Source organism: Tepidanaerobacter sp. GT38 (assembly GCF_021991635.1).
Lineage (GTDB): Bacteria > Bacillota > Thermosediminibacteria > Thermosediminibacterales > Tepidanaerobacteraceae > DTU063.
This window is the reverse complement of sequence record NZ_JAFFJA010000023.1, coordinates 1-49,153: the sequence shown is the minus strand read 5'-3', so window position 1 is coordinate 49,153 and position 49,153 is coordinate 1. Positions and strand designations below refer to the sequence as shown.

48 protein-coding genes and 2 pseudogenes are annotated in these 49,153 nt (G+C 39.0%); 7 read left to right on the top strand and 43 right to left on the bottom strand.

Features of this window, described 5'->3' with window-relative positions:
• Nucleotides 1–28 precede the first annotated feature (28 nt).
• Nucleotides 29–955: a cysteine synthase A gene (gene cysK, locus JT739_RS04715; protein ID WP_237659949.1), complete on the top strand. Its 927-nt coding sequence runs from the start codon at nucleotides 29–31 to the stop codon at nucleotides 953–955.
• A gap of 89 nt (nucleotides 956–1,044) precedes the next feature.
• Here the strand turns inward: cysK and JT739_RS04710 are convergent, their stop codons facing one another.
• From JT739_RS04710 to JT739_RS04695, 4 genes are all read right to left on the bottom strand, one after another.
• Nucleotides 1,045–2,430: a sodium:solute symporter family protein gene (locus tag JT739_RS04710; RefSeq protein WP_237659948.1), complete on the bottom strand. Its 1,386-nt coding sequence runs from the start codon at nucleotides 2,428–2,430 to the stop codon at nucleotides 1,045–1,047.
• A gap of 236 nt (nucleotides 2,431–2,666) precedes the next feature.
• Complete coding sequence (locus tag JT739_RS04705) at nucleotides 2,667–3,461, bottom strand: hypothetical protein (RefSeq protein ID WP_237659947.1); 795 nt, start codon at nucleotides 3,459–3,461, stop codon at nucleotides 2,667–2,669.
• 21 nt (nucleotides 3,462–3,482) lie between these two features.
• Nucleotides 3,483–4,739, bottom strand: a complete 1,257-nt coding sequence (gene hisD, locus JT739_RS04700; protein WP_237659946.1) for a histidinol dehydrogenase — start codon at nucleotides 4,737–4,739, stop codon at nucleotides 3,483–3,485.
• A gap of 94 nt (nucleotides 4,740–4,833) precedes the next feature.
• Complete coding sequence (locus tag JT739_RS04695) at nucleotides 4,834–6,333, bottom strand: amino acid permease (protein ID WP_237659945.1); 1,500 nt, start codon at nucleotides 6,331–6,333, stop codon at nucleotides 4,834–4,836.
• 235 nt (nucleotides 6,334–6,568) lie between these two features.
• On the opposite strand from JT739_RS04695, the gene JT739_RS04690 reads away from it, so the two are divergent.
• From JT739_RS04690 to JT739_RS04680, 3 genes are read left to right on the top strand one after another with little or no spacing between them, the layout of a single operon-like run.
• On the top strand, nucleotides 6,569–6,745 hold the full coding sequence (locus tag JT739_RS04690) for a spore coat associated protein CotJA (RefSeq protein WP_237659944.1): 177 nt from the start codon (nucleotides 6,569–6,571) through the stop codon (nucleotides 6,743–6,745).
• A gap of 19 nt (nucleotides 6,746–6,764) precedes the next feature.
• The gene (locus JT739_RS04685) at nucleotides 6,765–7,019 is read left to right on the top strand and encodes a spore coat protein CotJB (RefSeq protein WP_237659943.1); all 255 of its coding nucleotides are present in this window, start codon (nucleotides 6,765–6,767) and stop codon (nucleotides 7,017–7,019) included.
• Nucleotides 7,020–7,031: 12 nt separating this feature from the next.
• The gene (locus JT739_RS04680; RefSeq protein WP_237659942.1) at nucleotides 7,032–7,607 is read left to right on the top strand and encodes a manganese catalase family protein; all 576 of its coding nucleotides are present in this window, start codon (nucleotides 7,032–7,034) and stop codon (nucleotides 7,605–7,607) included.
• Nucleotides 7,608–7,662: 55 nt separating this feature from the next.
• Here the strand turns inward: JT739_RS04680 and rnfB are convergent, their stop codons facing one another.
• From rnfB to JT739_RS04580, 19 genes and pseudogenes are all read right to left on the bottom strand, one after another.
• Entirely contained in the window at nucleotides 7,663–8,700 is a 1,038-nt protein-coding gene (rnfB, locus tag JT739_RS04675; protein WP_237659941.1) for an RnfABCDGE type electron transport complex subunit B, read from the bottom strand.
• Nucleotides 8,701–8,718: 18 nt separating this feature from the next.
• Nucleotides 8,719–9,309, bottom strand: coding sequence for an electron transport complex protein RnfA (locus JT739_RS04670; RefSeq protein ID WP_237659940.1), 591 nt, complete (start codon nucleotides 9,307–9,309; stop codon nucleotides 8,719–8,721).
• Nucleotides 9,310–9,325: 16 nt separating this feature from the next.
• Nucleotides 9,326–9,937: an electron transport complex subunit RsxE gene (gene rsxE / locus JT739_RS04665; protein WP_237659939.1), complete on the bottom strand. Its 612-nt coding sequence runs from the start codon at nucleotides 9,935–9,937 to the stop codon at nucleotides 9,326–9,328.
• 2 nt (nucleotides 9,938–9,939) lie between these two features.
• Nucleotides 9,940–10,482 (bottom strand): RnfABCDGE type electron transport complex subunit G, encoded by a 543-nt coding sequence (locus JT739_RS04660; RefSeq protein ID WP_237659938.1) that lies wholly within the window; start codon nucleotides 10,480–10,482, stop codon nucleotides 9,940–9,942.
• Complete coding sequence (locus JT739_RS04655; protein WP_237659937.1) at nucleotides 10,479–11,402, bottom strand: RnfABCDGE type electron transport complex subunit D; 924 nt, start codon at nucleotides 11,400–11,402, stop codon at nucleotides 10,479–10,481. Before JT739_RS04655 ends, JT739_RS04660 begins: the two co-directional genes overlap by 4 nt.
• A gap of 49 nt (nucleotides 11,403–11,451) precedes the next feature.
• Entirely contained in the window at nucleotides 11,452–12,771 is a 1,320-nt protein-coding gene (gene rsxC / locus JT739_RS04650) for an electron transport complex subunit RsxC (protein ID WP_237659936.1), read from the bottom strand.
• Between the two features lie 456 nt (nucleotides 12,772–13,227).
• A complete protein-coding gene (locus tag JT739_RS04645; protein WP_237659935.1) occupies nucleotides 13,228–13,980 on the bottom strand; it encodes a fumarylacetoacetate hydrolase family protein in 753 nt (250 codons plus the stop codon).
• A 182-nt stretch (nucleotides 13,981–14,162) separates the two neighbouring features.
• On the bottom strand, nucleotides 14,163–15,008 hold the full coding sequence (locus JT739_RS04640) for a formate/nitrite transporter family protein (RefSeq protein WP_237659934.1): 846 nt from the start codon (nucleotides 15,006–15,008) through the stop codon (nucleotides 14,163–14,165).
• 183 nt (nucleotides 15,009–15,191) lie between these two features.
• Nucleotides 15,192–16,931, bottom strand: a complete 1,740-nt coding sequence (locus JT739_RS04635; protein WP_237659933.1) for an NADH-dependent [FeFe] hydrogenase, group A6 — start codon at nucleotides 16,929–16,931, stop codon at nucleotides 15,192–15,194.
• 23 nt (nucleotides 16,932–16,954) lie between these two features.
• Nucleotides 16,955–18,748: an NADH-quinone oxidoreductase subunit NuoF gene (gene nuoF / locus JT739_RS04630; RefSeq protein ID WP_237659932.1), complete on the bottom strand. Its 1,794-nt coding sequence runs from the start codon at nucleotides 18,746–18,748 to the stop codon at nucleotides 16,955–16,957.
• Nucleotides 18,749–18,782: 34 nt separating this feature from the next.
• On the bottom strand, nucleotides 18,783–19,157 hold the full coding sequence (locus JT739_RS04625) for a ferredoxin (RefSeq protein WP_237659931.1): 375 nt from the start codon (nucleotides 19,155–19,157) through the stop codon (nucleotides 18,783–18,785).
• Between the two features lies 1 nt (nucleotide 19,158).
• Nucleotides 19,159–19,706: pseudogene (locus JT739_RS12885) on the bottom strand (ATP-binding protein).
• Nucleotides 19,707–19,708: 2 nt separating this feature from the next.
• Nucleotides 19,709–20,197 (bottom strand): NAD(P)H-dependent oxidoreductase subunit E, encoded by a 489-nt coding sequence (locus tag JT739_RS04610; RefSeq protein ID WP_237659928.1) that lies wholly within the window; start codon nucleotides 20,195–20,197, stop codon nucleotides 19,709–19,711.
• 62 nt (nucleotides 20,198–20,259) lie between these two features.
• A complete protein-coding gene (locus tag JT739_RS04605; protein WP_237659927.1) occupies nucleotides 20,260–21,006 on the bottom strand; it encodes a PHP domain-containing protein in 747 nt (248 codons plus the stop codon).
• Complete coding sequence (locus JT739_RS04600) at nucleotides 21,006–21,350, bottom strand: AraC family transcriptional regulator (protein WP_237659926.1); 345 nt, start codon at nucleotides 21,348–21,350, stop codon at nucleotides 21,006–21,008. The genes JT739_RS04605 and JT739_RS04600 overlap by 1 nt, the downstream gene beginning before the upstream one ends.
• Before the next feature lie 11 nt (nucleotides 21,351–21,361).
• A complete protein-coding gene (locus tag JT739_RS04595; RefSeq protein ID WP_237659925.1) occupies nucleotides 21,362–22,681 on the bottom strand; it encodes a [Fe-Fe] hydrogenase large subunit C-terminal domain-containing protein in 1,320 nt (439 codons plus the stop codon).
• Between the two features lie 25 nt (nucleotides 22,682–22,706).
• Nucleotides 22,707–23,516: an ATP-binding protein gene (locus tag JT739_RS04590; protein WP_237659924.1), complete on the bottom strand. Its 810-nt coding sequence runs from the start codon at nucleotides 23,514–23,516 to the stop codon at nucleotides 22,707–22,709.
• Nucleotides 23,513–24,145, bottom strand: coding sequence for a redox-sensing transcriptional repressor Rex (locus JT739_RS04585; protein WP_237659923.1), 633 nt, complete (start codon nucleotides 24,143–24,145; stop codon nucleotides 23,513–23,515). Before JT739_RS04585 ends, JT739_RS04590 begins: the two co-directional genes overlap by 4 nt.
• A gap of 153 nt (nucleotides 24,146–24,298) precedes the next feature.
• Entirely contained in the window at nucleotides 24,299–25,279 is a 981-nt protein-coding gene (locus tag JT739_RS04580) for an FAD:protein FMN transferase (protein ID WP_370642578.1), read from the bottom strand.
• A 428-nt stretch (nucleotides 25,280–25,707) separates the two neighbouring features.
• On the opposite strand from JT739_RS04580, the gene JT739_RS04575 reads away from it, so the two are divergent.
• Complete coding sequence (locus tag JT739_RS04575) at nucleotides 25,708–27,432, top strand: FAD-dependent oxidoreductase (protein ID WP_237659921.1); 1,725 nt, start codon at nucleotides 25,708–25,710, stop codon at nucleotides 27,430–27,432.
• 100 nt (nucleotides 27,433–27,532) lie between these two features.
• On the opposite strand, the gene JT739_RS04570 is transcribed toward JT739_RS04575, so the two are convergent.
• The 8 genes and pseudogenes from JT739_RS04570 to JT739_RS04535 all read right to left on the bottom strand — a co-directional run bounded on the left by JT739_RS04570 (nucleotide 27,533) and on the right by JT739_RS04535 (nucleotide 34,804).
• Complete coding sequence (locus JT739_RS04570; RefSeq protein WP_237659920.1) at nucleotides 27,533–28,597, bottom strand: alanine/ornithine racemase family PLP-dependent enzyme; 1,065 nt, start codon at nucleotides 28,595–28,597, stop codon at nucleotides 27,533–27,535.
• A 26-nt stretch (nucleotides 28,598–28,623) separates the two neighbouring features.
• A complete protein-coding gene (locus tag JT739_RS04565) occupies nucleotides 28,624–29,877 on the bottom strand; it encodes a DUF1015 domain-containing protein (protein WP_237659919.1) in 1,254 nt (417 codons plus the stop codon).
• A gap of 138 nt (nucleotides 29,878–30,015) precedes the next feature.
• Entirely contained in the window at nucleotides 30,016–31,437 is a 1,422-nt protein-coding gene (gatB, locus tag JT739_RS04560; protein ID WP_237659918.1) for an Asp-tRNA(Asn)/Glu-tRNA(Gln) amidotransferase subunit GatB, read from the bottom strand.
• Between the two features lie 3 nt (nucleotides 31,438–31,440).
• Nucleotides 31,441–32,886 carry an Asp-tRNA(Asn)/Glu-tRNA(Gln) amidotransferase subunit GatA gene (gene gatA, locus JT739_RS04555; protein ID WP_237659917.1) on the bottom strand — a complete coding sequence of 482 codons (1,446 nt, stop codon included), beginning with the start codon at nucleotides 32,884–32,886 and terminating at the stop codon, nucleotides 31,441–31,443.
• A 20-nt stretch (nucleotides 32,887–32,906) separates the two neighbouring features.
• Nucleotides 32,907–33,191, bottom strand: a complete 285-nt coding sequence (gatC, locus tag JT739_RS04550; RefSeq protein ID WP_237659916.1) for an Asp-tRNA(Asn)/Glu-tRNA(Gln) amidotransferase subunit GatC — start codon at nucleotides 33,189–33,191, stop codon at nucleotides 32,907–32,909.
• Between the two features lie 98 nt (nucleotides 33,192–33,289).
• The gene (locus JT739_RS04545) at nucleotides 33,290–33,970 is read right to left on the bottom strand and encodes a DUF6391 domain-containing protein (protein WP_237659915.1); all 681 of its coding nucleotides are present in this window, start codon (nucleotides 33,968–33,970) and stop codon (nucleotides 33,290–33,292) included.
• Between the two features lie 247 nt (nucleotides 33,971–34,217).
• A pseudogene (locus JT739_RS04540) lies at nucleotides 34,218–34,427 on the bottom strand (ATP-binding cassette domain-containing protein); the annotation flags it as partial.
• On the bottom strand, nucleotides 34,427–34,804 hold the full coding sequence (locus tag JT739_RS04535) for a GntR family transcriptional regulator (protein WP_237659913.1): 378 nt from the start codon (nucleotides 34,802–34,804) through the stop codon (nucleotides 34,427–34,429). The pseudogene JT739_RS04540 and the gene JT739_RS04535, both read right to left, overlap by 1 nt.
• Before the next feature lie 153 nt (nucleotides 34,805–34,957).
• On the opposite strand from JT739_RS04535, the gene JT739_RS04530 reads away from it, so the two are divergent.
• Complete coding sequence (locus JT739_RS04530; RefSeq protein WP_237659912.1) at nucleotides 34,958–36,268, top strand: CCA tRNA nucleotidyltransferase; 1,311 nt, start codon at nucleotides 34,958–34,960, stop codon at nucleotides 36,266–36,268.
• Nucleotides 36,269–36,295: 27 nt separating this feature from the next.
• On the opposite strand, the gene JT739_RS04525 is transcribed toward JT739_RS04530, so the two are convergent.
• Together JT739_RS04525 and JT739_RS04520 are read right to left on the bottom strand one after the other, a co-directional pair.
• Entirely contained in the window at nucleotides 36,296–36,499 is a 204-nt protein-coding gene (locus JT739_RS04525) for a hypothetical protein (RefSeq protein WP_237659911.1), read from the bottom strand.
• A gap of 105 nt (nucleotides 36,500–36,604) precedes the next feature.
• Nucleotides 36,605–37,600 carry a biotin--[acetyl-CoA-carboxylase] ligase gene (locus tag JT739_RS04520; RefSeq protein WP_237659910.1) on the bottom strand — a complete coding sequence of 332 codons (996 nt, stop codon included), beginning with the start codon at nucleotides 37,598–37,600 and terminating at the stop codon, nucleotides 36,605–36,607.
• Nucleotides 37,601–37,797: 197 nt separating this feature from the next.
• Between JT739_RS04520 and JT739_RS04515 the strand changes: the two genes are divergently transcribed.
• The gene (locus JT739_RS04515; RefSeq protein ID WP_237659909.1) at nucleotides 37,798–38,604 is read left to right on the top strand and encodes a hypothetical protein; all 807 of its coding nucleotides are present in this window, start codon (nucleotides 37,798–37,800) and stop codon (nucleotides 38,602–38,604) included.
• Between the two features lie 96 nt (nucleotides 38,605–38,700).
• On the opposite strand, the gene JT739_RS04510 is transcribed toward JT739_RS04515, so the two are convergent.
• The 10 genes from JT739_RS04510 to JT739_RS04465 form a co-directional block, all read right to left on the bottom strand.
• Nucleotides 38,701–39,141: an OsmC family protein gene (locus JT739_RS04510; RefSeq protein ID WP_237659908.1), complete on the bottom strand. Its 441-nt coding sequence runs from the start codon at nucleotides 39,139–39,141 to the stop codon at nucleotides 38,701–38,703.
• A 75-nt stretch (nucleotides 39,142–39,216) separates the two neighbouring features.
• Nucleotides 39,217–39,498, bottom strand: a complete 282-nt coding sequence (locus JT739_RS04505) for a hypothetical protein (RefSeq protein ID WP_237659907.1) — start codon at nucleotides 39,496–39,498, stop codon at nucleotides 39,217–39,219.
• A gap of 20 nt (nucleotides 39,499–39,518) precedes the next feature.
• A complete protein-coding gene (locus tag JT739_RS04500) occupies nucleotides 39,519–39,698 on the bottom strand; it encodes a hypothetical protein (protein ID WP_237659906.1) in 180 nt (59 codons plus the stop codon).
• Between the two features lie 100 nt (nucleotides 39,699–39,798).
• Nucleotides 39,799–41,622, bottom strand: a complete 1,824-nt coding sequence (typA, locus tag JT739_RS04495; protein WP_237659905.1) for a translational GTPase TypA — start codon at nucleotides 41,620–41,622, stop codon at nucleotides 39,799–39,801.
• Between the two features lie 19 nt (nucleotides 41,623–41,641).
• Nucleotides 41,642–42,532, bottom strand: coding sequence for an MBL fold metallo-hydrolase (locus JT739_RS04490; RefSeq protein WP_237659904.1), 891 nt, complete (start codon nucleotides 42,530–42,532; stop codon nucleotides 41,642–41,644).
• A 113-nt stretch (nucleotides 42,533–42,645) separates the two neighbouring features.
• Entirely contained in the window at nucleotides 42,646–45,285 is a 2,640-nt protein-coding gene (locus JT739_RS04485; protein ID WP_237659903.1) for a cation-translocating P-type ATPase, read from the bottom strand.
• A 92-nt stretch (nucleotides 45,286–45,377) separates the two neighbouring features.
• Nucleotides 45,378–46,580: an ABC transporter permease gene (locus JT739_RS04480; protein ID WP_237659902.1), complete on the bottom strand. Its 1,203-nt coding sequence runs from the start codon at nucleotides 46,578–46,580 to the stop codon at nucleotides 45,378–45,380.
• Entirely contained in the window at nucleotides 46,555–47,238 is a 684-nt protein-coding gene (locus JT739_RS04475; RefSeq protein ID WP_237659901.1) for an ABC transporter ATP-binding protein, read from the bottom strand. The genes JT739_RS04480 and JT739_RS04475 overlap by 26 nt, the downstream gene beginning before the upstream one ends.
• Nucleotides 47,238–48,464, bottom strand: a complete 1,227-nt coding sequence (locus JT739_RS04470; protein ID WP_237659900.1) for an efflux RND transporter periplasmic adaptor subunit — start codon at nucleotides 48,462–48,464, stop codon at nucleotides 47,238–47,240. The genes JT739_RS04475 and JT739_RS04470 overlap by 1 nt, the downstream gene beginning before the upstream one ends.
• Nucleotides 48,465–48,659: 195 nt before the next feature.
• Complete coding sequence (locus JT739_RS04465) at nucleotides 48,660–48,983, bottom strand: hypothetical protein (RefSeq protein WP_237659899.1); 324 nt, start codon at nucleotides 48,981–48,983, stop codon at nucleotides 48,660–48,662.
• Nucleotides 48,984–49,153 lie beyond the last annotated feature (170 nt).

Below are 49,153 nucleotides of genomic sequence, written 5' to 3'. Positions count from 1 at the left end.
ATTTTATATTATACGAGGAGGTTTTACAATGAGCAACTCAACACAAATTGCAAATTCAGTTTTGGACTTGATCGGGATGACGCCAATGGTTAAACTCAATCGGCTCTCACCCGAAGGCGGAGCAACAATCGCAGCAAAGCTAGAATCCTTTAACCCGGGCGGCAGCGTAAAGGACCGCATCGCCTTCAGCATGATTCAGGATGCTGAAGAAAGGGGAATCCTAAAACCAGGTTCAACCGTCGTGGAGCCCACCAGCGGCAACACGGGAATCGGTCTTGCCATGGTGTGCGCTGTGAAAGGATACCGTTTGCTTTTAGTTATGCCTGAATCCATGAGCGTAGAGCGCAGAAGGCTCCTAAAAGCTTACGGCGCAGAATTTGTGCTGACTCCTGCTGAAAAAGGCATGAGAGGTGCCGTGGAAAAAGCAGAAGAACTTGTTAAGACTCACGGATACTTTATGCCCATGCAGTTTGACAATCCAGCCAATCCTGCTATACACGAAAAGACTACTGCACAGGAAATATTACAGCAAACTGATGGCAAACTTGACGCATTTGTTGGAGGTATAGGCACAGGAGGTACATTTACGGGAGTTGCAAGAGTTATAAAAGCAAAAATGCCCCACGTAAAATTCATCGCAGTAGAACCGTCAGCTTCACCGGTCCTGTCAGGTGGAACACCAGGTCCCCACAAAATCCAAGGAATCGGTGCCGGCTTTGTTCCTAAGGTTCTGGATACTAGTTTAATCGATCAAATAATTACTGTTCCCAACGAAGAAGCTTTTAATTTTGCAAGACAGCTTGCAATAAAAGAAGGGATTTTGGCTGGCATTTCTTCAGGTGCTGCAATTTATGCTGCCCAACAAGTGGCAAAGGATTTGGGGCCGGGAAAGTTAGTAGTAACTGTACTTCCAGATACCGGAGAGAGGTATTTAAGTGTCGATGGACTGTTCTAACTGTTCTAAAGTGAATGATGACTGTACATAAGCTGCCCTTTTGCAAACGGATTTGCAAAAGGGCAGCTTTATTTTCTATGTAGATTTTGTTATCGTTTTTTTTGTGTTACAAGTGATACCACTACAAATATTGCCAAAGAAATCAAAGCCGCGTAAATTTCCGCCGGGGCACCAAAAATATTAGCTTTAGTCAGTATTCCCCACAGTGCTACAATAGAACCGACGATTATGGATGCAAGTGCCCCCTCTCTGGTTGCGGATTTCCATAAAACGCCACCCATTACCGGTATGAAAACACCTGCGCTGTACATTGTGTAGGAATAGATAAGAGCATCAATTATTCCGGGCATTATCAATGCTATTAAAAGGCTGAGTATGCCGATTATAAAAGTAAAGTTTCTGGATATATTAAGCAGTTTCTTTTCATCTTTTATTTGGTCCATCTTAAATGTCTCTATCCAGAAGTCCTTTACTATATGCGATGTGGCAGCCGTCAAAAGCGAATCCGCTGTTGACATGATAGCTGACAGTATTGCAGCTAAAATAATTCCTCCTATTACCGGATTCATAAGGTTTTGAACCACCCATGGGAAGGAATTGGCTCCGCTATCTAAGTCTGACAATGCCCTTGCCCCCATGCCGATAATAGTTGGGAAGAAGCTGACTATTACCAGAATGATACCACCGATAATTGATGCAGTTTTAGCTACATTCCCATCTTTCGCTGCAAACAACCTCTGGTAAAAGTCCTGACCGATGAGGGTGTACATTATCGTGGGCAATAACAGCCACATGATACTTGATGTTCCGAGGCCCCAAAAGCTAAAGTAATTGGATTCCACTCCTTTTGCGATTAACATAGCAGATAGATTTGATATACCGCCAGTTTTAGCCAGCACTAGAAATGCTCCTAATGCCACACCAAATGCTGCTATCATTAATTGAACAGCATCGGTGATTGTTGCCGCCCAAAGGCCACCGAAGGTGGTATAAACGATAAATACTAATGTAGCAAGAATTGCTCCGGTGTTACCGGTGATTCCCAATATTCCCAAGGCATTCCGTGCCGAAAGTACCATAGCAGCTAAGATTCCAATCAGCGCAACGAGAGAAAGTAATGAACCCAATATTCTGATAGTCTTTCCACCATATCTTAGTTCAAGATAGTCCGGGACGGTATATAGCGATAGCTCTCTAAATTTACCTGCAGTGGTAAAAGCTAATAATAGGATTCCTATACCGCAGGATACACCATACCATGCTCCTGACCAACCGTAGTTAAAACCGTATTCACTCCCTCCCATGACCATTCCACCGCCAAAATGGGTGGCAGCTAGGGTTGCGGCACACATCCATACTCCAAGTCTTCTACCGGCCAATAAAAAATCTGTCATTCCTTTGATATATTTTCTCCCAGACCACCAACCGACCCCTAACACAAATAACATGTAAATAATCACTATGAACAGAATCATGCCAACACCTCGTTTTGATAACATTTAATAAGTTTGTTTCTCTTCTGAATAAATTATAAAACAAACTTTATTCCTTTTATACCTTTAATAATTTAATAAATTAAACTACTTAATTATTTTTCTGCTTTCTCCATCAAATTTTCTCCTGAATCCTTACATTTACACCATTTCTAATTCGCGGCGTCATGTATCGGGGGGCATATTTCGGTAAAAAAAGCGTGCTTTTTACAAACACGCTAAATCAATATTTTGCCTTCACATGTAATAATCACATCTGTTGAAATATATGATTCATCTCCCATTCCCACTTTAATTACTCCACCGGGCTGTATTACATCAATATCCTTTGAAATACCGTAAACTTTTTTTAAACAAGCGCCCAGGGCCAAACTTCCCGAACCGCATCCCCGTTCAAAAACATTGCTATTTATGGCTCTTACGTGGACGAAGGGTTTTATTTTGTATCTGCCATCTTGTACCTTCTTATATGGAATTATACCAATTGCGCCCGCGTCAACAATTTCCTTTAAAGCTCGCGCAAGCTCTAGGTATTCTTCAATATCATCCTCCGCTTCTAAAACAAAGTGGCTTATTCCATCAAATTCTACTATGTAGCCTTCTACAGTCTTTTTTAGAAGTTTGATTTTCGCCTCGTCAATTCCTTTTGTAGATGGCATGGTGCAGCTTGTGCTGTAGCAAAAATCACTGACCTTTGCCACTCTGCATCTTATAGATTCATCTGTTCCGGAAGTATCAATATTAAATATTTCTTTATTCGTCAGTCCCTTATATACAGCGTAAGCCGCTGCAGCTAATGTGGCATTCCCGCAAAACTCACCACCTGCCATTTCCAAACCTATGACCGAACCTTTTTTTGATGGAGGCACTATAAATCCTACCTGCTCAGAATGTAAGTAATCGTAACTCATAGCCTTTTTCGCTAGGACAGGATAATAACTTTTTGGGCATTCACTTGTTATGATAACTGTAGTATTCTTAGCTGGGCTTGCTTTGATAAACTCAAAAATCACTCCTGTCAACCTCCAAAGCTATTAATCCTCAAGCCTTATATCAGCTGCCAGCTCGTGGGCGTAAAGGCCTTCTGTTTCGGCCAAATTGCTTGCTGCTGGTATCAATTCCCTTGCTCCTTCTTTTGTTATCTTTTGGAAACTGACAACTTTCAAGAATGTCCCTACCCATACACCACCGGTGTACCTAGCAGCTTTCATGGTAGGCAATATGTGGTTTGTACCCGAAACATAATCACCAAAGACCTCCGCAGCGTAGTTGCCGATAAAAAGTGAACCGTAGTTGTGCAACGAATTTATAACTTCTTCAGGATTTTTTATACAAATCTCCAAATGTTCTGGAGCAATCTCATTGGCAAGTTCTAAAGCTTCTTCCATTGTGTCTGCAACAAAAACCTGACCATTGTCTTCCCAGGATTTTTTCGCTATATCTGCAGTTCCCAAATCTGATAACAGTTTTTCAAGACTTACGAGAACCTTTGATGCCAGATCTTCAGATAAGCTTATTAGTATCCCGCGGGCATTGGGATCATGTTCCGACTGGGCTAGCAGGTCCGCTGCTACGAAATCGGGATCTGCCGTATCATCTGCTATAATTAGCACTTCGCTGGGGCCTGCCAGAAAATCTATCCCAACCGTTCCAAAGACCTGACGCTTCGCCTCGGTAACCCATACATTCCCCGGCCCCACAATCATGTCAACAGGCCTTATGGTCTCAGTGCCAAAGGCCAGGGCTCCGATGGCGTGAGCACCGCCCATGCAGTAGATCTCATCGGCGCCAGCTATGTCCATGGCAACCAAAGTAGCCGCGTTAATGCTGCCGGTTTCCTTATCAGGTGGAGAACAGGCAACTATTCTGGACACATTTGCCACTTTTGCGGGAATTATAGACATTAGTGCAGAAGAAGGCAGCGGGTATCGCCCTCCGGGGATATAGGCACCACAGGAATGAACCGGAATTATTCGATGACCTAAAGTCACACCTGGCGAAACTTCTTCCTTAACTTCTACAATAGATTTTTTCTGTATCTCTGCAAATTTCTTTATTCGATCTGCGGCAAATTTAATATCTTTTACAACTTGTTCGTCTAAACTATCATAAGCTTTTTTTATGTCATTAGCGGTAATTCTAATATTGCCCGTAAAACCATCTAGGTTTTTACAGTATTTTACTAAAGCCTCATCTCCTTTTTTTCGAATATCTTCTAATATACTAAAAACCCTTTGCCTTATATCCATTTCCTCTATATAGCTTTTACTCGCATTCTTGATAATTTTCATAAATATGCTCCTCCAATAAGTATTTAAATTTCATTTGCTCTCAATACTGCTTTCACGTTTTTATTAAAAAAATTTGCACATCAGATTATTAAATTTAATAAAAGTAAGGAATAATATACAGCATAATTGCTAATGCAAAGGCTATGCCAACTATTTTTTGCCATAAAGCGTATTCTTTATTTAGCTTTACTAATTCCTCCCCTGACGGGAGTTCTGGCAGTTCCTGTTCTAGTACTGAACTTGCAAAACCTAGGGGGATATCTTTGTCAACATTAGCCCTGCTCCAAAAATAGTACAAAATCAGTCCCACAACCGACCATAAGACACCGGTTATCACTGCATCTCCGGGCAACTGAGTAGTCATTATTATGTAAGCTACAATGCTAATCGTTGCCCCCACTTTTATCATCGGAGCTTTGTATGGTCTTTGTAATTGAGGCTGTTTAATCCTCAGGCCAATTGCTCCCATAAAGCCAATAATATAATAAAACAAATCGGCAAACAGACTCAAAGAGGCAATGTAAATAAGTGAGCCGGTTGAGACAAACAGCAGAGTAATAACACCTAAAAATATCACTGCAACATAAGGAGTTTTATATTTCGGGTGTAGCTTGGAAAACACTGGTGGTAAACTTCCGTCTCGCGACATGCTAAATAAATATCGAGCGGGAGCTGCAACTCCTGCATTTAATGTTGAAAAATCACCACCGAAAGCTATGCCTGCACATAAAATTACTAGAGGGATCCCTAGAATCCCGGCTGCTTTCATTGCTTCAGCATAAGGAGCCGCAGATTCTTGAATCATCGTTAACTCAGATGTAGGTACAATACCCAGTAAAAACCATTGAAAAACTGCATTGACAACAAAAATGATAAATGGCGATAAGAACATTGCTCTAGGTATATTTATTTGAGGGTACTGTATTTCTTCACCCATTGCACAGGCTGTTTCGAAACCGGCAAAGCACCACCATACCAGAGATGTTACAAATATAAATTCTCTCCAACTGGTACTTGCTGAGCCGACAAAGGGTGCATAATTATGTATGTTTATATGAGCGAGCATAATAAAAAACCATATTAACGATACTCCCCAAAAGAAAAACATGAAGGCATTTTGCCATTTACCGGCAATTTCTACTCCTCTATAATTAATAATAATAAACAGTACAATTATTAAACTGGCGATAATTCTTTCATCAACAGGAATCGTTATTCCTAGACCTTCAAACATCCATTTTAAATAATTGCTAAAAGCTAAAGCTTCGCCACTTACTACTGATATAAGCGAAATAACAAAGTTCCACCCAGCTAAAAAACCCCAAGCCTTTCCAACACCAAACTTCGCATAATTATAAGTCCCTCCAGCATAGGGAAGCATTGCTCCCATTTCCGCATACAGAAGGGCTGGATAAATGCTAAAGAGAAAAGCTGCAAATGTCGCCCAAATAATTGATGGGCCTAAATATCCTACTCCATTAGCTCCAACAGTAAACAACCCCACTCCCACAACAGTACCAACAGTTATGGTTATGGCCTCTTTTAATCCTAACCCCCTAATCATCTTAGTGCTAACAATCTCACTTTTTTCCACAATATAACCTCCTCATTTTAATTAACAATATGATTGAAATTGGTGAACGCTCTAAGGCTTTTATATTTTTGTATATTAACGTATTAACTTTTTAACTTAATAGATTAATAAAGTATTTACTTATCATTTTATCACATTTTCCTAAATTTAGCACCGAAAACATGATGCTTACATAATATACTAGTAAAAACCTAATGTTTATCTTGCTTTATGTATTTATCGAGGAGGGGTTGTAATGTCAAATTCAGAAAATGAAGTCAAAATGCAAAACTTATCTGTTGAATATAGACTGGGAGAAGCATATATTCCGTTCCAAAGCTACGGCAAAATTTTTGACCCAAGAACAGCATTGATGAACGGAACGTTGTTTCCTGAACTTTATAGACCATACAGAGTAAGAGCTGAATTATAAGTTGAGAGAGGTGATTTTAATGTATTCAAAGGACATGGTGGACCTATTAAAAGAAATCATGGCTGTGGACTTTGTTGTATATGAACTTGCACTGTTCTTGGATACTCATCCAAACGACCGAAGGGCATTGGAAGATCACAATAACTTTGCAATGAAGTCTCGTCAGCTTAGAGAGATGTTTGAACGAAAATATGGGCCTCTAATTCTCGATTCTGTATCGGAATTTCCGTATCAATATATAAACAATCCATGGCCATGGGAAATAAGATATTGAGGAGGGATTTATATGTGGTACTATGTGAAAAAGTTGCAATATCCAGCCAACGTGGCACGGACAGACTTGGGCATGGCCAAATTTCTTTTCGCACAGTATGGAGGCCCTGATAGCGAGCTATCAGCTTCTATAAGGTATCTGACCCAGCGCTATACAATGCCCATACCGCAAGCAAAAGCCTTACTTACAGATATTGGAACTGAAGAATTAGCCCATTGGGAAATTATTGGAACATTGATATATAAGCTGACTGATGGTGCAACACCTGAACAGATGAGGAGAGCCGGCTTAGGTGATCATTTTGCACAGCACGACAATGCCCTTTATCCCCATGATGCCGCAGGAGTGCCATGGACAGCAGCATATATACAAGCAACGGGAGACCCCATAGCTGATTTACATGAAAACTTGGCTGCCGAACAAAAGGCGAGAGCAACCTATGAACACCTAATTAGCCTGACAGACGACCCGGGAGTAATCGCCACTTTGGCCTTTTTAAGGGAAAGGGAAATCGTTCATTTTCAGCGCTTTGGGGAAGCTTTAATGCTTGTAAAAGAATATATGGATAAACCAAAACATGTTTTTTAAAATTAAAGCTTCTATATAAATTAAGAAAGCCTTCGGCAAAGCCGAAGGCTTTCTATTATTTAGATGCTGCACAAGCTTCACATGAATCGCATTTTCCTTGAGTCTCTCGCACCATTTTTATTGCATCTTTGCGGCATTTTTCAATGCAGATGCCGCAACCGATACATAATTCCTGATTGACCACATGGACCTTCTTTACTTCACCGGTGATAGCATTTACCGGACAGCTTTTTGCACAAAGCGTACAGCCGATACATTTTTCTTCTATAATAACTGCTTTTTTACGGGTAGGAAATGCTGCCGTTATTGATTTAGTTGGGCATTTTTCCACACAGAGCATGCAGTTGCGGCATTTGTCATAGTCTATTACTGCCACATTATCCTTAACATGTATAGCATCAAACGGGCATACTTTTTCACACTGCTTGCAGGCTATGCATCCGATGCTGCACACGGCTCTAGTGTCTTTTCCCTTCATGGTTGCTCTGCAGCGCACGTGAACTTCATTTTTGCCAGGTGTCAACGCTATGACCATTTTGGGACATGTCTTGACACAGAGATTGCAACCGGTGCATTTTTCTTCATCTATAATTGGCAGCCCATTTTCCCCCATAGTAATAGCATTTACGGGACAAACTTTCACACAGTCACCAAAACCTATACAAGCAAAAGCGCAGCCTTTAGGCCCACCGTTTACCATAGATGCGGCTTTACATGTCATTACGCCATGATACTCAGATTTATTCTTAGCTTTGGATTTATCACCTTGGCACAAAACTCGCGCTATTTTTTTGTCATCGGCACTGCCTGTATCAGAAACTCCCATGATTTCGGCAATTTTGGCCGCAACTTTTGCACCTCCAACCGGGCACGCATTGATTGGGGCTTTACCTTCTACAATTGCTTTAGACAATCCCGAACACCCTGGATACCCGCATGCACCACAGTTGGCTCCAGGTAAAGCTTCAACTATCGCATCTGCCCTAGGGTCTGTTTCAACAGCTAGCTTTTTAGATGCAATGGCAAGGCCTCCGCCTAAAACCAGACCTAAGCCACCCATACTTAGCAGGGAAGTTAGTATAATATTTGCCATCTCATTCACCTCCTGTAATTACCCTAAAGGAACGAGCCCTGTAAATCCTAAAAATATCATAGAAAGCAGCCCTGCCGTAATAAAAACTATTGCCGGCCCTTTTAAAGCCTCAGGCACATCATGAAACTCCATTTCTTCGCGGATACCAGACATCAGCACTAAAGCCAATGTAAATCCCAAACCTGCCCCCAAGCCTAGAGCTATGCTTTTTATGAGATTATATTTATACATTGGAATCAAAAGAGCTGCACCCATTACTATACAGTTAGTAGTAATTAAAGGTAGAAAAATTCCAAAGGCATTATATAAAGCCGGGCTAATTTTTAAAACTACCATTTCAACCAATTGCACTAGTGAAGCAATAACCAAGATAAATGATACTATCTGTAAAAAGGGTTCTAGGCCATAAGGCGCAAGTACATAATTTTGCAAGAAATAAGCGGCTACTGCTGTCATTGTTAAAACAAAAGTTGTAGCCATACCCATACCTACAGCAGTTTCGGTTTTGCTGGAAACACCCAAGAAAGGACATTGACCTAAGAATCTTGACAAAACAAAGTTATTTACAAACACCGCTCCAATTATTATAAAAAACAATTCCTTCGCCAATTGTTCTCACACCCTTTCAATGGCATTGAGTACGTTTTGCTGTTTTTCTGTTTATTACATTTATTAATCCTACGAGAATTCCCATCACAATAAAAGCACCGGGAGGCAAAATGGCACTAACCCATGGAGTAAAGCCTTCTCCCATTACTCTGTACCCAAATAAAGTGCCTGCTCCCATCAGTTCGCGTATCATACTTATTAAGGTAATAGCCCATGTATACCCTAAGCCCATACCTAAAGCATCTGCTATAGCTCTTGCCAAACCAACTTTTGAGGCAAAGGCTTCAGCTCGAGCAAGTACAATACAATTAACTACGATTAGCGGAATAAATATCCCCAAAACTTCATACAGTGCAGGAAAATATGCCTTCATGAAAAGGTCAACAACTGTAGTAAATGTCGCAACTACGATGATATAACATGGTATTCTTACCTTCGCAGGAATTACGCTCCTAAGAAGTGAAACCAATATACTGGAACATGTCAAAACAAAAGTCAGCGCCAAGCCCATTGCTATGCCATTGCTGGCAGCAGTAGTTACGGCAAGTGCCGAACAAATACCAATAACCATCCTAAAAATTGGGTTTTCATTCCAAAGGCCGTTTATAAAATCTTTAAATAACTGCATGATTAATAATCGCCTCCCACGGGAAATATTTCAACTACCTTCTCCAGTGAAGTCTTAATTGCACTTGCCACAGCCGTGGAAGAAATAGTTGCACCTGAAATAGCCTCTACATCTTGTTTTGCCACAAATTCATCTTCAACGGATTTTCCTTTAAATTGGTCTTTGAAAGCCTCCTCCTGTATTCTCGCTCCAAGACCAGGGGTTTCACTCATTGACAGGATTTCTATTCCTAACAATTTACCTTCTTTAGGATCGTAACCTACCATTATTTCAATCGGTCCGTTAAATCCCGAACCTGCCGTCTTAAATGCAATTCCCTTTTTGTTTCCCTCATCATCCAATCCTATATATATGGTAATATCGTCTTTTTGAATTTCTTCCATCTGGGTTGCCCCTGGTATTACAATAAGCACAGATTGTTCCAACTTTTGCCTTGCCTGCTCTTGAATTGTAGGATTTGTAACTTCATAAGATAGGGCAAGCACCGCTCCAGATGCCATAGAAATAATCATCAGCACTATAATCATTCTGGCATACTGGTTCATCTGGATTTCACCTCCCCATAGATCTTGGGCACTGTAAATCTGTTTATCAATGGGGTAAAGGCATTCATCAGAAGTATTGAAAATGACACACCTTCAGGATAACCCCCATATAATCTAATCAAAACCGTAAAAAAACCTGCACCTATGCCAAAAATCATTTTGCCAAGCCTGCTAAGGGGTGTTGTTACCATATCTGTTGCCATAAAAAACGCCCCGAGCATTAATCCTCCGGATAATAGATGAAAAACAGGGTCTTGACCTAAAATCGCTGATAAGATTGCAACACTGCCAAGATAGCTTGCCGGTATGCACCAATCCACATATCCTTTATAGATGAGATACAAGCCTCCTATAATAATAAGAAAAGCAGAAGTTTCTCCTAGAGAACCACCTACATTCCCGAAGAAAAGCTTCACATAATCTGTTGATATGCCTTCCATTTTCATTAGTGCAAGTGGAGTTGCCCTGGTAGTGCCGTCAACTGGGTTTATCCAGGTTGTCATGGGAGTTGTAAATGTTATCATCAGGAATACTCTTCCTATGAGAGCCGGATTAAAGGGATTTGCTCCTAGTCCGCCATAAATCTGTTTACCTAGAGATATTGCCACCACCGCTCCTACTACTGCCATCCAATAGGGCAATCCCGGCGGCAGATTTAATGCAAGCAGCATCCCCGTAACCAACGCACTGCCATCTGATATTGTTATAGGCTTATTTCTAAGTCTTTGAAATATAGCCTCTGTTAAAATAGCCGCAATACTTGTTACTATAACAAGGCCTAAGGCTCTAAAACCAAAAAAATATATGCCTGCAAAAGTCGGCAGTAGTAACGCTATAGCTACGCTGAACATAATTCTCGAAATGCTTTCTCCTGAATGTATATGAGGAGATGATGTAGTTATCAAAATGTAATCATCCATCCATGAGTACCTCCAATCTACATAGTAGCTTTCTGCTAAAAGTTGCCGATTATTTTTGTCTTCTCAAAGCTATAATATGACTTTTGGCAATCCTAATATGCTGAGTAAGCGGTATATGTGCAGGGCAAACGTAAGAGCAGCAGCCGCATTCTACACAATCCATTGCGTGATAAAGTTCTGCTTCATTCCACATATTTTTTTGGGCAAATTTAGCAATGGTAGTTGGCAAAAGATTTATGGGACAGGCGTCGACACACCTGGCACATTTAATACAGGGCGATGGTTCAAATAAATGCAAATCGTGCTTCTCCAAAACTAAAAGCCCTGAAGTCCCTTTAATAGCTGGCACATCTAGTGTTGATTGTGCAAGCCCCATCATGGGGCCACCCATCAAAACTTTGCCAGGTGTGCCTTTAAAACCTCCACACTGCTCGATTATATCTATTAAAGGAGTGCCAATCCTTATTAAAAGATTTTTAGGTTCCTTTATTCCCGAACCGGTTACTGTAGTTATCCTTTCAATAAGGGGTAATCCGGTTTTTAATGTATTGGCAATCGCTGCACATGTTCCGGCATTGTTTACGATAACTCCTGCATCCATTGGCAGTCCCCCCGAGGGAACTTCTCGGCCGGTAACAGCCTTAATAAGCTGCTTTTCACCACCTTGTGGATATTTGGTGGCAAGAACAACAACTTCGATTCCTTCTTTGTCTTTAATGGTTTTTTTAATTGATTCTACAGCATCAAGCTTATTGTCTTCTATTCCAATAAAGGCCCGTTTAATACCGGTTGCCTTCATAATTGCCTCAATTCCTAGAACTACATCATCTGGTCGCTCCAGTAAAAGCCTGTGATCTGCTGTAATATAAGGTTCACATTCCGCAGCATTAATAATAATTGTATCAACGTTCTTCTCCGGCGGGAAAGACAGTTTGACTTGTGTCGGAAAACCTGCTCCACCAAGTCCCGTAATTCCAGCTTCACGAATAAGATTCTTTATCTCATCCGGAGAAAGCTGACTAAGAGGCTTCGGCGGTGTTATCGAATAATCCAGCTCATCCTTTCCATCGGATTCGATAACTACAGACATCATTAAACCTCCACCAGGCCAAGGTCTTGGTTCGACAGCAGTTACTTTCCCCGAAATACTCGCATGAACTGGCACTGATACGAAACTCTTTGCTTCACCTATCTTTTGGCCCTTTTTTACCATATCCCCTACTTTGACTATAGGTTCGCTGGGAGCACCTATATGCATCCCCATCGGGATTATTACCTTCTTTGGCAGGGTAGCTTTTTCAATGGGTTTGGAGTTAGTAAGATCCTTGTTATATGGAGGATGTATGCCTCCTTTGAAGGTTTTAAGCATCGTTTCACCTCTCCTTTTGAACTGACCTAGAAATACTTCGACATAAATCGTAAAAAACCTTTTATACTTCTTGGTAAATTAAAAATTGTATACACTATACAAGCTTTTCTTCTTTTATTATACAATAAAAACTAATTTCATTCTATACATAGTTTCAAAGCGATTTGTAATGTGGATTTAATTTTTTTTAAATATAGCAAGCATCAAATATAGCTGATAAGCTCATTTTAACGTTTTAATAATCTATTGGCATTAATTAAATGCTAATAAGTTCCATATAGCCAATTATTGCACATTACTTCTTCTTCAAAAGATATGCTGTCTTAATTCTTTTCTTGTTACATAAAAAACTCCTTCTTCGCTTGGTTATTTGATTCTTGCCAAGAAGGAGATTACTTCTCATCAGACACAAGATTAGTTGTAATTCGTATAATAACAGATGAAAATATTTCCTCACTATATTACATAGTTCTCCAAAACACCCACACCTTCCACTTTAACCTGTACGGTATCTCCTGAACTCATAGGCCCAATACCAGAAGGTGTTCCAGTAGCAATCACATCACCAGGCATTAAAACCATAACTTGGCTGATAAAACTGACAAGTTGACCTACATTAAAAATTAAATCTGAGGTATTAGACTTTTGTTTAACTTCACCATTTAATAAAAGCTCGATAGACAGATTATCATAATTCAAATCGGTTGCTATGCATGGCCCAAAAGGTGCAAATGTATCAAAAGATTTGGATCTAGTCCATTGACCGTCCTTGCTCTGAAGGTCCCGGGCTGTAACATCATTGAAGCAAGTTGCACCCAATATATAAGAATAAGCCTCTTCTGGTCTAATATTCTTCGCTGGCTTTCCTATCACTAATCCCACTTCGCCTTCATAATCAACTCTACTAGAAATTGCAGGTTTTACGATCTTTCCCTTGTGTGGCAATGCTGCTGAAGGAGGCTTCAGGAATATAACAGGCTCTTCAGGAAGAGCCTTATTAACTTCCTGGACATGGCCCTTATAGTTTAAACCAACACATACTATCTTTGAAGGCTGGCAAGGAACTAAAACTTCCACATCATTTATATCGTAACAGCAATTGGTAATCTCATAGTCCTTAAATATATCACCCTCGATTTTCTTGACTTTATCATCCTCAAGCAAACCATAACTGCAGGAATTATCTTTTCTAAATCTGACAAACTTCATAGTGCTCCCTCCTTAAATAGTTGCTTCACTTAATTAGGCATAGTTTCTAGAACATAAGATCTATACCACAAATATTATACCAATAAATCTATAAGATTTCTTACCTATTTAAGGAGTAAATTTAAGAAAAGACTTGCGACGTTTTAGGAAAGCCCAGAATTTCCTGGGCTTAACTTAAATGTTTACTGATTTATTGTGCCGTCAAATTTTTTATCCGTATGCCTGTAAACATACCAATAGGCCATTCCTATTACTAATGCCCCACCTATTATATTGCCAAGTGTCACTGGAATCAAATTTCCAAAAAGTCCTCCAATATTTAATTTAGCTAGGGCTTCAGCATGAATTTTGCCGGCAGTGATATAAGTAGAATTGGAACTGACAAAAATACCTGCAGGTATGAAATACATATTTGCAATGGAGTGCTCAAAACCTGACATTACAAACAGCATTATTGGAAACCAACACGCAAAAACTTTTCCCACTATATCTTTAGCAGCTGTAGCCATCCATACGGCCAGAACAACAAGGATGTTGCACAAAATTCCTCGAACAAATGCTTGTCCAAATGGTATGGAAACTTTATTTACCGCCGTTTTAATAACCATAGCACCCAAAAGGCCGCTGTTTGTATCCAAAAGTCCGCTTTGGCTGATTAAAAAAGCAAATAATATGGCGCCTACAAAATTTGAAAGGTATACAATTATCCAGTTTCTAAAAAGCTCACCAAAGCTTATTTTTTTATCCATTGCGCCAATTACCATGAGATTATTGCCTGTAAAAAGTTCCGCTCCTGCCATAACAACTAACATCAGTCCCACCGGAAAAACCGCTCCGCTGGCAAACTTAGCTAAACCTGGATTATCTATGGCATGGGATATCATCTGAGAAGCAAAACCCGCAAATGATATATAAATACCAGCTAAAATGCCTAAAATAATTAGATTGCCAACAGAATTTCTTGCTTTATTAACCGATATTTCATCATATGTTTTTGCGATTTCTTTCGGCGTTAAAAAATTGCCCATTGAACAGCCTCCTGTGTTATTTTTTTCACAAACTTTGTTAAAAAAATAATTTGTTTGTTATATTATATTATAAATCTCCTTTGCATTCAATAATTCGTGAAAATTTTATTTAATCCAAAAAACAGCAGTAGCAGCTTTTTTAGCCACTACTGCTGCAAGATTACCTTAATTTATGCGCAAATACTAATACAGCTTGCGCTCTGTATAGTGGGTATGAAGTAGTTTATGAGATTTTTCTCCAAGAGGTTTGCCAAGATATTCTTTATACAGTGTTTGTACTGCTGGATTCTCATGAGATTTTCTCAATTTCATATTGCGGTCGACCTCGTAAATGGCTTTGCCTCTCGCCTCTCTATAGTCAACTTCCCAGCGCTCATTTGCACTTAGAATAGGCTGACCGCCGCCACCGACACAACCACCTGGGCAGCACATTATTTCGATGAAATGGTAGTTGGCTTCACCATTTTTTACCTTATCTAGAACTTTACGTGCATTGGCCAATCCATGGGCAACTGCTACGTTTACTTTAGTACCATCTACATCGATGGTTGCCTCTTTTACACCTTCAACTCCGCGAACTTCTGTAAAATCGATGTTTTCCAATTCCTTGTTCGTCACAAGTTCGTAAACGGTTCGTAAAGCAGCTTCCATAACGCCTCCGGTTGCACCGAAGATAACACCGGCTCCTGTAGATATTCCGAGAGGCTCGTCGAATTCTTCATCTGGCAGATTTCTCAAATCAATTCCTGCTTCTTTAAGCATCCTGGAAAGTTCTCGAGTGGTAAGAACTACGTCTACATCCTGGTATCCACTGGAGAACATCTCAGGCCGCTGGCATTCGTATTTCTTAGCAGTGCAGGGCATTATTGAAACTGAAAAGATCTTTGATGGATCAATTCCCATTTTTTCTGCATAATATGTCTTTACGAGAGCCCCAAACATTTGCTGTGGAGATTTGCACGTTGACAGATTGTCAAGAAGTTCGGGATAGTAGTGTTCGCAGAACTTGATCCAGCCGGGGCTGCATGAAGTTATAAGTGGAAGTTTGCCGCCATTTTGAAGCCTATCCAGGAACTCCGAGCCTTCTTCCATTATGGTAAGATCGGCGGAAAAGTCAGTATCAAAGACCTTGTCAAAGCCCAATCGCCTTAACGCAGCAGGTATCTTCTTTGTAACGATACCTCCACGTTCTCCACCAAATTCCTCTCCTAATGATACTCTAACTGCAGGAGCAATTTGGACTACAACATGCTTATCGGGATCTGCCAAAGCCTGCCACACTTTATGGGTGTCATCTTTTTCTTTTAAAGCACCTACAGGGCAAGCTAATATACATTGACCGCAGTTGACACATGGCACTTCATTTAGACTCATGTCAAATACCGGTGCTATAACTGTATCAAAGCCTCGATAGTTAGGTGAAATAACACCTACGCCCTGTACTTTATGGCATGTGCTCACACAACGCCGGCACAGCACGCACTTAGATGTATCTCTTACTATTGAAGGTGAAAAGTCATCATATTGTGCCTTGCTTTTTTGTCCAGGATACCTTATTGACTGTATACCCAATTCCTCTGATAGCTTTTGAAGTTCACAATTTAGATTTCTTACACAGGTAGGACATTCTAAGTTATGATCAGAAAGTAACAATTCCAAGGTTACTTTTCTGGCCTCTCTGACTGCTGGAGAATTAGTTATAACCTCCATCCCTTCAGAAACTGGTAAAACACAGGCTGTTTGAAGGGACCTGGCACCCTTAACTTCCACTACACACATTCTGCAAGCTCCAATTTCGTTTACGCCCTTTAAGAAGCATAGTGTGGGGATCTTTATTCCTGCTTTTCTGGCAGCCTCAAGCACTGTTGCATTTTTTGGAGCTTCAACTTTTATACCATCTATAGTTAATGTCACCATATCCATAGTTTCCCTCTCCCTTCTTCTGACTATTTTTTAACAATTGCACCAAAGGGGCATCTATCGTAACAGCTGTTGCATTTTATGCATTTGTCCACATCGATGACATGAGGCTGTCGTTTTTCACCACTGATGGCCTGTACAGGACATACCTTGGTACACACGCCACAGCCTTTGCATTTTTCAGGTACTATCTCGTAATGTATCAATGCTTTACATGCACCAGCGGGACACTTTTTATCCCTAATGTGGGCTTCATATTCATCTCTAAAATATCTTAACGTGGACAAGACCGGATTAGGAGCTGTCTGCCCTAGACCGCATAGTGCGGAAGCTTTGATGCTTTTGGCAAGGTTCTCCAGAAGCTCTATATCTCCCTCTCTACCTTCACCATTGGTTATCCTTTCGAGGATTTCAAGCATGCGCTTGGTTCCGATTCTGCATGGAGGACATTTGCCGCAGGATTCTTCTTGAGTGAAAGTTAGGAAGAATTTAGCTATGTCTACCATACAGGTATCCTCATCCATAACAATCATACCGCCTGATCCCATCATGGAACCTGCCTGAATCAATGTATCATATTCTATTGGCATATCAAGTAGTTCTGCAGGTATGCAACCACCTGAAGGGCCACCTGTTTGGACAGCCTTGAATTTCTTGTTGTTGGGGATGCCACCGCCAATATCAAATATGACTTCTCTTAGCGTGGTTCCCATCGGAATCTCTACAAGGCCAGTATGGTTAATCTTTCCACCGACAGCAAAAACTTTTGTGCCCTTGCTCTTTTCTGAACCAATCTTAGAAAACCAATCGGCACCCTTGAGAATAATCTCAGGTATGTTGGCATATGTCTCAACATTATTAATAATAGTTGGTTTTCCCCATAGCCCTTTATTGGCTGGGAAAGGCGGCCTGGGCCTTGGCTCTCCGCGGCGTCCTTCTATTGAAGCCAGCAAAGCTGTTTCTTCGCCGCATACAAAGGCTCCGGAGCCTAGTCTTAGAAAGATGTCAAAACTAAAGTCAGTGCCAAGAATGTTCTTGCCTAACAGCCCATGGTCTCTGGCCTGCTCTATAGCGATTTCCAGACGCTTTACGGCTATCGGGTATTCAGCCCTTACGTAAATATAGCCTTCACTGGCACCAATGGCATAACCTGCTATCGTCATTGCTTCCAATACCGAGTGGGGGTCGCCTTCCAATATGCTTCTGTCCATAAATGCACCGGGGTCTCCTTCGTCAGCATTGCACACTACATACTTGATATCGCCCTGTGCATTTGCAGCAAACTGCCATTTCATGCCTGTGGGGAATCCTCCGCCGCCGCGACCCCGGAGGCCAGACTTTTTAACCTCATCTATGACTTCCTGAGGCGTCATTTCAGTCAGTACTTTTGCCAGAGCAGCATAACCGTCATTTGCGATGTATTCTTCGATTACTTCAGGATTGATGACACCGCAATTTCTTAAAGCAATACGTTTTTGGCGTTTATAAAAATCAATGTCCATTAAAGAGCGATAGCGTTCCTTTGAATCCGGCTCTTTGTAAAGAAGGCGCTGAACTACACGGCCTTTTAATAAATGTTCCTCAACAATTTCCGGCACATCTTCTGCCTTAACTTGACAGTAATAGCTGCCTTCCGGATAAATCAAAATATTGGGTCCTAGTTCACAAAGGCCTAAGCAACCGGTTTGAATGACCTTTACTTCTTTATCTAACCCTTTCTTTTGGATCTCTTTCTGAAAAGTCTCAAAGATAGGTTCACTACCGGATGCGACACATCCTGTACCTTTGCAAACTAAAACATGTGCCCTGTATATTTCCATTTTCATAACCTCCTCAAGCTCCCGTATTTATTCATTAAATATTTGGGACTACATACTCATCCACAACTTGGTTATTGATAATGTGCTTTACTACTACCTCTCTCGCCTTTTCAGGATTCATATTTACATAAGTGACTTTTGGCTGCCCCGGCTGTATTACATCCACCAAGGGTTCATACTGACAAAGGCCGATACATCCGGTTTCAGTCACTATAACATTAGTTATATTGCGCTTTTTAAGCTCATCTAATATGGCCAGCATTACCTGCCTGGCACCGGCTGCAATACCACAGGTACCCATACCTACAACTACGCGAGTTTTTGTGTCATTATCAACTCGTAAATTTATCGCGTCCTTTGCTTGATCGCGAATTTTTTTAAGTTCTTCAATAGATTTAATCACCGGCATTTTATGCACCTCCATTAATTTCCTTTAGATTTTCATTTACAAACTCTTTAATCCAGTCAATTACCATTGGATTGTTGATTGGCACATCTTCAAGTGTTTTTTTGATTTCACGGGTGTCTAATGTAAATCCTCTATCTCCTACAGAATGCTTGTATACAAAATCCACATTAGGCCACACTGCGATCAGAGAAACCATAGTATCAGCCATGCTTCCTATAGGTGCTCTGTCTATATGACTTAATGTAAAGCTTGCAACTATTTCAGTTCCTTTGCCTTTCTTAGAATAGATTTTCAAACCTCCCCCGCAGCTTTGAGCGGCCTGGGCAAATAATGGTATTCCCAATCCACCTTGCGGGTCGTTCGCGTTGTAAAAAATGGATCCATAACTTTTTTAATTGTATCAGGGTCCATGCCAGACCCGTTATCTCTGATCTTAATTATTAGCAAATCATTTTTTATATCTTCTTCAATGTCTATTTCAATAAGAGATGCTTTTGCTCCTAAAGAATTTTGGACTATATCTAATATGTGTAAAGAAAGTTCTTTCATAGCTATTCAAATTTTTTTAAGACCTCCGGAACCTTATCGGGAGTTAATCTTCCGTATACCTCATCATTAACTATAATAGCGGGGGCCAGACCACAGGCACCTATGCAACGGCAAGCATCAAGAGAGAATTTTAAATCATCGGTGGTATCGCCTACCTCAATCCCCAATTCTGTTTTTAATCTGTCAAGTACCTTTTCAGCACCTCTTACATAGCAAGCCGTTCCAAGGCATACCCTAATATGATATTTTCCTCTGGGCTTTAGGTTGAAAAACGAATAAAAGGTTATGGTGCTGTAAACTTCACTTAAGGTAACGCCCAAGGCTTCGGATACTAATTTTTGAACTTCTATTGGGAGATACCCCATAATACCCTGAGCCTCTTGTAAAGCCTGAAGCAGGGCACCTCTTTGACCTTTGTATTTTTTTAACATATCTTTAATTTGATTGAGTTTTTCGATAAAATCTTGTTGTTGATTTAATGCTACTGCCATTTTATCCCTCTCCTTCATATGTTATTGTTTTCTTTTTCACTAAGTTGTGCAAATTATTCCTTTTAATCTTTTATTAATACCTTCCTCCCTTCCAAGCCTTTTAAAGCCATAACAATTTCTTTAAAATTTAATGATTTTAACAAAAAAAATGTTTTTTGATAAACCATATCTTCTAAACAGTGTGCATCTGAAGATGTTATTAAAGTATACTCATTAATGTTATCAAAAGTTGCTTCAAAATTTGCTTTTGTAGTTGTCTTTGAAAACTCTACGGCATCTACCTTTAAATTCTCAGGAATAAAGCCTAATTGACCAATTATACTAAAGTGTTTTTTGTCAACATGTGCAGGGATCAGTAAACCTTGTAATTCATGTACCTTTTGTGCAATTTCATCTACGGTGAGAAAAGTTGATGTAAGCAGCATTCTGTTCTCTTCACCCAATATATTTCCTATGCCATCTACAAGCCATTGATGCCCAAAAAGCCTGGGGTTATTATTGACAGGGGGCAAAGCGCTGTAGATATACTCCTGCAACTTAAAGACCTGATCTTCACTTTCAAATAAGCACAACAAGTGAACTTCCTCAATGCTTTGTACTTCTATTCCGGGAATCACCAGAATATCATAATCCTGCGCCATATTTAACATTGCATTTATGTTTCCCGCAGAATTGTGGTCACAAATTCCTAAGATTTTAGTCCCCATCACTTTTGCCATGTTTAATATGTTTATGGGAGTCATCTCATCACTGGCACAAGGGGAAAGACATGTATGAATGTGAAAATCCGCGGGGTATTCCAAGAGCATTAACCTGACTCCTTTGATAAAAGATTATACAGTATACCACAAACCTCATATATGGACTTATCGGTGGAGTAAATAGGTATGTTTTCTTGTTCTGCTTTATTTATTGTATTTTCATCAATGCTGGCATTTTCTGCTACAATAATTGCTGCTAGATTAAGCAGGGAAGCCACTGCTACTATGTTTTGATGACTTTGAATAGTTACCCAAACATCATGTTCTTTGGCGTGGGCCATAACCCAGCTTAAAAGGTCTGAAGCATATCCGCCTCGGATTACTCTATCGGTATTTACCACCTTAGTAACTAATTTTAGATTGAGAGGTTCTTGAATTTCGTTTAATTTCATGTATTCACCCCCTACCCCTTAGATTCCATAGTTGGAGGCATCTTTTTTGCCAAATCAAACATTTCCGCAGCCAATTGTTTAACCTTGTCCCTCAGTTTAAATATACAGTCGGTTTCATTTGCTTGACCTTTCACAATATCTTCTGCAAGGGCTCTGCAGTTGGGTGAACCGCAACTGCCACAATCAAGGCCTGGTAAATCTTTAACAGTTTTCTCCAATAGATCCATTTTTCGAATAGCTTCAACCAAATCATCATCCAATTTAAATGCAGACTTTGGAAGGATTTTTTCTTCCAGGTGATAATATCCTTCATTAAACTGTTTTATTATGGAATCAGTATTTAAATTGCTTTGAAAGCCTATTTTTTCAGATAATCTCCTTAACTTAACTCTAGCTATATATTGGTTTTCAACTGTAAGGGCACCGCCAATACAACCGCCAATACATGCTTGGCACTCAATATAATCCACATCAGAAAGCTTGTTCATTTCTACTTCTTCCAATACTTCTATGCAATTCTGAATTCCGTCAACGGCCAGATAATTATCCCCGCCTATGGCGATGTTTTCTCCGCCTGACCTGCCCCAACCTATTCCAAGCCCTAAAGCATCTTCAAAAATTGATTGAAAAGCTTCACCGTCTAAATTTTTGACTATTTCACTGAATATACCGGAAATGGAAAACACACCATCTACATAGGATCTTTTTGCACCAATTGGTCGCTTAACTGATGTAGCTTTAGCAGGGCACGGGCTAATAAAAAAGACTCCGATTTCTTCTAAAGAATAGCCCAACTTTTTACTCAAAATCTCTTTTGCACGCTTTGCGGCTATCTCCATAGGTGCTTTAATAGGTATTATATTTCGTATTAGTTCAGGAAAGCGCACTTGTATTAAACGGACCACAGCAGGACAAGAAGAAGATATAAGAGGTCGTATTTCTCCATTCCTATTAATATACTCACGTATAGCAACAGACACTTCTTCTGCAGCTAGCGGAACCTGATAGACTTCATCAAACCCAAGCTTATTAAGGGCAGATACGATATTTTTTATGGTAGTGCCTTCTTTAAATTGCCCAAAAAGACTGGGAGCAGGAAGGGCAACAGTAAATTTAAAATCTTTTAATCTAGAAATACTGTCAGTTGAAGCATATTTGGCATTGTTAGGACATACCCGTATGCATTCACCGCAATCTATGCATTTGTTTTCTAAAATGTATGCTCTACCATTTCTTACCCTTATAGCTTCAGTAGGGCACCCTTTTATGCAGTTTGTGCAGCCTTTGCACTTTTTTACATCAAGGGTAACCGAATGGTATAATTGTTCCAAATATCTTCACCAGCTTTCACTGATGCTAAAGGTATATAACCATTCTTACTTCTGTGCCTTTTCCGACGACAGAATCTATTTCAAAAACATCGGAAAATTTCTTCATGTTTGGCAATCCCATACCGGCACCAAAACCCAATTCTCTTATTCTGTCAGGAGCTGTTGAATAACCCTCTTCCATGGCTTTTTCTATATCAGGGATTCCAGGACCTTCGTCTTTAGCTGTCAATTCAATATACTTCGGAGTTATGCTAAATATCAATTGCCCCTTATAAGCGTGTATAACAATATTCATTTCTGCTTCATAGGCCGCAATAGAAACCTTTCGTATTATGCTTGAATCTATGCCTATTTGTTTTAACACTCGCTTTGCCTGTTCAGCAGCTTTACCGGCACTGTTAAAATCATTGCCAAGTATATCGTAAGTAAGTCGCATAACTTGAGGTGTTTCGGATTCTCTACCAGAAGCAGCATCTAAAACCTTTTTATTATCTTGACTGTGACCGAGACCTGCCTCATATAAAATCCCACAGGATTCAAAAAGGGGAAAGTCAGTCTTAAGCAGGGGAACTTTTTGTTCTTTTGCAAGTTCAATAACATCCTTGGAAGGAATTTTGCCTCGGACGAATACAATTGCAGCAAATTCACTCATAACGGTAGTTTGTATTATATGCCGGTGAGTTAAGCCGGTAAGCAGTATTGCATTAGCTTTATTATCAGCTAAAATATCACTCATTAAATCTGCTCCACATGCATTAAAAACCTCAATGTCTAAGTACTCTTTTCCCCATAAAACTTCTGCATTAAGGAGCTCTTTTATTTTGGATAGCTTCATCGACTTTCCTCCAGATAATAGGTCAAATATTCTAACTGAGCAGCTAAATCGACTCTTCTTACAAATATATTTTGCTTTACTGTGATATTTACAGGTGCAAAGTTTATTATCCCTCTTATTCCTGCATTTACGAGTTTATCTGCTACGTCTTGAGCTGCCGGTGCAGGAACCGCTATTATCCCTAAAACAATATTTAGCTCCTTAACTTTCTCTTCTAACAAATCCAGTGAGTAAATATCAATATTAGCTATCTTTTTCCCAATTTTTTTAGGGTCGTTATCAAAAATGCATGCTATATCAAAACCTCTTTGTTGAAACCCTTTGTACTGCGAAAGTGCTCTCCCAAGGTTTCCAGCACCAACAATGGCAATTGACCAGCGTTTATCTAGACCTAAAATCTTCATTATATAATTATAGAGCTCTTTAGAATTATATCCCACACCTCTTGTGCCAAATTCACCAAAATAGGCTAAATCTTTGCGAACTTGAGCAGGAGTGACTCCGGTAGCCTGCGCAATATCATGCGAAGAGACAGTATTTTTCCCTTTCTCATCTGCTTCCCATAAATACCTGGAATACATTGACAACCTGCCAATAGTCGCATCCGGGATTTTAAATTTCTTAAACATGTTAATAAATCACTCCTTCGTAGTCAATTCTAGCACAATAACATGCTTTTTACAATAGAAAAAGTGAAATTAATCACAATGTTATATTATTGTCAAAATCTTTGTTAAAACTTTAACAATATTTTTGCTTAAACTGCTCTTTTCCGAATGATCTTATATGTTTTTTCCCAATTCAAACTGCTTATCAACTATCTTAAAATTAAGATTCTCTACCCCTGATGTTGTATACACTTTATAATCCTTTGTTATAAAAATAGCATCTATATTTTCTATACTTTCTACAAAATCCATTCCTTCCTCAAGACCCATTGCAAATACAGTCGTAGATAAAGCATCAGCATCAATGGAACTTTCCGCTATAATCGTAACACTCATCAGCTCGTTTTCAACGGGAAAGCCCGTACGGGTATCTAAAATATGATGATATATTTTTCCATCTTTTTCTATATATCTTTCGTAAGGCCCAGAAGTTACCAAAGTCTTATCTGCAACTTCCACGGTTGCCACAATACTACCCCGTGTTTTAAAAAAGGGATTTTGTATGCCTATCTTCCACAGCTTTCCATCGGGTTTTGTTCCAATTACTATGATATTGCCTCCCAGGTCCACTGTACCATGTTTTACGCCATTTTGTCTTAATACTTTAACTGCTTCATCGGCAGCATACCCTTTCGCAATACCTCCTAACTCAATAGACATTCCCGGCCTTTTTAAAAACACACTATTATTTTTCTCGTCAAGTTCTATTTGCCTATAATCTACCAGCGGTAAAATTTTGCTGATTTCGGCTTTAGATGGCACGCGGGCATGTTCTGTACCTATACCCCATAATTTAACCAAAGGCCCTACTGTTATATCAAATTTGCCTTCTGAAAGGTTCGAAAAATAAAGGCCTTTTTTTATGACAAAAAAGGTATCTGGGCTGACTTTATAAAAATCCCGACCTGCCATCTCATTGATGCTTATTACTTCGCTAAAATCTGCTTTTGAGGTCATCTTTTTTTCAATATCATCAATACGTTCAAAAGCTTTATTAATAGCATCTGTAGCATTGGGCCCAAAAGCTTGTATTGAAATTAGAGTATCTAGCATAAAATTAGTTTTCGTCACAGGTTTTTCTTCACTTGAGCGCATGCATGCTGTTGTGGTTATTATAATTACAGCAACTGTAACTAAAACTTTTAGCCAAATTTTACCTGGCTCCGTTGCTAACCCCTCCTTGTTTAGTTCGTAAATCTAATTGTACTAATGCTTCATCTTTTAGTTTACTAATTAATTTCTGCAAATAAAACAAAAACTCCTGCCTAAAATATTCTTTTGTAAATTTTTTTATACAAAGTGTGATATAAATCACTTGATTTGTTCTAATTTTATGCTTATTTTATAAGTAGAGGAGCAGGAATTTACATCTTGTCATAGAATATAATATATTGTAAAATTATTGTAGAAGAATATGAACAAAATGTCTATAGTCTGTTTGTCCTTTTGTAAAAAATAAAACATTTTTGTGCACCAGTTTGTGAAGGTGCTGACAAGTATTAATTATTAGGGAGGCTAGCAAAATGGAAATGAAAAAAAAGATTGTAGTATTAGGAGGTGGCTTTGGAGGTCTTACTGCTGCCCAAACTCTTGATAAACTTCTTAGAAAAAATAGAAATGTAGAGATCACACTCATAAACAAGACACCTCACCAGGTTTATTTAACTCAGTTACATGAAATAGCCGGCAACAGAATTCCAGAGGACGGAATATTGTATTCACTGGAAGCTGCATTAGACCAGACTCGCGTTAAACTTGTCGTTGATGAAATTTACAAAGTCGATGTAAAGAATCGCAAGCTTTATGGTGCGGACAACGAATATAGTTTTGACTACCTCATTCTGGCTTGCGGAAGTGAACCTGCCTTTTTTGATATCCCCGGAATGAAAGAAAACGCTTTCACATTATGGTCTCATGAGGATGCTATAAAGATAAGAAATCACATTGAAAATATGTTTGAAATGGCCAGCAAAGAAGAAGACACGGAAAAGAGAAAAGAATATCTCACCTTTGTAGTTGGCGGCGGTGGTTATACTGGAATTGAAATGATAGGTGAATTAGTGGAATGGGTTGAAGACCTTTGCATCGACTACAATATAAAGAAAAGTGAAGTATCATTGATGGTCGTAGAAGCACTGCCAACAATCCTGCCAACCATGTCTGACAGCCTGATTGAAAACGCTACTAATTACTTAAAGAAAAAGGGTGTGCAAATACTTACTAATGCATGTATTGTGAATGTTACATCAAACTCTATTACACTTAAATCAGGCGAAACAATAAACACTAAAACACTAATTTGGACTGGTGGTGTGCAAGCTAACTCATTAGTAAGTCAGATAGGTCTTGAAACCGGAAAGCGCAATAAAGTTGTTGTCAACGAATTTATGGAAACTAGTGAGCCAGGAATTTATGCCATTGGAGATAATTGCTACTACCAGAACAAATCAGGAGAAGTTATGCCTTGCCTGGTGGAATCTGCAATTCAATCGGCACAATGTGCTGCCTACAATATAGCAGCTGAAATCAATAACAAATCTAAAAAACCCTTAAAACTTAAACTGCATGGAAATATGGTTTCCATTGGATCAGAATACTGCATTGCTGACGTAATGGGATTAAAGCTTAAAGGTTTTCTTGCATCTACCACGAAACACCTGGCAGATATCCATTATCTATTCGGAATTAGTGGATTTGGATTTATCTTTGATTATATTGACCGTCAATTCTTCCGCAAGACCAGGAATAAACCAACGGTTATAAAGCATATCGGAGTAAGCACTAGCGCAGCGTGGTTAGCTATCTTAAGAATTTTCTTAGGTTACAAATGGTTAATGTCCGGAATTGATAAAGTAAACAGCGGATGGCTTTCAGCAGGCGATAAACTAGTAGCTGGAGCTTCTACTGCCCCAATAGGACCAAATACACCAGAGTGGTATGCGAACTTTGTGGAAAGTGTGATCTACCCCAACGCATATTTGTTCCAGGTAATGATAACTCTAGGTGAAATTGCCCTAGGAATATGCTTTATACTCGGCTTATTCACGGTGCTAGCAGCACTTGGGTCAATATTCATGAATCTAAACTTTATCATCTCAGGCTCCGGTGATATGTGGTTCTTGGTAGTATCCATTGTAATGTTGGCAGGAGCAGGTCGATCCTTCGGTCTTGACTACTATGTCATACCTTATATTTCAAAAGTGATAAAACGCCTCATTAGACGTGGTGAATTTAAACTTATAAACTGATTTGAGGCTTTGACACAATAATTTATAAAGCTGTTTTATTGACAATAATAAAGAGAGGTAGAAACAAAAACTTCTACCTCTCTTTGTTCTTTTTAAATGTCTATATTATATATTTTTTTACGTATTTTGAAGTCATCAAGCCGAGAAGTGCACCATATGATAGGTTAAACTCAACAATTGAACCAACCTTTATATCTTTGTTTTTTGTTACATCTAACAATAAGTGGTCACTGCTGGCACCAAGAATATCTATGGATTTGTCTACAGGTGCAAGACCTTCTATTCTGCAATCCTGTTTTCCTAATGCAACAATCGCCCTTCTCATAAGGCCTTTATCCTCGAAAAAGGGCTTATTTCCAAAAGCATCTAGTCCGATTTCGCCTATGGGATATGAGGGTTTGGTTTTTACTTCTATTACCTCTGCTTTTAGCAATATAGCATCTTGGTATGTATCAGGCAGCGGCCTTGATGTACTGGGGTCATTGCCTAATAGGATTCCCTCACCTAACCGGAATTGTGTAATGCCTTTAGGTAGGCCCCCTTGTTTTAAAAGCATTAATGTTGATGAATTGCCTCCGGATATAGTTTTTACTTCTATACCAAAAGTTTGTTCAATGTCCGTTGCTAAATCCACCAGTAATTTCATGTTATCATAACTTGCCTTTACTCCACCATAACAACCTAAATTGGTTCCAATTCCTTCAAATTCTATATTTGAAAGCTTTATTATTTCACTTACAGTATCCAAGACATTTTCAGGCATTACACCTTCTCGTAGGTCTCCTGCCTCCACCATTAGAATCACTTTATGTTTCTTCCCTAAAGTTTTGGCGGCTGCTGATAAGGCCTCTATAACTTTTACCTCAGAATTTAGACTTCCGTCAGCCCATCGAACTACATCCTCTACTTCTGACAGCATCGGTATTCTAAGCAAATATATGGGTATCGATATACCTGCTTGTTTTAGAGACACTATGTTTTCGATCCTGGAATCACCTAGCTTTTTGGCACCGCCTTTGATAAATGTCCTGACAACTTTATCTAGGCCGCAAATTCCCTTTGTAACTGCCATAACTTCAATTTGTCTCTCACTACACCATTTCACTAGCTTTTCCGCATTGTGCTCTATCTTTTTTAAATTGATAGTGACACATGGGAAACGCATCGATAGACCCCCTAAAAATGGCTAATTTATTTGAGACTCATTGAGTGAATAAAGATGCCGCTTTGTAACTTAGGTTCAAACCAGGTGGATTTTGGCGGCATTATACACCCCGAATCGGCAATACACATAAGGTCTTCTATAGGGGTGGGAAATAGTGAAAAAGCCACACTCATTTCACCACTATCTACTCTATTTTTCAGTTCTTCTACGCCTTTTGCCCCACCTACAAAATCAATTCTATTATCGGTTCTGGGATTTGTTATATCAAAAATTGGTGCTATTATCAAATTGTGCAATATTGAAACATCTAAACTTTCAACCGGATCTTTTTCATTAAAACTACCGGGTTTAGCTTTTAAACCATACCATTTTCCGCCTATATACATGCCAAATAAATGTTTTTCTTTGGGTATAAAGGCTTCTTTGCCTTCATAAACAATGTCAAAGTTTTGTTTTATTTTATCGAGTAACTCCTGCTGATTTAAACCATTTAAATCCTTAACAACCCTATTGTAGGCCAGAATCGTAAGTTGAGTATCCGGAAAGATTACTGATAGGAAATAGTTAAACTCCTCATCCCCTGTATAGTTGGGGTTTTCTTGTCTTTTCTCAAGACCCACTTTCACAGCTGCAGCAGCTCTATGATGGCCATCAGCGATGTAAAGGGCATCAACTTTTGCAAATAACCCCAACAATTCGTCTATGGTTTTTTCATCATCTATAACCCAAACGGTCTGAAGGACATTGTCCATTGAAACAAAGTCGTAAATAGGGCTGTGAGATGATATCCAATCATCAATAATATCAGTTATCTGAGAGTTTTCTCTATAAGTCATGAGTATGGGACCAGTATGGGCATCAGTGTATTTTATGTGATTTATCCTGTCCTGCTCCTTTAAAGGTAAAGTATGTTCATGTTTTTTTATTATATCATTTATATAATCATCGATAGATGTGCATGCCACGATACCTTTTTGAATGCGATCTTGTCTGTTTAACTGATATATGTACAAGCAGGGCTGTAAATCTTGTATGTATACTTTCTCATTTATCATGCCAAATAACTTTTCCCGAGCTTTTTCATACACTTTTGCATCATAAGGATCTATACCTTCTTCAAAAGCAATCTCCGGCCTGTCAATATGCAAAAAGGAATATCTGTTATCCTTAGCCTTTTCTCTAGCTTCCTTAGTAGTAACTACATCATAAGGTAATGCTGCAACCTTCGATACCAGTTCCGGAACGGGTCTAAAAGCTTTAAAGGGTCTAATTATAGCCATTGTTAACCTCCATTTTTTAAATGTCCTGTAGTTTCATCATAAATATCATACTATAGTTTGCTTACTTTTTCCACTGAACTTGTTATAAATTAACCCCTACCTTGTTTAATCAGGTAGGGGCAATCTCTTTAACACAATTTATTGATCTAGTAATCTACTAAAAATAGCATTTATCATCTGCGGGTTGGCCTTGCCTTTGGTTTCTTTCATAACCTGCCCTACAAGAAAACCTAAAGCCTTCTTCTTGCCATTTTTATAATCTTCCACTGATTTTGGATTGGCCTCCATAACCCGTTTTGCAATACTTTCTAGCTCAGCTTCGTCAGAAATCTGGACAAGACCTTTTTCTTCCACTATTGCCTCAGGAGATTTACCTGTGGCAAACATTTCACGGAAAACGTCTTTAGCAATCTTTCCGCTTATGGTGCCCTTGTCAATCATAGCAAGCATATCGCAGAATTGTTTGGGAGTAAATTTCAAATCCTCTATGCCCTGTCCAGTTTCATTTAATATGCTCAACAATTCAACCATGAGCCAGTTGCTTACCACTTTCGGGTCATGATAATGTTTCACGCATTCCTCATAGAAATTGGAAAGCACTTTCGATGCGGTTATAATAGAAGCATCGTATTCAGGCAATCCATATTCCTTTATAAACCTTTCCTTTTTAGCACCGGGAAGTTCAGGTATCCGTGCCGATATTTCATCTTTCCAGTCTTTTCTCATAATAACTGGAGCCAAATTTGGTTCTGGGGAATAGCGGTTATCCACTTTGCCTCTCATGAAAATGGTGATACCTCTGTCTTCATCCCATCTACGGGTTTCCTGAACAATACTTCCGCCGCTTTCAAGAATTTCCCTCTGGCGCTTTTCTTCGTATTCAATTGCACGCTTAACTGCTCTAAATGAACCCAGATTTTTCACTTCAACTTTTGTGCCGAACTCATTAGAACCTTCAGGTCTGAGGGAAATGTTTATGTCACATCGCATAGACCCTTCTTCAATTTTACAGTCAGATACCTCGATATATTGAAGTATTGTCTTTAAGTTGTTTAAATACTGCCATGCTTCCTCTCCGGACCTCATATCGGGCTCTGACACTATTTCTATTAAAGGTACGCCAGCTCTATCTAAATCCACCAGGGAATAGGAACTTCCTTCTTCATGAACCAGCTTACCTGCATCTTCTTCCATATGCATAATCCTAATACCTATGCGCTTTTTCTTGCCATTAGAATCAATCTCTACATACCCGTTTCTTGCCAGCGGAATATAGTACTGTGAGATCTGATAGCCTTTTGGAAGGTCTGGGTAAAAATACTTTTTCCTATCAAATCTTGAAAACTCGGCTATCTGACAGTTTAAAGCAAGGCCGGCTTTTGTGGCATATTCAACAACGCTTTTGTTCATAAGCGGAATAGTACCTGGCATGCCAAGGCAAATGGGACAGCAGTGACTGTTAGGTTCTTTGCTAAATTCAGTACTGCAACCGCAGAATATCTTTGTCTTAGTTGATAGTTCTACATGCACTTCAAGACCTACTATTGTTTCGTAGTTCATTCCTTATGCCTCCTTCCACGCAATCAGTTTTTTGTGATAATCGGTATTTCGTTCGAAGGCATATGCTACCTGCAAGATTCCCGCCTCATCAAAGGCTTTCCCTATTATCTGAAGGCCGATTGGTAGCCCCTCAGCAAAACCACAGGGGATTGATATGGCAGGTAAACCTGCCAAATTTACAGGTACAGTGCACATATCGTTCACATTTAGGCTGTCCTTAGCCTCTCCAATTTTAAACGCTACCGTAGGTGTTGTAGGTGTTATCAGAAAATCATACTTCTCAAAAGCCTTTTCAAAGTCTTGTTTTATAAGAGTCCTCAACTTATATGCCTTGACAAGGTATTTATCATTGCCTTCTAAATCCAATAAGTATGTGCCAAGTATCGTTCTCTTTTTAACTTCCAGCCCAAAGCCTTCACCGCGGCTCTTTTTATAAAGGTCTTTTAAGTTTTCGTAATGTTGTGCACGATGGCCAAAACGAACTCCATCATACTGGCACATTTCAGAACTCGCCTCAGCTGAAGCAATAACATAATGTACCCATAAGGCATATTCTACATTGGGAAGGCTTGTCTCTTCACAAATAAAGCCCATATCCTCAAAGGTTTTTGCTGCATTTAAGATGGCATTTTTGATGTCTTTATTGACTGCATCTCCCAAAAATTCCTTGGGTATGCCTATTTTCACATTTTGTAAGTTCGTCTTAAGTGATTCTAAATAATCGGGGACTATTGTATCTGAAGATGAGGGATCAAATAAATCCATACCTGATATGGCATTAAGGACAATGGCGCAATCTTTAACGTCTTTTGTGATAGGACCTATAGTATCCATAGACCCGGCGTTTCCAGCCAAACCGAAACGGGATACTCTACCATATGTAGGCTTTAGACCAACCACTCCACAGTAAGCGGCAGACTGTCTAACAGCCCCACCTGTGTCTGAATCCAAAGAATATATGGCCAAATCAGCTGCAACTGCTGCAGCAGAGCTGGAACCTCCTGGCACCCGCTCAAGATTCCAGGGATTTTTAGAGGTAAAGAAGTAGGAGCTTTCAGTCGAAGATCCCATATCAAATTCGTCCAGATTAGTCTTACCTAAGATTAAAGCATTCTTTTCTTTTAATTTCTTTATAACGGTTGCATCATAAGGCGGTACAAAATTTTCTAGCATTTTTGAAGCACAGGTTGTTCGCAAATCTTTAGTGCATATATTATCCTTAACAGCCACCGGAATTCCAGATAGGTCCTCCGTAAAATCGCCTTTCTTATCGATTTCTGAGCTTCTCTCTAAAGCTTCTTCGCTATTTAAAGTAACATAAGCTTTAATCTTTCCGTCCATTTCCTCTATTCTCTTGAGAAGAGCTTTTGTCAATTCTTCAGAGGTTATTTCCTTTTTGCTTAGCAACTCATGGGCTTTATGAATAGTCAGCTTATCTAGTTCCAACATGCTACCTCCTATTCGATTATCTATTCTTCAATTATCCTCGGCACCCTGAAAAATCTACCGTGCTTATCAGGAGCGTTCTTTAAGACTTCATCAATGGGAAGGCTGTCCCAAACCTCATCGTCCCTTAGCACGTTTTTATCGTTTATGGGGCAGACTGTAGGCAAAACACTTTCTGTATCTACTTGGCTAAGTTTATCAAAGTATTCTAGCAAGAAATCCATGTCCTTTGAAATTTGCTCTATTTCTCGGCTCTCAAGATGTACATGAGCAATATCCGCTACACGATATAATGTGCCTTTATCCATTTGCCTATCACCTCTTTATTTTATTATTGCACACTTATATAATTTTATCATTTAAAGGAACATTATACAACGAATTGTTTCGACATGCAATAAAAAAATTATGATTGGTATGTTTTTATAAAATACGACCGATTAGGATTTAGCATTACTATAAAGGAAAAGCTGTAATTGGCCGGTTGCTGAATATAAATATCCTGTACAGCTACGTCATCAACATTGCTATGGGTGGTAAAAAACCTTTGTAAGATTCGGCCGAAGGGGTTTGCAAAGACATTTGCCAGCAAAAAGGCAACAACCGCGTTTAATAGTGAAAAGTGATGGGAGGAAAACAGCACTAAGATAAATGCAAGGGAAAACAAAAAATTCGCAGCCGCCATAGATGTTCCACAGCGAGGGTGAATGGCCAAATCTTTTTCTCCATTTATCATGCGAAAATGGCCTTCTCTTACTGCGCTCATTACTTCATAAGGCGGTGGCAGGTCCGGCCCTGAAAGGGAAAATCCGTTTGAATAAGCAAGACCCCCTATTTGAAGGGTTCTTCCGTACCTCTCTTCAAGCACATTTATAGTTGCATGTTCCAAACTGTGATTTTTCCTCACTCTTTTGTCTAAGGCAATCTTTAAAATTTGCCAAGGAATAGTCACAATATTATACAGTGAATTAAATGTAAAAACATAGGGAAGTAGAAACAAAAAACCTATGCCCAGAAAGATTATTATAGGTAAAAGTAAATATGGAAACAACATCAATATCATCAATAAAACCAGTAAAAAAAACATAGCTGTCCTCCTAGAAATAAACTTATAATAAATTATAACATACACAACCTAAATTTGGAGAAAGTCTTCGTTAAAATTTAAGCAGCGGTTTTCCGCTGCTTAATAAAGCTATGCACTTGAGTCATTATAAAATTTTAGAGAAATCACTGTCGATATGGCTAATATGATAAATGCCACAAGGCATATTATTAGTATTAATGTAGTGCTGTCTTTAGGAACCATTTCGATAAAATTCACCAGTGCTTCTTTTAGCCTCTGATTTCCCAAATACCCGTATTTCACCTGAGTCTTTTTTTATCATGTTCATGATAAGTTTTATGGTGGTAGTCTTGCCGGCGCCATTGGCACCAATAAACCCCATAATATAACCCCTTGGCAGTGATATGTTTACATCAGACAGCTTAAAATTGCCGTAGCTCTTGCTCAGGTTTATTATTTCCAGTATATTATCTTTCACTAATATTCCTCCTCCAGGACTTTATTGAAGATATGTTCCACACTCTTCCGTGAAACCCCAGTATTCTTAGCTTTTCTCACCACTTCTCGCATTTGCTGCTCTATTTCAGAAAGGCTTAACGACGCGATTTCACTTATATCGCAGTCTGCCACAAAACATCCTTTGCCAGGCCGCGTGATTATGAGTTTTTCCTGCTCTAATTCCAAATATGCCCGCTTTATAGTAATAACGCTAATTTTTAAATCTTGGGCCAGCTGCCTTATGGATGGCAGGGCATCGCCGGGCTTTAGTTCACCCTTTAATATTTTGCTTTTTATGCTTTCATATATCTGTTCATACAAAGGTCTGGGATCAATATTAGAAATTGATATAAACATAACATCTCCTACTGTGTATATATTATATATACAGTATATAATGTATAAACAGTTATGTCAAGTTCAAGGTTAATACATTACCTTCTGGATTTTGTAATTTTTTTAATTTATAATATAATAAGTTGCAAATCATTATTGAATTGGAGTTTTTTTATGTTTAATTTAAATATACCTTTAATTATTAAAGATATTTGTCATAAATTGAAACAATCTGGCTTTGAAGCATATGTAGTCGGCGGCAGCATAAGGGATTTAATAATGAATCGCGAAAATTCGGACTTTGACATCGCTACAAATGCCCTTCCAAACCAAATTGTATCTGTCTTCCCTAAAGCCAAGCCCTACGGGAATTTTGGCACAATGCTTGTAATTGTCGAAGATACAAAAGTAGAAATTACTCCATATAGAGACGATGCCCCGGGCAGAAAGCCCCAGTATACTTTTGGAGGCAGTATTTATACTGACCTTGCCCGACGGGATTTCACCATAAACTCCATAGCCTTTGACCCTGTAACCGATGAGCTTATTGACCCCTTTAGAGGCATAGATGATATAAAACGAGGTATTATAAGGTGTACAGGCTCTACTGAGCGAATTTGGGAGGATCCCCTTCGCGCCATGCGAGCCGCCAGATTTCAGGCTCAATTAGGCTTTAAAATAGAAAGTTCAACTTTATACACCTTAAAAGCTCATGCAGAAAAGCTAAACAGCATCTCAAAAGAGCGCATTCGCGATGAGCTTATAAAATTAATAACCGGAGATTACTGCTTTGACGGCTTGGTAACCCTTGTTGTAACGGGCCTCATGCAGTACATAATTCCGGAGTTAATGGCAGGCATGGGGATAATGCATTACAATAAGTCATTAGATGTATTAGAGCATAATCTGGTAGCATGCAAATTAATCAGAAATACTTTACCCTTACGTCTTGCAGCTCTGCTGCACGATGTAGGCAAATCTGAAACTGCCATAAAAACGGAAAAGGGTCTGACTTTTCCCGATCATCATATCAAATCGGCTGTTATAGCGGAAAACATTTTACAAAGGCTGCGATTTGAAACAAAAATAAAAAATAAAGTGGTCCTTTTAATTAAAAACCATATGTTTTATTACTCTCCCGATTCGCCAATATCACATTTAAGAAAACTTATTTCAAAAGTAGGTTGGGACAATATATATGATTTAATCGACCTTCGAATAGCCGACAGATTAGCAAGCGATTTTGACAAAGTATTCTCGCCCGGTTTGAAAAAATTAATTTCGGATTTAGAAATTTTAAAAGCTGAGAAAAGTGATTATCAAATAAAAGACCTGGCCATATCCGGCCAGGACATTATAGATGAACTGGGCATTGCTCCGGGGCCAAAAGTGGGGCAATTGCTTAATAAACTTTTGGAGGTAGTGCTAGAAAATCCAAACCTCAACACAAAAGAAAAGTTGCTAGAAATAGCTAAAAAAATCTAACTCAAAGACGTCTTTATCAATCTTGATCTATTTGATTATATAGTAGCAAGTTTCCAGTTCCTCATTATCTACTTCTGGAAGTTTGGATTTCAACTCGTTTATTACGCGCTCATCAATTCCGTAAAAGTCCCCTCCGAGAATTCGGGAACATATGTTATGACTTGCATGCGAACCTTTATGTCTGGATACAAACTGCAATATTTCCTGTATCTGCTGCTGTCTGTTAACCAAAAAAACACCTCCGCTTTGCTTAAATTAAATACTTTTAAAAGTATAATTTATTTTTAACGCATCGGAGGGGTTTTATTCTTTTCTTATTTAAAATAATTTATCTTTTTACCTTAGTGACACATCTCCACTTACCACTTTTTTAATTTGCCCATCTAAAGTTTTTACCAGTAAAGCTCCTGAAGCATCAATATCAATGGCAGTTCCCTCAAAACCGTCAATCTTACCTATAATCTTTACTTTCCGGCCTAAATTTACGCACAAAGCCCTCCATTTTTCAAAAATTTTTTCAAACCCTTCATTTTCAGCTTCAATATAATACTGTTCAAGATTTTCTAATAAAGCAGTCAAAACCTTAATGCGACTGATTTGCTCTCCTTTAATTTGTCTAAGGGATGTGCTTTTGTCTTTTAACTCATCGGGAAAATCATCGTTGTTTACATTTATTCCTATACCTATTACTACATAATTTACTGCATCCATTTCAGCACTCATTTCTGTGAGAATGCCGCAAACTTTTTTGCCGTCAATAAGTATGTCATTGGGCCACTTTATTTTTGCGCAAATTCCCGTTGCTTGTACAATAGCCTCAGCTACGGCTACAGCTGACATGATAGTAAGTTTAGGTGCGTCTACGGGAGAAAGTTCGGGTCTTAAAACTATGGAAAGCCAAAGGCCTCCTGCGGGCGAATCCCAAGAACGCCCCATTCGTCCCCTACCCCCCTGCTGTTTTTCCGCTATTACCAAGGTGCCACTTTGTGCACCTTCCTGAGCAATTTTTTTAGCATCATCATTGGTTGACTTTGTGACCTGACAATAGTAAATTTTACTTCCTATAATTTTTAAAGAAGACTGAGCCCATATTTCTTCAGGCAGAAGTAAATCAGGTGACTCTTCTAGGCAATAACCAAGCCGGGGTGAGGAAATTATTTTATACCCCATATTTCTTAAACAGTTTACCTGTTTCCAAATAGCAGAACGAGTTATCCCAAAGTTTTGGCTTATTTTTTCGCCGGAAATATATTTTCCTTTGTTTTCAAGCAACAACATTAAAAGCTGATTAGCTTCAGCTCTTTCGCTGGCTAAATACATATCCTTTGACATTTATAACGGCACCTCTTTATATTTTTCTACTAGACATCCTTCCAATTTATTTATATCTTTCTACCTTTTTACTCTTTTTCCTTCAAAAGCACATCGACCCAAACCTTATCTTATGCTAGCATAAAAGACAGCGGTTACTTACAAGTAGGATGTGTCTACAAACAATATTGAATATCAATTAGTAGAGGAGGTATTCTATGTTAAATAAAAAATGTATTGCTTTAATGTCTGTTTTCTTTATGGTCCTAGTTTTTTCAAGTACAGTATTGGCTGCTGATAACAGTACTTACTATTACATCGAAGATGAGATAGGGCCTTTAAGCATCCACAAAGATTTATTTTACATTTACAAACCCTTTTACAACGCCCAAAAAATCTACAGGGATTTTGACAAGGATGGCGTATATGAAATCGCAGTAATTTATAGTGGCCTAGATGGTAATAAACATTTAGCTGTTTACAAAATCCAAGGCAATAGAATGGTTCAGATTTTTTCCGGCAAGGGCGTTACCATTAATGTCAACTCCAACGGATTTTCAATTAGCAATATCAAATACGATGGCAGATACTTTTATGAAACTTATACTTATACTTGGAACAACGGCAAATTCTTAAGAACCGGATATGCCAAGACATACATTAAAAATGGTTACGATTATGAAAAACCCATCAAAGACAAACCAATTATCAGAAAGGACGAAAGAATTACCATCGTAAACTCTTTCTTAAAAGCGAGAATGCAGGGAAAATTCGACGAAGTAATGAACTATCTGTCTAAATCCTATAAAGCTAAGATTGATTCCAAAGAATTAAAATCAATAATCCCTTACGGCACAGTAACTGCTGTAGATATTTTTGATTCTCAGCGTGGAGATTGGGTTGTAGCAGTAATCAGAGACATTTGGGGAAACAGCAGGGTGTTTAAGTTTGTCCCAGTAAATGAAAAAGACAAATACGGCAATTTCAAAATCGATGAAATCATAGAAATACCGAGAGCAAATTGAGATTGTCACTGAAAAAGCCGCTAGATTTTCTAGCGGCTTTTGTTTTTCTTTGAACACCAAGGAATTTTGTGGTACTTTCAAACTTTGATTAAGCTATCATTTTTCGATTACGTAAGTTCCGGTTACGGATACGCCTTCTAAGGTGTCTTTTACCGGGCAGTGCTCTTCTATAAATTTACACAATTTCTTTATATTTTCTTCAGGTGAATCGGAGATTATATGCATTTTGTAGCGAATATCGGAAAATCCTTTTCTCACATCGGGGTTTTTCCCCGTAAATCCATCTGGATCTAAATCCCCTTCTAATTCCACTGAAAAACCTTTTAATTCTACGCGGAATTTTGGTGCAAACATACCTGCTACTATGCTCATACACCCACCTAAAGAACACAGAAGCAATTCTACTGGATTCATGGCCGTATTGGTACCGCCAAGTTCTACTGGTTCATCCATGGTAACCTTAAAACTCCGTGAAGTGGCCTCGACTAAAGCACCGCCCTTCCACTCCGCTTTGGCATTAAAAGTCTGAATTGCCATGAAATACCCCCTTATACATATATTTCCCTAGTATAATTATAACACTTTTTTTGTATTTGTCACCATTTTGTAAGATTAAATGTTATCTGTAAAAGGTATTTGGACTGTTTTTTCGTTCTCCAGGTAATGCAGATTGGCATAAATTTTTACTATATTGGCATATTTGTCATGTTCTATTTTTATATCACTTACCCTAGCATCATCTTGGCGATATCTAAGATACTCAGTTAAAATATATTGGGCATTTTCTTCACTTAAATCATTATAGAAGGTCTTGTAAGTATCGGCGGGAATCTCAAGTATAACACTGTGCAGACCTCCTCTTACTGCCCTGGTTTCGCGGATGAAATTGAACATTCTTAAAACCTGCCCATTAGTCACTTATTTTTCTTTTGTTTCTTTTTGTTTTCAGGTGTCTTTTGGGAATTTCCCTGGGCAATTTCCTCTGACAATTCGTAGTATTCAGGGCTTGTATCGTCAACCAAGTTGCCTTTTTCTTTTAGATTTGGTGGAACTAGTTTGTTTCTAGCTTCCTTTTGACGCTTTTTTTTGGCCATGTGCATTCCTCCCATATTTGATGTCAAATCTAGTATTTCCTATTTTGCTCCAATAAATCCGTACAAAGAAAAAAGCATTCACTAAAATTTTAGTGAATGCTTATAATGCCTTACTTTTCGGCTTCTGCCTTTCTTGACGGGAAAGGATTGCTTTTCTCATGCGAAGGCTTTTGGGCGTAACTTCCAAAAGTTCATCGTCTTTAATAAATTCCAAACACTGTTCTAAACTCATTTGTTTTGGAGGAACCAGCCTCAAAGCTTCCTCAGCAGTTGATGAACGCATATTGGTAACATGCTTTTTCTTGCATACATTGATGTCCAAATCTTGAGGTCTGGAATTTTCTCCCACTATCATGCCCTCATATACCTTAACCTGAGGTCCTATGAAAAGGGTGCCTCTCTCCTGTGCATTATAAAGACCGTAAGTATTGCTTTCCCCTGTCTCAAAAGCAACCAGCGACCCTCGATTTCTGGTTGGAATATCTCCTTTGTAGGGAGTATAGCCCGCAAAAACTGAATTAATTATTCCTTCCCCTTTTGTGTCGGTGATAAATTCGGACCTGTATCCTAGCAGTCCTCTGGTAGGAATGTTAAATTCCAATCTGATGGAGTTGCCGCCGATGTTTTGCATGTTAATTAACTGACCGTGTCTTTCGCCCATCTTCTCCATAACGGTTCCCAAATAAGCTTCAGGGATATCAATTGTCACCAATTCCATGGGCTCCATTTTTTTTCCGTTTATTTCTTTTATTATTACCATGGGTTTTGAGACTTGAAACTCATACCCTTCCCTGCGCATAGTCTCAATCAAAACCGAAAGATGCAGTTCTCCTCTACCCGAAACCTTGAAACTGTCAGGGCTATCTGTTTCCTCGACTCTTAAGCTCACATTGCTCTTGGCTTCTCTAAACAACCGCTCTCTCAAATGCCTTGAAGTAACATATTCACCTTCCTGACCTGCAAAGGGGCTAGTGTTTACGCTAAATATCATTGAAAGTGTAGGTTCATCTATGTTTACATAAGGCACAGGTTCAGGGTTGTCTATATCTGCTATAGTCTCACCGATGTCTATATCTTCGATACCCGTCAGTGCAACTATATCGCCTATAGTGGCAGAAGATACGGGTTGGCGTTTTAGACCTTCAAAATCAAAAAGGTTGCTGACCTTTACCTTTTGAATAGTTCCGTCTTTTTTACACAGCGCATATTCATTCCCCGTTTGAATTGTTCCCCTAAAAACTCTTCCTATAGCTATTCTTCCAACATAATCATCATAATCTAATGTAGTTATTAAAACCTGGACAGGTGCTTGAGGATCTCCTTCAGGTGCCGGCACAAATTCTACTATAGTCTTAAATAAGGGCTGCAGATCTTTTGACGTGTCTTCAAGGTTAAGTTTTGCATAACCTTCTCGTGCCGAGGTGTAGACTACAGGATACTCTATTTGAGAATCATCTGCCCCTAAATCGATGAAAAGCTCCAGCACTTCATCTAGAACCTGGTCTATTCGCGAATCGGGCCTGTCGATTTTATTTACAACTACTATTGCAGGTAAATTTAAGGCCAAAGCCTTCTTCAAAACGAAACGTGTTTGGGGCATGGGGCCTTCAAAAGCATCCACTAATAAAAGCACACCATCCACCATCTTGAGCACCCGCTCAACTTCACCACCAAAATCCGCATGTCCGGGAGTATCAATGATATTTATCTTTATACCATTGTAGTGGACGGCTGTATTTTTTGATAATATGGTTATGCCCCGCTCCCGCTCCAGGGCATTTGAATCCAATACCCTTTCTTCTACCTTTTGATTCTGCCGAAATATGCCGCTCTGCTTTAATAGGCCATCTACAAGTGTTGTCTTGCCATGGTCTACATGAGCAATTATAGCTATATTGCGAATATCATCTCGTTTTGTAATCATACTGCATCTCCTTCATAATCTAGGCATAAAAGTACATTTTTCCATCAATTATATCCATATTTATTAACTGTTTTTCAAGAAGATAAGTTAAAAAGGCACCAACTGAAGAAATTGTTATAAAGTATTGAGATATATTCATAGGTATATCGTATTTTTTAATAACAAGCTCGGTTAAATCTTCTCTAGTCAAGGGCTGCGATAAGAAATCCAATATGAGTTGCAGGTTGTTATTTACATTGTCTATATTTTTTTGAATAAGAGATTTAGGATTATCCAAAGGACCATCACAGTGAGAAATCATATAACAATCATAATTTGTGGCGAGCAAAAATTCCAAAGTCTTTAAATGATCTCCCACATCAAACAGAAAAGGAAAAGGATACTTTTCCATTTTATCTTCGCTAAAAAAGGCATCGCCGCAAAACAGAACATTATCTTCCGTCGCAACTCCTATTTGGCCTATGCTATGACCTTCCAGTGAAATTATATCAAACTTTTTACTATCTAATTCCGTGGAGCCTTCAGCAACTTCTATATCTACTGCCGTATCCTGTGCTTTTATTATTCGCGTTGAAAGTCCGGGCATGGGCGATGCTCCATAAAACATGGTTTGTTCCAGAAAGCTATTTTCTATAAAAAGCCTTGCTTTACTGGAAGCTGCAACAAGAGCACCGGGGCATTTTTCTTTAATAAAATTATTTGCTCCATAGTGGTCAGGATGAGAGTGGGTGTTTATGATATACTTTATTTTTAAATTATTATTCTCCAACACTTCAATAATCTTTCTACCGTCAGTATTGTGAAGCCCCGTATCTATTAAAGTACACAAACCGTTCCTGTACCTATAAACACCTACATTGGTCGCACCAGGGATATAATACGTGCGACCTCTCAGCTTTATAAGTTCCATTAAGATTTCCTCCTAGATATATAGCAACAAATCTTAAAAACACATTTTATATTATACATACTGTTATTTACGAAAATCAAGTGTACTAATATGTCGCTAAACAAATCTTAAATTTAAATTACAGCTCCCAGACCGGCAAGCCCTAAAACTAGAAGGAGGATATTTATGTCAAGGGCAACCGTATGAAAGAAAGGCTGGAAAAAGGGTATATATATAACTGCAAAAAGCATTGATATGGAAATCAATACCGACAATGTCAGATATAAATTGCCAAAGGGATTTTGCCAACGAACATTGGTTTTTTCAGTTCTACATTCAAAGACAAATAAAAGCTGTGACATGACTAATGTTGCAAAGGCAGCCGTTCTCGCCAATTCCAGATTACTTTTGCTGTATAAGTATGTGATTATAAAAGCTGCTAATGTAGCGAGACTGATAATCAAACCTCTATACATAATTTTTGCACCAAGGCCATGAGAAAAAACATTTTCGTTTTTGCCTCTAGGTTTGCGACGCATCACATCCCTCTCAGGTGGATCTACGCCAAGGGCCATTGCAGGAAGGCCGTCTGTCACAAGATTTACCCATAGAATTTGTATGGGCAAAAGGGGTAATGGCAGGCCTAATATAGAAGTCCATATCATTGTCAGTATCTCTCCCACATTGCAGGACAGCAAATAGCGAATAAATTTACGGATATTGTCATAGATTATTCTGCCTTCTTCAACTGCTGCCACAATGCTGGCAAAATTGTCATCCATCAATATCATAGAAGATGCCTCTTTTGTCACATCGGTGCCATTTATGCCCATAGACACCCCAATATCTGCCTCTTTAACAGCTGGCGCATCATTGACTCCATCCCCGGTCATTGCAACGATATGACCTTTCTTTTTTAAAGTTCTGACAATCCTTAGCTTGTGACGTGGTGTAACTCTAGCATAAACGGCAATATCATCTATCTGTTTTAAAAGTTCACTTTCGCTCATATTATCTAATTCCTGACCTGTTACGATTTTACTGTTTTTGGTAAGCATTGAAAGTTCTCGTGCTACAGCCCAAGCTGTGGACTTGTGGTCACCGGTTATCATCACTGGCCTAATTCCCGCAGTAAAGCACTTTTGTACGGCAGAAACCGCCTCAGGTCTAGGAGGATCTATAATGCCCATCATTCCAACGAAAATAAGGTCTTTCTCCAAATTCGAATCTTCCAGTTCGTTTATTGAAAGTTTTCTATAGGCAAAGCCCAAAACCCTCAATGCTTCTCGACCCATATCGTCATTGGCATTTAGGATAGTCATTTCATCATTTTTTGTAATTGGCCGTATTTCTCCCTTATCCTGTATTTTTGTGCAAAGGGACAATATTACATCGGGGGCACCTTTTGTAAAAAGAAAAAGTTGGCCTTTTTTAGATTGCACCAATACGGACATGCGCTTTCTGTTTGAGTCAAAAGGTATTTCCTTAAGTCTTACATAGTTTGCATCCACATCTTTTTTATTTATATTGGCTTTTAAAGCCGCTATAAGTATACCGATTTCTGTTGGATCTCCATAAGGCTTAAGTTCCTTTTTCCCACCTATGACCTCAAACAAATTGCCGCTGCTTTCTGTATTTATGCCAGCATTATTGCAAGATACGCCAATTTCGAGAAGTCTTGTAAGCTCTTTAGGTAGGTTCTTTAAAGGCCTTCCATCACTTGCCAAGATTTCTCCTTCACTTCTGTAGCCTGTTCCGGTTACCAAAAATGTCTCTTCACCAAGATAGATCTTTCTAACGCTCATTTTGTTTTCAGTCAATGTGCCTGTTTTGTCACTGCAAATTACCGTGGCGCAGCCAAGGGTCTCTACAGCAGGCAGCCTCCTGATTATTACTTTTTTCCTTATCATGCGCTGAACTCCCAACGTAAGGATAACCGTCACAATGGCAGGTAAACCTTCGGGAATGGCTGCAACTGCCAAACTTACACCGAAAAGAAACATATCCTGGACTTTTTCACCTCGAAAAACCCCTAATACAGCCACTACAGCACATATGGCAAGACAGATCATTACCAACTGCTTACCTAAAAAATCCAATCTCTTCTGAAGAGGTGTTTGTTTATCATCAATATCATCAATCATCCCTGCGATTTTGCCCATTTCCGTGTCCATACCTATTTTTTCGACTATCATTTTGCCTCTTCCGTTTACAACCAATGTGCCCATGAAAACGTAATTTTGCTTGTAAATTTTTATTTGAGACTCTTTGTCCACACTTGCCGACTTTTCTACGGGTATGGATTCCCCGGTCAATAGGGATTCGTCAATGGTCAAATTTTCTGCCATTAGCAAGCTTCCATCGGCCGGAATTCTATCTCCGCTCTCAAGGATGACTATGTCACCGGGGACAATGTCACTTGCCTGTATTGTTATTACTTTTCCATCCCGCAGGACCTTTGCTGTAGGTGCTGCTAGCCTTTGTAAGGCTTGTAGTGACCTTTCCGTTCTGTATTCTTGTATAAAACCTAAAATGCCGTTCATTAAAACAATAGCAGCTATTGCAATAGCATCCGCCACTTCTCCAAGGCAAGCGGATATAAGGGCTGCCCCTAATAAAACAATGATCATAAAATCCGTAAATTGGTTTATGAAAATAGAAATGGCTGATATTTCTCTTCCTTGCCTCAGCTGATTGTCCCCAAACAGCTTCTTTTTAAGCGGTATTTCTCTAGTGGATAACCCCTGGTTGGGATTTGTCTGATATGTATTCATACATATTCCCTCCACCCCTGTTGGTGTTTACACTCTAAAACATATGTTGCGTAAAAAGGGAATATGTCTAAAAAAAAAGCAGCAGAGCTGCTTTATTCATATCTCAGTGCTTCTATAGGATCCTGATAGGCTGCTTTTCGTGCAGGGTATAATCCGAAACACACCCCAACTACCGCCGAAAAAGCAAATGCTAGGGCTATCATCTGCCATGAAATAACGGCAGGGATTTTTATGAACATGGCTATTATCTGGGATAAGCCAAACCCTAAAAACATCCCTAATATACCGCCGGAAAAAGAAAGGACTAAAGCCTCAATCAAAAATTGTATCATAATATCAGTTTCACGTGCCCCTAACGCCTTCCTAATGCCTATTTCCCTGGTCCGTTCTGTAACGGATACCAACATGATATTCATAATTCCTATTCCTCCCACCAATAGGGAGATGCCTGCAATGGCACTGATTACCAGAGTAACTATTCCCGTAACCTGATTTACGCTGTCTATCTCTTTTTGAGAGTTCCATGCATTGTATTTATTTTCATTGCGATGCCTCCTGTGCAGGATATTTAGAGAATGTTCGATAGCTTTATCTACTTCAGTTTGAGATACCGCCTTACCTTCAATATTATTTATCCAATTCGATCCACTGAAAGAAAAATACGTTGAAATAGGTATGTACATCAACTTGCTGTCCATGCCCATGGAAAAAATTGATTCTTCCCGGGCCAGCACACCTATTACTTTAAAAGGCCGATTGCTGACCATTATTTTTTTCCCTATTGCCGCGGAGGAGCTAAACAGTTCTTTTGCCAATGATTCACTTATAACTGCCACATATCTCTTTGCATCATCATCCTCGTTACTAAAAAACCTGCCGGCATCTAATTTAAGATTTGCTATTTCTGTATAATCGGCAGTTGTTGCCACTATCTCAACGCCAATTTCCTTCCCTTTTGACCTGATGTTCGCGGAATCCCAACTAATAGGTGCCATATTCTCCACAGCCGGGGAAATTTCTTTTATCGTCACCACATCCTGAAGAGTGAAGCCATCAGCATCGGTTATGGGATCATCAGAATCATACCGGTAGTAGATACTAAATCGATTGGCCCCAAAGGCATCCATTTCTTTGTTGATTGCAGCTCTACCGCTTTGTCCCAATGCTGAAACTGTTATCACTGAAGAAACACCTATAATGATGCCTAACATTGTAAGGAGAGATCTCAATTTATTTGCAATGACGCTTTCCCAAGCAATTATTACACTTTCAAAGAAGTTCACTGGACTTCTCATCCACCTTTCTACCATCGCGGAAAAACACAATTCTTTGGGCATATCTAGCGATTTCATCTTCGTGAGTTACTAAAACAATTGTTGCTCCATTTCGATGCAATTCAGTAAATATCCCCATAATCTCAGCACCGGATTTGCTGTCAAGATTGCCCGTAGGTTCATCCGCAAGGATTATCTTGGGAGAATTTATTAAAGCCCGAGCAATAGCAACTCTTTGCCTTTGCCCACCTGAAAGCTCATTTGGCTTATGATGCCATCTATCTTCCAAACCGACTGATTTCAGTGCTTCCATAGCTTTTATTCGCCTTTCCCTAGGCGGGATCCCGGCATAAATCATCGGAATTTCTACATTTCTAAGGGAGCTCATTCGAGGAAGCAAATTGAAGTTTTGAAAGACAAAGCCTATTTTTTTGTTTCTGATATAGGCCAGTTGACGGCTATCAAGCTGGGATATGGGTTTCCCATCCAAGTAATACTCTCCCGATGTGGGCTTATCAAGGCAACCAAGTATATTCATAAGAGTAGATTTGCCGGAACCGGATGGCCCCATTATGGCGACAAACTCTCCTGCTCTTATATGAAGATTTACGTCTTTAAGGGCTGCTACTTCATTTTCCCCATTTCTATAAATTTTTGTCATGTTCTCAACCAGTATCATCAAACATCACCTGTTAAATCGTCGCTTAGACTTGGGTTTTGGAGAACTTCCTCGCCTTCGGACAGCCCTTGAATTATCTGCACATATAGTTCATTTTCGATTCCTGTTATAACCTTTCTTTTAGATATATTTCCGTCTGTTACTACCATAACCTGTTTACCTTCTTCTCCTTCTATGACACATTCTAGCGGAAGTAAAATTACATCCTTTTCTTCTTCTACAGTTATCTCTACAGCTGCCGAAAAACCTGGCACTATTTTTTCGTCTGGATCAATTATTTTTAATGTGGCTTTTACAACGGTTTCATTGCCTCTGTTTGTTTGTATCACCGAAGCTGAAGGAGCAATTTTTACAACTTCACCATTGTAAGTCTTGTCGCCAAACCCCTCACCGGAGATAATAGCTTTTTGGCCCACCTCTATCAAAGCGGCATCGTATTCATTTACATTGAACTTAATTTGCAAATCAGAAGAGCTGCCTATCTTTAGTATCAAAGTTCCAGGTGAAACCGTCATTCCGGGCTTTACATCTTGCTTTAATACTACGCCGTCAAAATCAGCATAAACCACTGTTTTGTTCAACTTCTTTTCAACATTGGTCAGATTTTGTTGGGCTTCTTCCAGAGCTATCTGTTTTAATTCAATTTCTTTTTCATCGGGGTTTGCCAGCAGCTTAAGTTCCAATTCAGCAATCGACAGCTGATTTTTCTTAACATCCAATTCCCTTTTGATGTTTAACAGTTCTTTTTCTGATATGGCTCCTAAATTAAAAAGCTCATAATTTTTCTCGTAATCATTTAAGACAGCTTCGTAAGCAGCCAGTGCATCCTGATATGTAATCCTTGCTTTTTCCAATTCCTCAAGCCTTGGTCCCTCTAGAAGCTTTGAGAGTTCAAGCTTCTGTTGTTTTACTTTGCTTTGAACTTGTTCCAGCTCAAGCCTCAAGTCATCGTCATTGATTTTTAAAATCACATCGCCCTTTTTGACTTGTTGGCCTTCCTCAGCCACATATTCTACTACACCTTGAATAGTTGAATATACTTCTTGCTCTTGAGCCGCTTCTACTGTCCCGATAGCAAAAATTTTAGATGAAATATCACCTTTAATGGCACTGACAGTCGGTAAAGCCATTGCCATCTTTGATTGAGACTTTATCCTGAAAACAAAAAAAGCCATAACTACCAGCAAAATTGCCATAGAAATTATCAATGCTTTTCGCCTTCTCACTGCGATCCTCCTCTTATGAGCGATACTAATTGTTCGCTATTCTATAGGAAACGGGAATAAAATTCGCTTTATTTTTTTAGCACTTTAATTAATGGTTACCTTTTCCATTATACATTTGCTGCTTTTTATTGTAAATCCAGTTCAAATAAAAGTCATAAAAAAAGAGCGATTGCTTCCGCTCGGTCATAACCATTATTAAGCCTTTGTTTCTTTTTCACAACATATTTTAAATGCAAATATGTTAAGCATTATCGTGACCGATGCAAGAATCACTACAACCCATTTTAATGCTCCAGTAATGTCCATAAGTGCTGCCCAATTTTCTGTTTCCACTCTATGATTTATTTCAAAAAACTGTAAGCATAATGACGCTACACAAGCGCCAAAGCTGGCAATGATAGAATTGCAACATTGTTTTATTCCATATCTCTCGGAACGTTTTATATATAAAATTGGAATAACCCATGCTATCAACCCAAGTAAAAAGCTTCCCAAATTTAATAAACCAGTAGTTAACATATACCTTTCTCCTTGTATAATGTATTTAGGTTATTTATTAGGAAAACCTATAAACCTATTCTTTACATCTTCTATCTGTCAGGAGATAATTGTCTTATTAGATTGAGAGAATTATCGTTGCCTCCTTGAGCTTTTATGCTCGTACTTGAAAGACTGATACCTCTCTCTAA

Excerpts from the sequence above, each read along its gene's own strand:
- cysK (WP_237659949.1), top strand. The coding sequence starts at position 29 with ATGAGCAACTCAACACAAATTGCAAATTCAGTTTTGGACTTGATCGGG.
- JT739_RS04710 (WP_237659948.1), bottom strand. The coding sequence starts at position 2,430 with ATGATTCTGTTCATAGTGATTATTTACATGTTATTTGTGTTAGGGGTC.
- hisD (WP_237659946.1), bottom strand. The coding sequence starts at position 4,739 with ATGAAAATTATCAAGAATGCGAGTAAAAGCTATATAGAGGAAATGGAT.
- JT739_RS04690 (WP_237659944.1), top strand. The coding sequence starts at position 6,569 with ATGTCAAATTCAGAAAATGAAGTCAAAATGCAAAACTTATCTGTTGAA.
- JT739_RS04685 (WP_237659943.1), top strand. The coding sequence starts at position 6,765 with ATGTATTCAAAGGACATGGTGGACCTATTAAAAGAAATCATGGCTGTG.
- JT739_RS04680 (WP_237659942.1), top strand. The coding sequence starts at position 7,032 with ATGTGGTACTATGTGAAAAAGTTGCAATATCCAGCCAACGTGGCACGG.
- rnfB (WP_237659941.1), bottom strand. The coding sequence starts at position 8,700 with ATGGCAAATATTATACTAACTTCCCTGCTAAGTATGGGTGGCTTAGGT.
- rsxE (WP_237659939.1), bottom strand. The coding sequence starts at position 9,937 with ATGCAGTTATTTAAAGATTTTATAAACGGCCTTTGGAATGAAAACCCA.
- JT739_RS04660 (WP_237659938.1), bottom strand. The coding sequence starts at position 10,482 with ATGAACCAGTATGCCAGAATGATTATAGTGCTGATGATTATTTCTATG.
- JT739_RS04655 (WP_237659937.1), bottom strand. The coding sequence starts at position 11,402 with ATGGATGATTACATTTTGATAACTACATCATCTCCTCATATACATTCA.
- rsxC (WP_237659936.1), bottom strand. The coding sequence starts at position 12,771 with ATGCTTAAAACCTTCAAAGGAGGCATACATCCTCCATATAACAAGGAT.
- JT739_RS04645 (WP_237659935.1), bottom strand. The coding sequence starts at position 13,980 with ATGAAGTTTGTCAGATTTAGAAAAGATAATTCCTGCAGTTATGGTTTG.
- JT739_RS04640 (WP_237659934.1), bottom strand. The coding sequence starts at position 15,008 with ATGGGCAATTTTTTAACGCCGAAAGAAATCGCAAAAACATATGATGAA.
- JT739_RS04635 (WP_237659933.1), bottom strand. The coding sequence starts at position 16,931 with ATGGATATGGTGACATTAACTATAGATGGTATAAAAGTTGAAGCTCCA.
- nuoF (WP_237659932.1), bottom strand. The coding sequence starts at position 18,748 with ATGGAAATATACAGGGCACATGTTTTAGTTTGCAAAGGTACAGGATGT.
- JT739_RS04625 (WP_237659931.1), bottom strand. The coding sequence starts at position 19,157 with ATGCCGGTGATTAAATCTATTGAAGAACTTAAAAAAATTCGCGATCAA.
- JT739_RS04610 (WP_237659928.1), bottom strand. The coding sequence starts at position 20,197 with ATGGCAGTAGCATTAAATCAACAACAAGATTTTATCGAAAAACTCAAT.
- JT739_RS04605 (WP_237659927.1), bottom strand. The coding sequence starts at position 21,006 with ATGCTCTTGGAATACCCCGCGGATTTTCACATTCATACATGTCTTTCC.
- JT739_RS04600 (WP_237659926.1), bottom strand. The coding sequence starts at position 21,350 with ATGAAATTAAACGAAATTCAAGAACCTCTCAATCTAAAATTAGTTACT.
- JT739_RS04590 (WP_237659924.1), bottom strand. The coding sequence starts at position 23,516 with ATGAAGCTATCCAAAATAAAAGAGCTCCTTAATGCAGAAGTTTTATGG.
- JT739_RS04585 (WP_237659923.1), bottom strand. The coding sequence starts at position 24,145 with ATGTTTAAGAAATTTAAAATCCCGGATGCGACTATTGGCAGGTTGTCA.
- JT739_RS04580 (WP_370642578.1), bottom strand. The coding sequence starts at position 25,279 with ATGCGCTCAAGTGAAGAAAAACCTGTGACGAAAACTAATTTTATGCTA.
- JT739_RS04575 (WP_237659921.1), top strand. The coding sequence starts at position 25,708 with ATGGAAATGAAAAAAAAGATTGTAGTATTAGGAGGTGGCTTTGGAGGT.
- JT739_RS04570 (WP_237659920.1), bottom strand. The coding sequence starts at position 28,597 with ATGCGTTTCCCATGTGTCACTATCAATTTAAAAAAGATAGAGCACAAT.
- JT739_RS04565 (WP_237659919.1), bottom strand. The coding sequence starts at position 29,877 with ATGGCTATAATTAGACCCTTTAAAGCTTTTAGACCCGTTCCGGAACTG.
- gatB (WP_237659918.1), bottom strand. The coding sequence starts at position 31,437 with ATGAACTACGAAACAATAGTAGGTCTTGAAGTGCATGTAGAACTATCA.
- gatA (WP_237659917.1), bottom strand. The coding sequence starts at position 32,886 with ATGTTGGAACTAGATAAGCTGACTATTCATAAAGCCCATGAGTTGCTA.
- gatC (WP_237659916.1), bottom strand. The coding sequence starts at position 33,191 with ATGGATAAAGGCACATTATATCGTGTAGCGGATATTGCTCATGTACAT.
- JT739_RS04545 (WP_237659915.1), bottom strand. The coding sequence starts at position 33,970 with ATGTTTTTTTTACTGGTTTTATTGATGATATTGATGTTGTTTCCATAT.
- JT739_RS04535 (WP_237659913.1), bottom strand. The coding sequence starts at position 34,804 with ATGTTTATATCAATTTCTAATATTGATCCCAGACCTTTGTATGAACAG.
- JT739_RS04530 (WP_237659912.1), top strand. The coding sequence starts at position 34,958 with ATGTTTAATTTAAATATACCTTTAATTATTAAAGATATTTGTCATAAA.
- JT739_RS04520 (WP_237659910.1), bottom strand. The coding sequence starts at position 37,600 with ATGTCAAAGGATATGTATTTAGCCAGCGAAAGAGCTGAAGCTAATCAG.
- JT739_RS04515 (WP_237659909.1), top strand. The coding sequence starts at position 37,798 with ATGTTAAATAAAAAATGTATTGCTTTAATGTCTGTTTTCTTTATGGTC.
- JT739_RS04510 (WP_237659908.1), bottom strand. The coding sequence starts at position 39,141 with ATGGCAATTCAGACTTTTAATGCCAAAGCGGAGTGGAAGGGCGGTGCT.
- JT739_RS04505 (WP_237659907.1), bottom strand. The coding sequence starts at position 39,498 with ATGTTCAATTTCATCCGCGAAACCAGGGCAGTAAGAGGAGGTCTGCAC.
- JT739_RS04500 (WP_237659906.1), bottom strand. The coding sequence starts at position 39,698 with ATGGCCAAAAAAAAGCGTCAAAAGGAAGCTAGAAACAAACTAGTTCCA.
- typA (WP_237659905.1), bottom strand. The coding sequence starts at position 41,622 with ATGATTACAAAACGAGATGATATTCGCAATATAGCTATAATTGCTCAT.
- JT739_RS04490 (WP_237659904.1), bottom strand. The coding sequence starts at position 42,532 with ATGGAACTTATAAAGCTGAGAGGTCGCACGTATTATATCCCTGGTGCG.
- JT739_RS04485 (WP_237659903.1), bottom strand. The coding sequence starts at position 45,285 with ATGAATACATATCAGACAAATCCCAACCAGGGGTTATCCACTAGAGAA.
- JT739_RS04480 (WP_237659902.1), bottom strand. The coding sequence starts at position 46,580 with ATGAGAAGTCCAGTGAACTTCTTTGAAAGTGTAATAATTGCTTGGGAA.
- JT739_RS04475 (WP_237659901.1), bottom strand. The coding sequence starts at position 47,238 with ATGATACTGGTTGAGAACATGACAAAAATTTATAGAAATGGGGAAAAT.
- JT739_RS04465 (WP_237659899.1), bottom strand. The coding sequence starts at position 48,983 with ATGTTAACTACTGGTTTATTAAATTTGGGAAGCTTTTTACTTGGGTTG.